The sequence below is a fragment of the Paraglaciecola sp. 2405UD69-4 genome (assembly GCF_047525415.1).
Lineage (GTDB): Bacteria > Pseudomonadota > Gammaproteobacteria > Enterobacterales > Alteromonadaceae > Paraglaciecola.
The window spans coordinates 1-57,671 of sequence record NZ_JBLIXM010000008.1; the positions used below are offsets into that span (position 1 = coordinate 1).

Annotated in this window: 50 protein-coding genes and 1 pseudogene (1 of these 51 running past the window's edge); 17 read left to right on the forward strand and 34 right to left on the reverse strand. The window is 40.9% G+C overall.

Annotation, left to right across the window (positions count from 1 at the left end):
* Positions 1 to 208: 208 nt before the first annotated feature.
* The 5 genes from ACMUMK_RS17770 (at position 209) to purD (ending at position 5,129) form a co-directional block, all read left to right on the forward strand.
* A complete protein-coding gene (locus ACMUMK_RS17770) occupies positions 209 to 526 on the forward strand; it encodes an Mpo1-like protein (protein WP_414702501.1) in 318 nt (105 codons plus the stop codon).
* Between the two features lie 227 nt (positions 527 to 753).
* Entirely contained in the window at positions 754 to 1,773 is a 1,020-nt protein-coding gene (gene dusB, locus ACMUMK_RS17775) for a tRNA dihydrouridine synthase DusB (protein WP_414702561.1), read from the forward strand.
* Positions 1,774 to 1,798: 25 nt separating this feature from the next.
* A complete protein-coding gene (gene fis, locus ACMUMK_RS17780; protein WP_133469908.1) occupies positions 1,799 to 2,092 on the forward strand; it encodes a DNA-binding transcriptional regulator Fis in 294 nt (97 codons plus the stop codon).
* Positions 2,093 to 2,209: 117 nt separating this feature from the next.
* Complete coding sequence (gene purH, locus ACMUMK_RS17785; protein WP_414702502.1) at positions 2,210 to 3,820, forward strand: bifunctional phosphoribosylaminoimidazolecarboxamide formyltransferase/IMP cyclohydrolase; 1,611 nt, start codon at positions 2,210 to 2,212, stop codon at positions 3,818 to 3,820.
* A 25-nt stretch (positions 3,821 to 3,845) separates the two neighbouring features.
* Complete coding sequence (gene purD, locus ACMUMK_RS17790) at positions 3,846 to 5,129, forward strand: phosphoribosylamine--glycine ligase (protein WP_414702503.1); 1,284 nt, start codon at positions 3,846 to 3,848, stop codon at positions 5,127 to 5,129.
* A gap of 89 nt (positions 5,130 to 5,218) precedes the next feature.
* Here purD and ACMUMK_RS17795 read toward each other — a convergent pair whose 3' ends face one another.
* Complete coding sequence (locus ACMUMK_RS17795) at positions 5,219 to 5,611, reverse strand: hypothetical protein (RefSeq protein WP_414702504.1); 393 nt, start codon at positions 5,609 to 5,611, stop codon at positions 5,219 to 5,221.
* A 173-nt stretch (positions 5,612 to 5,784) separates the two neighbouring features.
* Here ACMUMK_RS17795 and ACMUMK_RS17800 point away from each other — a divergent pair, with 173 nt between their 5' ends.
* Positions 5,785 to 6,864 (forward strand): hypothetical protein, encoded by a 1,080-nt coding sequence (locus tag ACMUMK_RS17800; RefSeq protein ID WP_414702505.1) that lies wholly within the window; start codon positions 5,785 to 5,787, stop codon positions 6,862 to 6,864.
* 404 nt (positions 6,865 to 7,268) lie between these two features.
* On the forward strand, positions 7,269 to 8,681 hold the full coding sequence (locus ACMUMK_RS17805; protein WP_414702506.1) for an endonuclease: 1,413 nt from the start codon (positions 7,269 to 7,271) through the stop codon (positions 8,679 to 8,681).
* A 14-nt stretch (positions 8,682 to 8,695) separates the two neighbouring features.
* Here the strand turns inward: ACMUMK_RS17805 and ACMUMK_RS17810 are convergent, their stop codons facing one another.
* Together ACMUMK_RS17810 and ACMUMK_RS17815 are read right to left on the reverse strand one after the other, a co-directional pair.
* Positions 8,696 to 9,637, reverse strand: coding sequence for a pyridoxamine 5'-phosphate oxidase family protein (locus ACMUMK_RS17810; protein WP_414702507.1), 942 nt, complete (start codon positions 9,635 to 9,637; stop codon positions 8,696 to 8,698).
* Positions 9,638 to 9,644: 7 nt separating this feature from the next.
* Positions 9,645 to 10,106, reverse strand: a complete 462-nt coding sequence (locus ACMUMK_RS17815; RefSeq protein ID WP_414702508.1) for a VOC family protein — start codon at positions 10,104 to 10,106, stop codon at positions 9,645 to 9,647.
* 106 nt (positions 10,107 to 10,212) lie between these two features.
* Here ACMUMK_RS17815 and ACMUMK_RS17820 point away from each other — a divergent pair, with 106 nt between their 5' ends.
* Entirely contained in the window at positions 10,213 to 10,761 is a 549-nt protein-coding gene (locus ACMUMK_RS17820) for a TetR/AcrR family transcriptional regulator (protein WP_414702509.1), read from the forward strand.
* A 140-nt stretch (positions 10,762 to 10,901) separates the two neighbouring features.
* Entirely contained in the window at positions 10,902 to 11,447 is a 546-nt protein-coding gene (locus ACMUMK_RS17825; protein ID WP_414702510.1) for a GNAT family N-acetyltransferase, read from the forward strand.
* Between the two features lie 66 nt (positions 11,448 to 11,513).
* Here ACMUMK_RS17825 and ACMUMK_RS17830 read toward each other — a convergent pair whose 3' ends face one another.
* From ACMUMK_RS17830 to ACMUMK_RS17865, 8 genes and pseudogenes are all read right to left on the reverse strand, one after another.
* Positions 11,514 to 11,918 (reverse strand): hypothetical protein, encoded by a 405-nt coding sequence (locus ACMUMK_RS17830; RefSeq protein ID WP_414702511.1) that lies wholly within the window; start codon positions 11,916 to 11,918, stop codon positions 11,514 to 11,516.
* A gap of 55 nt (positions 11,919 to 11,973) precedes the next feature.
* Complete coding sequence (locus tag ACMUMK_RS17835) at positions 11,974 to 12,672, reverse strand: hypothetical protein (protein ID WP_414702512.1); 699 nt, start codon at positions 12,670 to 12,672, stop codon at positions 11,974 to 11,976.
* A 150-nt stretch (positions 12,673 to 12,822) separates the two neighbouring features.
* Positions 12,823 to 13,497, reverse strand: a complete 675-nt coding sequence (locus ACMUMK_RS17840) for a DUF1444 family protein (RefSeq protein WP_414702513.1) — start codon at positions 13,495 to 13,497, stop codon at positions 12,823 to 12,825.
* Positions 13,498 to 14,113: 616 nt separating this feature from the next.
* The gene (locus ACMUMK_RS17845) at positions 14,114 to 15,010 is read right to left on the reverse strand and encodes a histone deacetylase (protein ID WP_414702514.1); all 897 of its coding nucleotides are present in this window, start codon (positions 15,008 to 15,010) and stop codon (positions 14,114 to 14,116) included.
* A gap of 427 nt (positions 15,011 to 15,437) precedes the next feature.
* Positions 15,438 to 15,824 (reverse strand): VOC family protein, encoded by a 387-nt coding sequence (locus ACMUMK_RS17850; RefSeq protein ID WP_414702515.1) that lies wholly within the window; start codon positions 15,822 to 15,824, stop codon positions 15,438 to 15,440.
* 114 nt (positions 15,825 to 15,938) lie between these two features.
* Positions 15,939 to 16,916: a hypothetical protein gene (locus ACMUMK_RS17855; protein WP_414702516.1), complete on the reverse strand. Its 978-nt coding sequence runs from the start codon at positions 16,914 to 16,916 to the stop codon at positions 15,939 to 15,941.
* Between the two features lie 281 nt (positions 16,917 to 17,197).
* Positions 17,198 to 17,581 (reverse strand): hypothetical protein, encoded by a 384-nt coding sequence (locus ACMUMK_RS17860; protein ID WP_414702517.1) that lies wholly within the window; start codon positions 17,579 to 17,581, stop codon positions 17,198 to 17,200.
* 325 nt (positions 17,582 to 17,906) lie between these two features.
* A pseudogene (locus ACMUMK_RS17865) lies at positions 17,907 to 18,158 on the reverse strand (hypothetical protein); the annotation flags it as partial.
* A gap of 424 nt (positions 18,159 to 18,582) precedes the next feature.
* Here ACMUMK_RS17865 and ACMUMK_RS17870 point away from each other — a divergent pair.
* Positions 18,583 to 19,305: a hypothetical protein gene (locus tag ACMUMK_RS17870; protein WP_414702518.1), complete on the forward strand. Its 723-nt coding sequence runs from the start codon at positions 18,583 to 18,585 to the stop codon at positions 19,303 to 19,305.
* Between the two features lie 237 nt (positions 19,306 to 19,542).
* Here the strand turns inward: ACMUMK_RS17870 and ACMUMK_RS17875 are convergent, their stop codons facing one another.
* The 13 genes from ACMUMK_RS17875 to urtA all read right to left on the reverse strand — a co-directional run bounded on the left by ACMUMK_RS17875 (position 19,543) and on the right by urtA (position 30,838).
* Positions 19,543 to 19,722 carry a hypothetical protein gene (locus tag ACMUMK_RS17875; protein WP_414702519.1) on the reverse strand — a complete coding sequence of 60 codons (180 nt, stop codon included), beginning with the start codon at positions 19,720 to 19,722 and terminating at the stop codon, positions 19,543 to 19,545.
* A gap of 79 nt (positions 19,723 to 19,801) precedes the next feature.
* A complete protein-coding gene (ureG, locus tag ACMUMK_RS17880; RefSeq protein ID WP_133468929.1) occupies positions 19,802 to 20,431 on the reverse strand; it encodes an urease accessory protein UreG in 630 nt (209 codons plus the stop codon).
* Positions 20,432 to 20,474: 43 nt separating this feature from the next.
* Complete coding sequence (locus ACMUMK_RS17885; RefSeq protein WP_414702520.1) at positions 20,475 to 21,230, reverse strand: urease accessory protein UreF; 756 nt, start codon at positions 21,228 to 21,230, stop codon at positions 20,475 to 20,477.
* Positions 21,181 to 21,660, reverse strand: a complete 480-nt coding sequence (ureE, locus tag ACMUMK_RS17890; protein WP_133468931.1) for an urease accessory protein UreE — start codon at positions 21,658 to 21,660, stop codon at positions 21,181 to 21,183. The genes ACMUMK_RS17885 and ureE overlap by 50 nt, the downstream gene beginning before the upstream one ends.
* 71 nt (positions 21,661 to 21,731) lie before the next feature.
* A complete protein-coding gene (ureC, locus tag ACMUMK_RS17895) occupies positions 21,732 to 23,435 on the reverse strand; it encodes an urease subunit alpha (RefSeq protein WP_414702521.1) in 1,704 nt (567 codons plus the stop codon).
* A gap of 2 nt (positions 23,436 to 23,437) precedes the next feature.
* Positions 23,438 to 23,743: an urease subunit beta gene (locus tag ACMUMK_RS17900; RefSeq protein ID WP_133468933.1), complete on the reverse strand. Its 306-nt coding sequence runs from the start codon at positions 23,741 to 23,743 to the stop codon at positions 23,438 to 23,440.
* Positions 23,744 to 23,757: 14 nt separating this feature from the next.
* Positions 23,758 to 24,060, reverse strand: coding sequence for an urease subunit gamma (ureA, locus tag ACMUMK_RS17905; RefSeq protein ID WP_133468934.1), 303 nt, complete (start codon positions 24,058 to 24,060; stop codon positions 23,758 to 23,760).
* A 45-nt stretch (positions 24,061 to 24,105) separates the two neighbouring features.
* Entirely contained in the window at positions 24,106 to 24,996 is an 891-nt protein-coding gene (locus ACMUMK_RS17910; protein ID WP_414702522.1) for an urease accessory protein UreD, read from the reverse strand.
* 54 nt (positions 24,997 to 25,050) lie between these two features.
* Positions 25,051 to 25,746, reverse strand: a complete 696-nt coding sequence (gene urtE, locus ACMUMK_RS17915; protein ID WP_414702523.1) for an urea ABC transporter ATP-binding subunit UrtE — start codon at positions 25,744 to 25,746, stop codon at positions 25,051 to 25,053.
* Positions 25,746 to 26,555: an urea ABC transporter ATP-binding protein UrtD gene (gene urtD / locus ACMUMK_RS17920; RefSeq protein ID WP_414702524.1), complete on the reverse strand. Its 810-nt coding sequence runs from the start codon at positions 26,553 to 26,555 to the stop codon at positions 25,746 to 25,748. The genes urtE and urtD overlap by 1 nt, the downstream gene beginning before the upstream one ends.
* A complete protein-coding gene (gene urtC / locus ACMUMK_RS17925) occupies positions 26,552 to 27,712 on the reverse strand; it encodes an urea ABC transporter permease subunit UrtC (protein ID WP_414702525.1) in 1,161 nt (386 codons plus the stop codon). Before urtC ends, urtD begins: the two co-directional genes overlap by 4 nt.
* Positions 27,712 to 29,343: an urea ABC transporter permease subunit UrtB gene (urtB, locus tag ACMUMK_RS17930; RefSeq protein WP_414702526.1), complete on the reverse strand. Its 1,632-nt coding sequence runs from the start codon at positions 29,341 to 29,343 to the stop codon at positions 27,712 to 27,714. The genes urtC and urtB overlap by 1 nt, the downstream gene beginning before the upstream one ends.
* 208 nt (positions 29,344 to 29,551) lie before the next feature.
* Positions 29,552 to 30,838, reverse strand: coding sequence for an urea ABC transporter substrate-binding protein (urtA, locus tag ACMUMK_RS17935; protein ID WP_414702527.1), 1,287 nt, complete (start codon positions 30,836 to 30,838; stop codon positions 29,552 to 29,554).
* A gap of 240 nt (positions 30,839 to 31,078) precedes the next feature.
* On the opposite strand from urtA, the gene ACMUMK_RS17940 reads away from it, so the two are divergent.
* A complete protein-coding gene (locus ACMUMK_RS17940; protein WP_414702528.1) occupies positions 31,079 to 34,483 on the forward strand; it encodes an ATP-binding protein in 3,405 nt (1,134 codons plus the stop codon).
* Here ACMUMK_RS17940 and ACMUMK_RS17945 read toward each other — a convergent pair.
* The 8 genes from ACMUMK_RS17945 to ACMUMK_RS17980 all read right to left on the reverse strand — a co-directional run bounded on the left by ACMUMK_RS17945 (position 34,466) and on the right by ACMUMK_RS17980 (position 46,208).
* Entirely contained in the window at positions 34,466 to 35,491 is a 1,026-nt protein-coding gene (locus ACMUMK_RS17945; RefSeq protein ID WP_414702529.1) for a HupE/UreJ family protein, read from the reverse strand. The genes ACMUMK_RS17940 and ACMUMK_RS17945 overlap by 18 nt on opposite strands.
* A complete protein-coding gene (locus ACMUMK_RS17950) occupies positions 35,466 to 36,248 on the reverse strand; it encodes a peptidyl-prolyl cis-trans isomerase (RefSeq protein ID WP_414702530.1) in 783 nt (260 codons plus the stop codon). Before ACMUMK_RS17950 ends, ACMUMK_RS17945 begins: the two co-directional genes overlap by 26 nt.
* 53 nt (positions 36,249 to 36,301) lie before the next feature.
* A complete protein-coding gene (locus ACMUMK_RS17955) occupies positions 36,302 to 37,789 on the reverse strand; it encodes an agmatinase family protein (protein ID WP_414702531.1) in 1,488 nt (495 codons plus the stop codon).
* Positions 37,790 to 37,865: 76 nt separating this feature from the next.
* Positions 37,866 to 40,337 (reverse strand): TonB-dependent receptor, encoded by a 2,472-nt coding sequence (locus ACMUMK_RS17960; RefSeq protein ID WP_414702532.1) that lies wholly within the window; start codon positions 40,335 to 40,337, stop codon positions 37,866 to 37,868.
* Positions 40,338 to 40,528: 191 nt separating this feature from the next.
* A complete protein-coding gene (locus tag ACMUMK_RS17965; RefSeq protein ID WP_414702533.1) occupies positions 40,529 to 42,109 on the reverse strand; it encodes a tetratricopeptide repeat-containing sulfotransferase family protein in 1,581 nt (526 codons plus the stop codon).
* 13 nt (positions 42,110 to 42,122) lie between these two features.
* On the reverse strand, positions 42,123 to 43,016 hold the full coding sequence (locus tag ACMUMK_RS17970; RefSeq protein WP_414702534.1) for a response regulator: 894 nt from the start codon (positions 43,014 to 43,016) through the stop codon (positions 42,123 to 42,125).
* A gap of 217 nt (positions 43,017 to 43,233) precedes the next feature.
* The gene (locus ACMUMK_RS17975; RefSeq protein ID WP_414702535.1) at positions 43,234 to 44,703 is read right to left on the reverse strand and encodes an agmatinase family protein; all 1,470 of its coding nucleotides are present in this window, start codon (positions 44,701 to 44,703) and stop codon (positions 43,234 to 43,236) included.
* Positions 44,700 to 46,208, reverse strand: a complete 1,509-nt coding sequence (locus ACMUMK_RS17980) for an agmatinase family protein (RefSeq protein ID WP_414702536.1) — start codon at positions 46,206 to 46,208, stop codon at positions 44,700 to 44,702. The genes ACMUMK_RS17975 and ACMUMK_RS17980 overlap by 4 nt, the downstream gene beginning before the upstream one ends.
* Before the next feature lie 295 nt (positions 46,209 to 46,503).
* Between ACMUMK_RS17980 and ACMUMK_RS17985 the strand changes: the two genes are divergently transcribed.
* The 3 genes from ACMUMK_RS17985 to ACMUMK_RS17995 all read left to right on the forward strand — a co-directional run bounded on the left by ACMUMK_RS17985 (position 46,504) and on the right by ACMUMK_RS17995 (position 51,806).
* Positions 46,504 to 48,411 (forward strand): alpha/beta hydrolase family protein, encoded by a 1,908-nt coding sequence (locus ACMUMK_RS17985; protein ID WP_414702537.1) that lies wholly within the window; start codon positions 46,504 to 46,506, stop codon positions 48,409 to 48,411.
* A 107-nt stretch (positions 48,412 to 48,518) separates the two neighbouring features.
* Positions 48,519 to 50,450: an alpha/beta fold hydrolase gene (locus ACMUMK_RS17990; protein WP_414702538.1), complete on the forward strand. Its 1,932-nt coding sequence runs from the start codon at positions 48,519 to 48,521 to the stop codon at positions 50,448 to 50,450.
* A gap of 141 nt (positions 50,451 to 50,591) precedes the next feature.
* On the forward strand, positions 50,592 to 51,806 hold the full coding sequence (locus tag ACMUMK_RS17995) for a multidrug effflux MFS transporter (RefSeq protein WP_414702539.1): 1,215 nt from the start codon (positions 50,592 to 50,594) through the stop codon (positions 51,804 to 51,806).
* A gap of 67 nt (positions 51,807 to 51,873) precedes the next feature.
* Here ACMUMK_RS17995 and ACMUMK_RS18000 read toward each other — a convergent pair whose 3' ends face one another.
* Entirely contained in the window at positions 51,874 to 52,200 is a 327-nt protein-coding gene (locus tag ACMUMK_RS18000) for a hypothetical protein (protein ID WP_414702540.1), read from the reverse strand.
* 390 nt (positions 52,201 to 52,590) lie between these two features.
* Positions 52,591 to 54,075 carry a ketol-acid reductoisomerase gene (ilvC, locus tag ACMUMK_RS18005; RefSeq protein ID WP_414702541.1) on the reverse strand — a complete coding sequence of 495 codons (1,485 nt, stop codon included), beginning with the start codon at positions 54,073 to 54,075 and terminating at the stop codon, positions 52,591 to 52,593.
* Positions 54,076 to 54,216: 141 nt separating this feature from the next.
* Between ilvC and ilvY the strand changes: the two genes are divergently transcribed.
* From ilvY to msrA, 3 genes are all read left to right on the forward strand, one after another.
* On the forward strand, positions 54,217 to 55,071 hold the full coding sequence (gene ilvY, locus ACMUMK_RS18010; RefSeq protein WP_414702542.1) for an HTH-type transcriptional activator IlvY: 855 nt from the start codon (positions 54,217 to 54,219) through the stop codon (positions 55,069 to 55,071).
* A 223-nt stretch (positions 55,072 to 55,294) separates the two neighbouring features.
* Entirely contained in the window at positions 55,295 to 56,557 is a 1,263-nt protein-coding gene (locus tag ACMUMK_RS18015) for a PepSY-associated TM helix domain-containing protein (protein WP_414702543.1), read from the forward strand.
* A gap of 585 nt (positions 56,558 to 57,142) precedes the next feature.
* On the forward strand, positions 57,143 to 57,671 hold the 5' portion of the coding sequence (msrA, locus tag ACMUMK_RS18020; RefSeq protein WP_414702544.1) for a peptide-methionine (S)-S-oxide reductase MsrA. It continues 71 nt past the right edge of the window; only the first 529 of its 600 coding nucleotides appear in the window; it begins with the start codon at positions 57,143 to 57,145; its stop codon lies off the right edge, out of view.

Sequence of the window (57,671 nt, forward strand, 5' to 3'; positions counted from 1 at the left end):
AATGAATTGAGGCCGCACTTGAGTTTAGGAATGAAAACACCAAACCAAGTGCATAAAAAAGACCAGGAGCAAAAGCTACTGGCCTTCAATTAAAACCGTCAACGTATTTTAGGACGGGACATACTATTCACTAAATTGTCGCTTACTAGACATTTGCTATCCCCCTTACATGTTAAATTAATGTTATTGTTTTTTAAGGTAATGCATTATGGCTTCAACTAGAGCACAAACATTCACTAGCTTTTCAGAGTTTTATCCTTATTACTTGTCTGAACATAAAAACCCTATTTGCCGCAGACTACACTTTGTCGGTTCAGCATTAATTTTAATCTTGATTGCTTACACGCTGTTAGCTTCTCAGTTGGCTCTATTATGGTTACTACCCATTTTAGGTTATGGCTTTGCTTGGGTAGGACATTTCTTTTTTGAACATAATAAACCCGCCACATTTAAACATCCTTTTTATAGTTTGTTAGGGGACTGGGTCATGTTCAAAGATATATTACTCGGAAAAATTCCCTTCTAACATTTTTGACGTTTAACTGTTTCTGTGGTCAAACCACCTACAAAACTAAAGAATCCTTCAAAAAACCTATGTTTTTTTAAAGTCAATATGGTTTGACTAAAAAAAGTACAAATATCTTTGTTTCCGAGTCTTTTCAAGCTCACAAAAAAACCGTAAACTTGCGCCCCTTTTTGATATGACGAACATTTTTTGCACGATTTAAATAAAGGCAAACAACTCCTTATATGATGCAGATTGGTCCGCATAAGTTAGAAAACAATTTAATGCTCGCGCCTATGGCGGGAGTAACTGATCGCCCATTTAGACAATTATGTAAACGTCTAGGTGCTGGCTTAGTGGTATCAGAAATGCTTTCTTCTAATCCTAGAGTTTGGAACACAGATAAATCCAAACAGCGAATGGATCATGAAGGAGAGGAAGGCATACGCTCAGTGCAAATTGCAGGCTCAGATCCTGAACTAATGGCACAAGCAGCACAATTTAATGTAAAAAACGGGGCGCAAATTGTTGATATCAACATGGGATGCCCCGCAAAAAAAGTAAATAAAAAGTTAGCAGGTTCTGCTTTATTACAAGACCCAGCTTTGGTTGAGAAAATCATTCAAGCTGTTGTTGCGTCAGTAAAGGTTCCCGTTACTTTAAAAATACGCACAGGTTGGAATGTCGAAAATCGCAATGGCTTACTAATAGCCAAAATTGCAGAAGATAACGGCATTCAATCATTGGCAGTGCATGGTCGCACCCGAGCCTGTATGTACAAAGGTGATGCAGAGTACGACACCATTAAGGCTATTAAAAAAGCTGTGTCGATCCCTGTTGTTGCCAACGGTGATATTACAGACGCCCTTAAAGCAAAGTACGTTTTGGAATACACCGAAGCAGATGCTGTAATGATTGGTCGAGGAGCCCAAGGTCACCCTTGGATTTTTCGAGAAATCTTACATTATTTGCAAACAGGTCAAATATTAGCTGCACCCAGCATTGAAGAAGTGAGTAGCGTTTTGCTAGAGCACGTCTCCAATGTTCACCGCTTTTATGGCGAGTTTATGGGTTGCAGAATTGCCCGCAAACATGTGGGCTGGTATTTGGCAGAAAAAGATCAGCAACGGCTGTTCCGTGCAAAGTTTAATGCTATCGAGGATGCAGGACAGCAACTCGATGAATTAACCGCGTACTTTGATAAATTGGCAGATGAACAAACCGGTATGTCTACTGACACACCGAACTCAACTGCTGTACGACAATGACTAACTTAAAGAGCAAGATTTCTATATGTTCGAACAAAATGTAACTTCTCCTTTTACCACTACGGTAACGACTCCTTCACAAACTCAGGCTCAAAAGCCACTGCGTGATTCTGTAAAACAAGCTGTAAACAAGTACCTAAAACAGCTTGATAACACTAACATCGAAAACTTATATGAGTTAGTTATGGCCGAAGTTGAAGCGCCAATGCTAGAAGAAATCATGACCTTCACACGTGGTAACCAAACCCGCGCGTCTATCATGTTAGGTATCAACCGCGGTACACTACGTAAAAAATTAAAACAGTACGGCATGAACTAAGCCAGTCTGTCTATAAAAGAGCACCTCATGGTGCTCTTTTTGTTTGTAAAGACTATGACCAAGTAGTCAAGTAAACCCTATCTTCGTATTTTGGCTTTAATTAATAGTGGAACCAGCATGCAAAATGATTCACCAGTAACACCCATCCGTAGAGCACTTCTTAGCGTATCTGATAAAACAGGTTTGCTTGAATTTGCACAATTTTTAGCTAGCCAAGGCGTAGAGTTATTATCTACGGGCGGTACAGCTAAGTTACTTAGCGACAACGGATTAACGGTTATTGAAGCCTCTGATTATACAGGTCACCCTGAAATCATGGATGGCCGAGTGAAAACACTACACCCAAAAATACACGGTGGTATCTTGGCTCGCCGTGGCCAAGATGAACAAGTTATGGCGGATAACAAAATTCAGCCAATCGATCTGGTAGTCGTGAATTTATATCCATTCGCAGCAACCGTTGCCAATGACGACTGCAGCTTAGAAGATGCCATTGAAAACATCGATATCGGCGGACCTACTATGGTGCGCGCCGCAGCTAAAAATAATAAAGATGTCACTATAGTTGTAAACGCAAAAGACTACGCACGCGTAACCAAAGAAATGCAAGCGAACAGTAATGCAGTATCACAAGCCACTCGGTTTGATTTAGCCATTGCTGCTTTTGAACATACGGCTGAATACGACGGCATGATAGCCAATTATTTTGGCACTATGGTACAAAGCAATGAGTGCGAAACAGGATGTTGTGAGCCAGAATACAGCGACTTTCCGCGCACCTACAATATGCAATTCACTAAAAAGCAAGATTTGCGTTACGGTGAAAACAGTCATCAAAACGCTGCTTTTTATGTTGAAAACGACATTCAAGAAGCATCGGTTGCTACCGCCACACAATTGCAAGGTAAAGAGTTATCCTTCAATAACATTGCTGATACTGATGCAGCCTTAGAATGTGTTAAAGAGTTTGATGTACCCGCTTGCGTAATTGTTAAGCATGCTAACCCTTGTGGCGTAGCATTAGGTGACGACATTTTATCTGCTTACGACCGCGCTTTTAAAACAGACCCAACCTCAGCATTTGGTGGCATTATCGCTTTCAACCGCGAATTAGACGCAGCAACGGCACAAGCTATTATTGATCGTCAGTTTGTTGAAGTCATTATCGCGCCTTCTATTAGCGAAGAAGCTGTAAGCATAGTAGCCACAAAGAAAAACGTTCGTCTACTTGCCTGTGGCGATTGGCAAGGTCAGCTTACTGAAGGCCATGACTTCAAACGTGTTAATGGCGGTTTATTAGTTCAAGACCGTGACTTTGGTATGGTTGAACAAGATGAACTTCAAGTTGTCACTAAAGTTAAGCCTACTGAGCAGCAGCTTAAAGATCTAATGTTCACTTGGAAAGTAGCCAAATACGTTAAGTCTAACGCCATTGTTTACTGCAATGACAGCATGACAATTGGTGTAGGTGCAGGCCAAATGAGCCGAGTTTACTCTGCCAAAATAGCGGGTATAAAAGCAGCGGATGAAGGCTTACAAGTTGAAGGTTCGGTTATGGCATCTGATGCATTCTTTCCGTTCCGTGACGGCATAGACGCCGCCGCAGCAGCAGGTATTAGTGCTATCATTCAACCAGGCGGTTCAATGCGAGATCAAGAAGTGATTGACGCTGCTGATGAACATGGCATAGCTATGGTATTCACAGGTATGCGCCACTTTAAGCACTAAAGAATAGACACAAAAGGCTAAGTTAATGAAAGTATTAATTATTGGCGGCGGTGGTCGCGAGCATGCTCTAGCTTGGAAAGCAGCACAATCAAGTAAAGTGACTCAGGTATTTTTAGCACCAGGTAATGCTGGAACAGCACTTGAAGATAAATTAGTAAATGTTGATGTAGGTGCTGAAGATGTACCTGCATTATTAGCATTTGCTAAAGAAAGCCAAATAGACTTAACCATAGTTGGGCCAGAAGTGCCCCTTGTACTTGGTGTAGTAGATGCGTTTCAAGCTGAAGGGTTAAGTATTTTTGGCCCTACCCAAGACGCAGCGCAGCTTGAAGGCTCTAAAGCATTTACTAAAGACTTTTTAGAGCGTCATAACATTCCTACTGCTGACTACCAAAACTTTACTGAAATAGAGCCTGCTATTGCTTATGTGCAGCAAAAAGGTGCGCCTATTGTCATCAAAGCTGACGGTTTAGCCGCAGGTAAAGGCGTAATTGTGGCTATGACTGTAGCAGAAGCCGAAGACGCAATTCGCGATATGCTCGCAGGTAACGTGTTTGGTGAAGCCGGCAGCCGTGTTGTGATTGAAGAGTTTCTTGATGGTGAAGAAGCGAGCTTTATTGTTATGGTTGACGGTAAAAACGTCCTACCTTTTGCCACTAGCCAAGATCATAAACGTGTAGGCAATGGTGATTCTGGACCCAACACAGGTGGCATGGGAGCCTACTCACCGGCACCTGTTGTGACTCCAGACATTCATAAACGTGTAATGGAAGAAGTCATTTACCCAACCGTAAATGGTATGGCAGCAGAGGGGAATACCTATGTTGGCTTCTTATACGCAGGCCTTATGATAATGGCAGACGGCACACCTAAAGTCATAGAATACAATTGCCGCTTTGGTGATCCTGAAACCCAGCCCATCATGTTACGTTTACAATCTGACCTAGTTGAATTAGTTGAAGCTGCCCTTGCCGGTAAGCTAGATCAAATTCGAGCGGCCTTTGATCCTAGAGCATCAGTAGGTGTAGTACTTGCTGCTGGAGGTTACCCAGGTAGTTACAACAAAGGCGATGTGATATCTGGTTTAGAGCTAGGTAGTAACGAAGCTAAGGTGTTTCATGCGGGCACTAAAAACATTGACGGCAAGGTGACAACTAATGGCGGCCGTGTACTTTGTGCTACCGCTCTAGGGAATACAGTGACCCAAGCCCAACAAAACGCTTATGAACTAGTAAAAACCATTAGCTGGGACGGCATGTTTTATCGTGATGATATTGCGTACCGTGCTATTGCCCGAGAGCAAAATTAAGTACAAGTTAGTGAATATATTAATATAGATAAAAAGCGCTTCGGCGCTTTTTGTTTATCTAGCCAATTAGTAAAATATTTATTCTTAGCTTAATTAGGATTTGTGGAATATGTATCAAGGGAATTTAGATATGATGTAAATTCGGCTTCGTTATAATCTGGAAGTAATTGCTTTAGATATACCTCATTAGCAAGTTGCTTTCTTGTACTATCTGTAAAGTTGGCATCATCGTCACTAGCTGGTGGAGTATCACTTGTGTTTACATTAGCAATACTGAATTGTTCCACTAATAAGGCGCCATCCCAATTAGCCTCATTAAGTGTCGTTTTTATTTCTGCGCTCTTATCTGTTGTAACTAGCTTCCCATCGATAATTTGATATTTCGCATTAACTAATGTGGGGTAAAAAGACATCCATATACTATTAATTAACAGAAAAATACTTAACGAATAGCTGGTTTTTCGTTGTATGGATAGGCGCATTGAGTTTCACTAACTATTTAACATAGTTATAACTTTTTAACGCTTAATTATTTTTCATGTTGCTTTGCAACATAAAAGAGATGGTTTTAATTTTTACCTAGTTGCACGAGCTTGAAGATGCATTATTATAGACCTAACATTGATTGTTTTATAAACACAAAGGGATGAATTTCATGTACAAACTAACCGTCATACTTGTAACCATGTTACTAACGGGATGCATGTCAACAGGTAGTCATATTTCGGATGAGCGACGTGCAAAATATAGAAATATAGATACTCGTGAATTAGCAACGCTTACTGATTTGGAAAAACTTCAGTTAACCTATATTTTTCGTCATGGATTAATAGCTGAAGACCAGCAAGAGTTTTATAAAGACATACAATCTGATGAAACTGTAGACACTTTGACAACGTATTACAGTGATACATATTTGGATACCACGGTTGATACCGCCAGAGAATTGGTAACTTATACCAATGTTTGGGATTTAACTAATTTAAAGACAGGTGTATTAGCTAGTATCGCTGGTGGACTGTTAAAAGGTGTTGTAACTGATATATCGCATCGATACAAAGTATTTGGTGGGTTATACGTTGTAGATGAGTATTACAACAGTTTAGATGTATCTACAGCAACTAACGAGTTGAGATTAAAAACGTTAAATGCCATAGAAGATACTTTAGAAAAAATGGATTACAGAATACATGCATGTATTCAATATTGTTCAGATAATGACATGATGACAAAAGGATATAGAACTTACGAAGCCCGGCTCAACCATGATATTAACAATACGTTTGATTACACCCCTAATTCTTTATTTATAATGATCAGTTTACCTGAGTTAAAAGAGTTAGATAATAAAGATGAGGGGTTATTAATAGGCAAACCTGTAAAGTATCATGTTAAAGCAAACGAACAGTGGCTTGTTAGTTTATATGAAATAGATAAGTCATCTTATAAAGATAATGAATTGCGAGTAAGCGCCGATAAATGGGGAATACTTGTACCGAAGAAACGTATCAGTTCGATGGGTAATGCGTATAACGAATATTTTCATACATCCATATCCAAAGAGATTCCAGGTTACTACTACTATTCATTTAGTTTGTTAGATAAAACAGCTGTTTGGATGGGTGAGACTTATGAGGCAACTGGTTACTATATTGATAAAACTATTATCAAAGGTAAGGTTATCAAATCGGATTCTTACTCTAAACATAAATCGGACATGATAGTAATGAAGTAAGTAACGCAAAGTCAATTAAATGCAATCACTTGTGTTTAATTGACTTTTTATCCCTAATCAAGACTAGTCCAATAGATCCCCCCCATAGACTAAAGCTTGTTTGCCACAACAGATAATAACCAGCACTTTCCAATCCCCTTGAGTTAACCCAACAATCTACAATAAGAAATGCAGTATTAATAATAGTCATACCAAATAAAGCTTTAAAATTGAGTAATATTCTTATAAGTTACCTAAAATCAAAAAAAATCCCTCCCAATATGACCCTTTACCTACTGTATTTGTAGAGTTTTTAATTAAAGAACGTATATTTCCTGATTAACAAATAGGTAAACTTGTAAAACTGTTTTTAGCACTTCAAAATCACTATAAAGAATTTTTATTTTCTAACCACTAGGCAGATCATGCTCCAAAAAACACGTCAGACGTTAATGCTAATTTGCATAGCATTAGGCGTATCAAGTACATCTTTCGCTGCAATACCTATTGGTTATTATGATTCGGTCAACACGCAATCTGCACAAACCTTAAGAGACTCTTTGCATCAAATAATTAATGATCACCAAAGGTTTCCCTATACATCTAGCGCCACTGATACTTGGGACATACTTGAACAAGCAGATGAAAATCCTGATGACCCGACGCAAATTATTAGTATTTATACTAACAGAACCTACCCTAAAGCCGGTGGAGGCAATAGCCATTACAACCGCGAGCATGCTTGGCCTAAGTCCTATGGATTCCCAGATAATGGTTCTGACAACTACCCATACACAGACGCTCACCACCTTTTTTTAGCAGACAGCGGCTACAACTCTAGCCGTAATAACAAACCCTATGCCGAATGCGACTATGAATGTACCGAAAAAGTCACCACAGCAAACCATAACCGAGGTGGCGATGACAACGAATCAAACTGGACTAAAGGCTCTGGAGCGACAGGTAGCTGGGAAACATGGAGCGAAAGAAAAGGAGATGCAGCGCGAGCCCTAATGTATCTTGCAGTGAGATATGAAGGTGGTGTGCATTCAGTTACGGGTAAGCCAGAGCCCGATCTTATTTTAACGGACAACCGAACCTTAATAGAGCGCTCAAACACAGGCGAGAACTTAGCCATAGCCTACATGGGCTTAAAAAGTACCTTAATACAATGGCACAAAGATGATCCAGTCGATGCCTTTGAACGCCGCCACAATGATACTGTATTCACCTTTCAAGGGAACCGAAACCCCTTTATCGACCACCCAGAATATGTCAGCTGCGTGTTTGAAAATCACTGCGCTGGAACAACGAATATTGTAGATATAGAGAAAGTCCAACAGGCAAATGTTTGGATCAATGAAATTCATTACGATAATGTAGGTACTGACCAAAACGAATTTATTGAAATTGCCGGGCCTGCCAATACCAATCTCACTGGGTGGACTTTAGTCGCCTATAACGGAACCAATGGTAACCCATATAAGGTTACGACTTTGTCTGGCATCATTGCTAACCAAGAAAGCGGCTTCGGAACTTTATCTTTTAGCATCAGCGGCTTACAAAATGGTGCAGCTGACGGATTAGCATTAGTAGATGATAACGCTAAGGTGATTCAATTCTTAAGTTACGAAGGTACCTTAACCGCCACCAGTGGCGATGCCAGAGGATTAACTTCAATAGATATTAATGTCAGTGAAACCAACGCAACCAGTATTGGATATTCGTTACAGCTATCTGGGAATGGGCGTTCTTATGAAGATTTTAATTGGCAAATGGCAGCACCTAATACAAGTGGGACAAAAAATAATACCCAATTGTTTTTATCACCGCCTTAACATGCCTTAGTGAATCATGGTGCAAGCTGACGATAAGCTAAACCATTAAGTAAGCGTTCGACCTTTTTTGGTGTAAAACATAAAGTGCGCTTGATTTCGTCACTACCAGTATCTTTTTTAGTGGTTAATAAGTCGCTGCTATAGTTTGTATCTTGGTGCCAGATTATTTGGCTCGACACAGTAAGATGTAAAGCATGGCCATTTTGCCAATCACAAAACAATAAGCTTGCGGTTGGATTTTCTAGCAAGTTGCCAAGGGTATTAAAAAATCCATTACCAGGGTAATCATCTATCAAGAGTTGTCCTTTGGAGTTGATAGATACAAAACCAGCACTGCCACCACGATGAGAAATATCCGCGCCGCTTTTATTATCTTGACTCCCATCATCAAAATAACTCGCTATAAAAAAGGCATCGGCACTAGATATAAAGTCTTTGTCGGCCTGGTTTAAACACTGGTCTGTGGCAAGAGGAAACTCACCATAACTGTGATTACGAACAAAGCTTTTAGGCTGTATATATTTAGGACAATTGCCGTAGCTTTGTAAGATGCTTAAGCGAATACTCTTTTGGTTTACATCTGTCACTATTGCATTAGCGCGGTTACGCCTTTTGGTGTCAAACTCAATTCCTAAAAGCCCCACTCGGTCACCTAGCTTAATGTCATCGGTAATCAAATCGCCTAAGGTGTGCTGAGTATTTATGATTAATTCAGTATTTGTGGGTGACTGAATAAAATTTGCTGCACCAAATAATATACTGGCACGTATCTGGCCACTATGGTCTACATAGCCAATATATATCATGGTTAATGCACTAAAAAAGTCACGATCTTGCTCAGGCATAAATTCGCGGATAAACTTAGGTCCAATTTCGGCCATACGCTCATAGGTGCCAGCCTGTTTTTGTATGCTCACCTCACCCTTATGCCACACAGACAAAACGTTATCATTCATAACAAGTTTAAGCCGTTATAAGTTCAAGGCGAATACCACCAGGAATAAAACACATCATATGTTGAATCGGTAAATCACCTAAAGGCTCTGGCGCGAATTCAATCTCAACATTCTCGAGTGACTTGAGTTGTTGATACAAACTATCTAAGGCCTCGACATCTGCCACTTTCAGCGCGAAATGATGTAACCCAATATTTTGTTTGCGATTAAAGCTCACCATATTATCCCTATCAGCAACCTTGCAAAGGGTTAACATGACTGTGCCATCAGATACAAAAATTGCGGGATATTCTGGCTTTTCACCCACTTTTTTAAAATGTAACTGCTCTATAAAAAACGCAGCGGTTTGTTCAATGTCTGGCACATTAAGACCTAAGTGATGGATCCCTTGTGTATTAATTGGGGTGGTTTCGGCAACAAATTGGGTGGATGTATTACACAGAATAAATGACCTTACTGTTAATTTCACCTTCAGGCGAACAAGTCTGTCTACCCACTATAGGTGAACCGACTTGTTTACGTCAACAAAAAAGTGTTTATAATTTAAAAACAGCAAGTCACTGATGCCACATAAAATGCAGCCACGGAAACAACATTTAGTCGATACAGCTCTAGCCTTATTCAATCAAAATGGTTATCACGCCACTGGTATTGATTTGATTTTGGCTCAATCTAAAGTCTCAAAAGCTACCCTTTACAAGCATTTCAGAAGTAAAGACGAATTAATTTTAGCGGTACTTGAACAGCGCCATAACCAAGTGTTAGCCAATATTCACCAAAAAATTGAACAAGCTACTTCACCCAAGATGCATCCAGTATTGGCCATATTTGACGCGCTAGACGAATGGTTTAACAGCGATAACTTTTACGGCTGTAGCTTTATCAATGCCAGTGCAGAGTACGCTGCAGCACTTGACCCTATTCATGTTTTTGCAGCCCAGCATAAACAGGCGATTGTGGACCTTATCAACACACAGTTAACGCCTTCGGATGCAAAGCTAGCAGAGCAAATTAGCTTGCTAGTAGAAGGGGCAATTGTCATGGCGCACACTAGAGGGATCAAAAATTCCGCTATAACAGCAAAAGAAATGGCATTAAATTTATTAGCTACAAGCCAGAAGTAAGTGCTTACTTAAAAGAATAATAAGTAACTCAAATAGAACAATTAATATAGCAATCTATGTGCTCAATATGCTTAATAGCAGCAATGCGGGTAATTGCTATAGAATAATGTGCTGACTACCTCTCTAGGCATCCAAATATTATGAATATCACCGCTTCTAACCGCTTAAGTTATAAACTAATGACCAAGGAAGATAGCAACTTATTGTTTCAGCTTGACCAAAACCCACAAGTCATGCGCTTTATTAATGGGGGTAAGCCCTCATCAATGAAAACAATAACAGAAGTATTTATCCCCAGAATGGAAAGCTATCGAGACGAGCAAAAAGGCTGGGGCTTATGGCAAGTCAATATCAGCGCTACCAATGAGTTTATTGGTTGGATATTAGTACGGCCAATGAACTTTTTTTCAGATACCCCCGAATTTAAAAACTTAGAGTTAGGTTGGCGATTCTTACAATCTTCTTGGGGAAAAGGCTACGCCACAGAAGCCGCACTACATATTAAACATGCCCTTTCAAAAAATAGCGAGATTGAGTGTTTTTCAGCTATAGCAGATGAAGATAACGTAGGCTCTATTAGCGTAATGAAAAAGATAGGTATGTCTTACATCAAAACCTACCTTCACAAAGACCCACTTTTTGAGTGCCACGTAGCTTATTATCAAGTTAAGAACGAACTTAGTTAATAAAAACCTCCAAGCGTTAAGGTTTTACGCAATGGCACAGACCAACCTTTAGCCCTTTAATCATCGTTAGGTGTCAGGTCTATTGAATAAAGTCCAATATGAAAAGGCGACCCATACAGAGCAATAACCGTAAAGTAAACTTAAACCAGCGTCATTAATGTTTGTGAAGAATATAATTAACGATGGGACTAAACTACAAGGCAATAAAAATATAAGTCGAAACTTACCTAATTTTTGAAGTACTAGAGCTACCGGCAATCCATAAAATAGCGTTGCAAATACTGCAATCAACCAACCATAAAAAACCAAAAGATAAGCAACGCTCAAGCCCGTTGTAGCAACTTTCTCTCCCAAAGTTAAACTGTATAAATACAAACCTAAAAGCAGAGTGCCCACCGCAGGAAAAACTGAGAATGGCGCGATAACACAAGCCTGAATATTTCTGCGAGTTTTTAATGTAAAAATTTTCATTGTAAAACCTGTCCCAATGAGCGAAATAATTGCCTGTAATGTTTTTTATATCCCGCTACGGCAAATCATCTCTTTTTGAATAACAGCAGTCCCCATCTAAAAGCCTAAAAACATCATCTTCAAGTTCTACATAAAGCTTTTCTGATAATTTAGTCTTATCAATAGGGGTAGGGGTTGCTTTATTTTCAGGTAAGTAAACTGATCTAGCTGAATTTATAGAGTTAACCTGCCTAGACTGCATATGCTGAAGAGTTTGAGCATTAAGAAGATGAAGTTGTACGTTGGAGTTAAGTGCATAATCTAAATCAGAGTAGCCAACTTCTACACTCACCATACATCGGTCCAAACTATACAACCAAGGTAAAAGGATATAATCAACTTGGTGTGTTTTAAGCTGTGCTTCAATATATGAACGACCTTCTTGAGTAAGAGTAATTGAATGGTCCCACTCTTTGCGTTCAAAATAATGTGATATTTTATTAGCAGGCAATTTTCCTAGATGTATAGGTACATTGCCTGACTTTGTAATGCCTTTATTTACATATTCGCTATAACTTTCAGAAAAGTTAGGAACCAGGTTTTCACTTTCAAACTCATTATTAAAGACAGTCACGCCTTTGTAGAGATAACAAAATTGGTTGTTGTGCGCTTCAGGTGTTAATACCCCAACTCTTTTCGAGGTTAGTTTTTCATTTTGTGTACTTGCACACCCAGATAGAATAATAAAAAGTGTAACTGTTATGATGCGTACCATCCGAACTCCTTTAGCGGCATAATACTTAATACCGCGATGTAAAAACTAATAAATACCCCATCATCTCCCCCAAATACTCAGGAAAGCGACCTTATCAAAACGTTATTCACATCTATTTTAAGAGTGGGGGTCTCTGTTATGGTTCTGTTGTCACTGGGCTTTCTTAAAGACAGTCCACTTACCATTATTGAATGAATATAAAGCACTTGATACGCCATGACGACCTGAATCCTCAAACAAAACTTGGACGTTTTCCTTCAGAAATTCCACGGCTTTTTTATCACTGATAGGAGCAAACAATAAAATACTTCTAGCAGGGACTGACACAATTATCTTTTCTTGAAAGTGACTCGCGACACTTTCCCAAAGCAGTTGGTCCAAAAAGTAGCTGCTATCAAAATCAGGTGAATCTCCTTGTACCTGGAATACGCCGCCTTCAAGCTTGTAAATATTGGGCTGTCCATAGTCCCTATAGATATTAGCGATTGCTAATTCGACAGCTTTTTCAGGCGTCAACCCTAACTCCTGAAACTCACCAGCAGTCGTATTGGTCATCGTTGCCGTCGAATCGAAGACAAATCTAATGTGTGTATCACCTAAGTATTCATAATGGGCCAACTCGAATGTGTGAGTTTTTCCACTGGAATCAATGAAGGATCCCTCTCCTGATGGTTTAAGATTCGCGTCACTCTTATTCTCACCATATGAAGTTCTCACAACAAGCATAAGATTGGATTTATCTTTAACTACCTCAGTTCCGTCCGCAAATGTATTAAATGAGACAAAGCTAAAAAGGGACACCATCAAAAAAGATATTAATTTCACCTGTGAATCTCCATAGAAAATCTAACGCGTCCCTATCAGCGAAGCGAATGAGCATGATGAGTTATGCATATAAGGCTGACTATATTTTTAAAAACCTTACTGCTTGCGTTATGGCAACTTAAGGTTCCCTAGCAAATTTCTAATCATGACACCCAATCTAAAAATTAGCAAAACACCTAGCCTTAAGAAGTTAATACAACCTAGGATGATCTGTCATGCCTCAGTCTCGTAAGTCTCAAACCAGTACTTTAAGAATGGTTGTCTTTAGAAACTTTTGACTTATCGGGCTACCCCAAAAGGACAGCCGTTTTTTGGGTTAAGTTTCAGCCGCAGGTAAATCAAAAGCGGAAGCAGTGCACACAAAGCAATGAATACAACAAATCGGTAGGTTGGGCTTGAGCCCATTAACTTATCTAGAGGGAACCACTACAAATAAGAGGAAAAGCAGGCAAAAAAAGCCTGATAAAGATATCAGGCTTAAAAATGAGAACACACACATAAAAACTATATAAATAGACTGGGAATATTGGGATAAGTTCAACACGTTTTGGTTTTTTTAACGTTTCAAATTCTGACCTTGAGGTTTCCCTTACTTTTTAACGCTTCAACTGTGAGGCTAAATCACACCAGCAGCTTTATAAAGCTGAAGATGAACCTCAACCAAATCGTCGATATTACGCTGGTATCCTCCTCCAATCACAGCAGCAACAGGGACTCCGCGGCGTTTACATTCATCAAAAACCAACTTGTCACGCTCATACACGCCTTGGGTGCTTATTTTCAAGTTCCCCAAATCGTCGGCTTCATGAATATCAACTCCTGCATCGTAAATCACGGCGTCAGGTACCGAAGTATTAAAGGCAACAGCCAGAGCGCACTCTACTGTATGTAAATATTCATCATCAGACATACCTCGCTCTAACGGAAAGTCTAGATCTGATTGTTGTTTTCTAGTGGGGAAGTTCTTCTCGCAATGCAGAGAGACTGTGTATATGGAATCATCTCCAGCGGCCAATAATGCCGTTCCATCACCTTGATGAACATCGCAATCAAAGGTTAACACTCTATCTACCGAATCGTGCTTTAGCATATTTTTAGCACTCATTATGATGTCATTAAAAACGCAGAAGCCCGATCCGAACTCATAAAATGCATGGTGATAGCCACCAGTTAAGTTTAAAGCTACGCCATGCTGCATTGACAATTCACTGGTTAAAACGGTTCCACCGACTGCATGTAAAGTCCGCTCTACAAACTGATCTGACCAAGGCATGCCAATACGCTTTATTGCTTTTTGAGAAATAGTACCGTCTACAAAACTTTTAACGTAATTGGAATCATGAGCCAATAGCAGGTCGTCAATATCGACTTTAGATGGTTTAAAAAACCAATCATCTGCAACACCTTCAGCCGCAAGCCTTTGGCGGATCCCATTATATTTTTCAATAGGAAACCTATGTTTTGCAGGCAGTACTAATTGGCTATAAATTGGATGAAAAACCAGTGGGATCATTTATATCTTCTTCATGGGGTTTATCTTCTTGCTAAGCAATTTATGTAGAAATCGAATTAACTTACTTTTAAGTATGACTCTTCCGATATAAAAAAGTAAGCGAGTGGCAACAGTTAAGCAGTTTAGAGCGATTTTAATGGGTTTGTTATATGCTACACCGACATTAGATTAAAGAAGACAGTTACAGACCGCCAACAAACAATAATGCTAGTCACCAATCACTTACCTTTTCACCTCTGGTTTCTACGGCATGCCCAATAAACGCTGAACTTAAGCCGAAAAGTGAATACATCAGTAACCATTTAAGAAAATTCTTCATTGTATCTAGAGTTCATAGCTTTTGAATAAGGGGCGAAAATTAGAAACGATGTGACGCAGTCCATGTGTAAGCGTCTTAGCGAGCAGCGCCAGTGCCTTGAGTGGTTTGTTATGCACTTACACTATTATCTCTATGAAAAATAGCGATTTTATTATTATCTAAATCCCTAAAGTAAGAGGCAAAATAAGCATTTTCATTTCGAGGGCCAGGCTTTCCTTCGCTAGTCGAGCCTAAGCTAATTGCTAGCTGATAGATCTCTTCAACAAGTTCATTACTACTAACTTTGAGAGCCAACATGGTTCCATTACCGAATGTCGCAGGTTTTTCATTATGTGGTTTAGTAATGGATAACTTTGTATCAGAGCCTGGAAATGCATAAAACACAACGTCTTCGGTCTTTACCACTTGTTTTGAACCGATTAGACTGAGAATTTGGTCGTAAAACCCAATAGCTTTATTAAGATCGTTAGTTCCTAACGTAATATGTGAAATCACTATCGATGCCTCCTAGGAGTCAATTTATGTTGGGTGGCCTTTTTAAAGACTTGTTAATATATAAGCGTCTTTCTGCACTGAACTGAGGCTTTCTTTTTCAATCTCAGCTTGGAGTTAGCTGCCATCGCTAACAGTGCATTCTTGTGTTAACCGTTGATTGTAAGTGCGGTTGATGTCTTTTAATGCTTTAAGGTTTTCGCTACTCATGCGGCTTGCTGATTGAACGCCATAGGGATTGATTTTGCTTATCTCTATATTCTTTTCAACTTCGAGCTGTTCATAACATCCGCAATCATACCCCTGCATAGCGGGGATTTTCTCGCAGATATTTGTACGCATTTTAGCCGCGTCAGCTTTAATCTTTGCGATGATTTCATCATCTGACTTTTTAATCCTGCAAGCATTATCAATCGCAGCGATATCCATATTTTGTATACTGGCTGCGATGCCAAGCGCATTCCATTTGGCTTCAAATTTTTCATGGGCACATGCACAATCAATCATTTTTTTGTTACAGCTATAAGTAGAATAAAAATCTTGGAGAGTCTGCTTGCCTTTGGCCTTTATAGCCGCTAAATCAATAGATGCGTTTGCGCCTTGCGCATTCAAAGCTTCTTTTAGGGATAGGGCGCAAGCCGTGTCGATATCGCTGATATATTTATCATCAGATGGGTTTGTGCCTTTTTGAAAAAATATGAGGTTCGTTTGAATAGGCTGCTTGGTGCTATTTTGCGGGGCAGGGGTAAAACGGTATTTACTCCATACTCTTGGTGTTTCTAATTGTTTCACCAGCGCACCATATTTTAGTTTCTTATAGTCTTCGGGGAAAAATTTGAGAATCTTAACGAATTTTACAGCGCCAACATTATCAATGATAAAGCTTGCATTGAAGCAATAGCCTGTATCACTTCTATCCATAGGACGGTATCTAGGGCCGCCAACCATTTTCCAATTGAAGTCGAACGGCTTTTTCTCAATCCAATATTGTTCCCGATCACTTTGGTCAATAATTGGTAAGTCTTGGGCTGCACTTAGTGATGTCATAAGCGCAAGCGTTATGGCTCCAAGTATTTGGGAGATTAAGCGGTGCATAAATTTTACCCTTCAAAAACTTAATTATAACTTCACGGCACAGTTAGTTTGTGAAACAACTTGATTGTAAATTTCTAGTACAACAATAGCTCTACTAGCACGTCCTGCCATGAGCGTTGCATTCAAGAACATGCCTTGAAAATTTATGTTGGGCGTCATTAAAAATCATGCCTAATCACTTATCATTTCACCTCTGGTTTCTACGGTTTGCCCAATAAACGCTGAACTTAAGCCGAAAAGTGAGTACACCAGTAACCATTTAATAAAATTTTTCATCGTATCTAGAGTTCATAACGCTCTAACATATAGTAAGCACTCTCTTGCTGTTCGTTACTTAACAGTTCTGTTTTTGAAATAGAGCTTACCAAACGATACTCTTGCTCTTTTTTAATACTACCTCGATTTAGAACTTTCAAGAATTCTCTGAAACTCTTGTCTTGTAATGAACTCAATGATGGTAAACCAATAGACAATAGTTTTGAATCAAGCTCGGCTTGATCTGTTTTGCGCATTTGAGATGAAATTTCTATTGCATCATTTGCCACTATGCGAACTGAAGTTAAAGAGCCCTTCATTAAATTCTCTTTAGATAGACAATCGAAAGCATCATTGGCCCTAAAAACTAGCGCGACAAATTCAGCGAGAATTTCCTTTTCAGTTTTCATGGAGTACCTAACTTTTCAATAGCGGGCGCGTGTTTTTGCGCGCCCAGTGAAAGCCGTTTTGGCCGTAACGAAATTTAATAAATTTACTAGTAATAATAACTAATAATAAGACACGCATGGCAATAAAATACCCAATCGCAGTTCTATCAACAAGTCATAAATTTCAGGTGTTTCTTATTTTTGAAGTTTAGTTTGATGAAATCAGACGTTGTGTGGATTGTTACTGCAGGTAATACATTTAAATTCTTACTCAATCCTGAATTTCAAACAGCAAGAAGCTCCAATGGTTGTTGGATGCTTTAATAAAAAATGGAGTGTTAGATGTTTAGGCCGATTGGAGTAAGGCTCTTACCTTCGCCATCCCTCGTATTCGCTGATGGCCTGTGTGCTGTTTGAATTGTTGTAACATATGCTCACTGCCAACTGCGGTATGAAAGTGCCGTTCAAACTCTGTGGTGAGAGTTAACCACTGCTCTGAATTAATGCCTATTCGTTCTAGAATGGGGCTGTGATGGCTTGCGATATACCCTGCTTTATCTTCTCGAATACACCTGCCTGTGCAATCTACCAGTTCACAGGGAAGCATGGAAGCATGGAAATAGTAAAATAGGGGGCTGCGTAATTTTTATTTCGGTTGACTAATAACTCTTATCAATTTGTCTATTATTTAACTTTTTGTTAAAGCAAATTTAATCAAACTAGAGCTTTAATAACGCATACTGGAAGCAATATGTGTAGATAATATTTTTGAGTGCAAGTCGATAATTCTGTCAGCTTACTTTACACTAATTAATTTTCGCCATCAGGGTATTTTTATTACCCTTTGATTGTATTGACATTTCCTATTTTGGCTTAATTAGTGCTTGCTTACAAAATGAAGTCATTTTCTCTATGGTTTCAATTACTCGCAGTGATTGAATAAATATCAAACGAACTAAAAGGATTTACATATGTACAATAAAATAGTCTTGTGCGTTTTCTTCGCACTACTCTCAATTAACGTGAAGGCTTCTCTTTTATATTCAAGTACGTTTAGTGATAATGGTAATAAAGTCACTGAAGTCCGTTATTTTGATAATGGCTCCAGTCAAACTTGGGAATGGCTAGATTTAACCATTTCAAACGGTATTACATATGAAGGTGTAATTGCGGATTTGTCTGATGGGTTATTAGATGGTTCTGCTTTAACGGCGTCAAATGCAACTTTGGAGGCAATGATTGACGTAGAAGTTCTAGCTGAAAGTGATCAAAGTGGATGGCAAACGGTGTCAGTGCAAGGTATTGCTGACTTGTTTTACACGTATTTCGGTATAGATTTTGATTTCGATTTAAATGTAGATACGGAATTAATCCATGACTTTGGGGTTGAGGAGCCACTAGTGGAGTCATTTTTACAAAGTTTTGGGGATACTTGGCTTGAATACATAACAGAAGAACTCGACGTTGTATATCTTTATGATGATGCCTTTTCAATAGGTTATACATCCGATTCGCTTTTTGAGGGACAGCGGTTTGTAGCTAGAATAGATGATTTCGATGTTTTATCAGATGACCGGTTGTCTTTTAATCGTAATTTAGGAGTTGTAGATCCCTCGCCAAGCATCGGCACATGGTTAGTGCGCCAAGTAAGTGATGAGGCTAGTGAGGTTAATGAGCCTTCAAGTTTTGTGCTGCTTGTTACTGCATTAGTTGGGTTGATATTAAGTCGCCGTCGCGCAATGTAACCATAGCGTAAATTTTGTAGGAGCTGTCCCTAGCTGCCAACAAAACTGGGCTTTTACCAGTTTATGTTTTCTTACTTCTGACTCTTTGACGTAACTTATTCTTTAGTAAGTTGCTGATAAGTTTCAAATGACGTATTTACGTAGTTTAACGGCCATAGTTAGGCCGTTTTTTATATCCGTTAGAAACTACTATAATTAGCACTCAGCAGAGCGCTTGCTTAATATCGCTCAATAGAATTACTTTTGTTGGCTTTTCTTTTTAGCCTTAAACCACATCACACCTTTATAAGCCACTAAAGCAAATAAGCTCCAAAAAACAATGTGGTAAGCGATATGAAAAGTATCGTTTAGGGCGTGGTCTTCATGTGCCATCGCGCTGGTTGCAAAAAGGCATAGTAAGGTGAATAAATATTTCATAATTGGTTCCTATAAAGTGTTAATTCTGTATATGGGTATATTGACATATATTGGGTGGCTGGGCATAGCCTGTTTAAGCTTAACCTTCACTCTCAATTTGTAGCATGCCTTCTTTTTCAATAAATTGAATGATCTCGTCTAAGCCTTGTTTGGTTTTCATGTTACTAAAAACAAAAGGGCGGTCGCCACGCATTTTTTTGGCGTCTCTGTCCATGACTTCTAGTGATGCGCCCACTAGTTCTGCTACGTCTATTTTATTGATTATTAGTAAGTCAGACTTGGTGATACCTGGGCCACCTTTACGAGGGATTTTATCGCCCGCTGATACATCTATCACGTATAAGGTTAGGTCAGAAAGTTCTGGGCTAAAGGTGGCACTTAGGTTGTCGCCGCCGCTTTCTACTAGCACAAAATCCAAGTCTGGGTGGCGTTCTTGTAAGTCGTCTATAGCCGCTAGGTTCATTGATGCGTCTTCGCGGATGGCTGTATGGGGGCAACCGCCTGTTTCTACCCCTAAAATGCGGTCAGCGGCTAGGGCATCGTTGCGAGTTAAAAACTCGGCATCTTCACGGGTATAGATATCGTTTGTCACTACGGCCATGTCGTATTTATCACGTAGTTCAAGGCATAGCATACGGAGTAATGCTGTTTTACCTGAGCCAACTGGGCCGCCAACGCCGATGCGTAAAACTTGTTTATTTTTTTTCATAGTTCACTTCTTTTCTATTTATCTTATTGGTCTGCTCGTTTTATTAAGAACGAAACAAACGTGTGTATTGGGTTTCGTGCCAAGCACTGGCCATGGCTAATCTGGGTAAGCTTGCGCCTATATCTTGGTCATCAAGTTGGTTAGCCTGCTCTATTGCTTGCTCTACTTGTTCGGTTATTGCAAATAATAGGTTTTGAGCTTGAGTTTGCCCAAGGGGCACAAGCTTAGTGGCTGCGGCAACTTGGTTATCTATATATGCCCAGCAAAAGCCACTTTGTGCCGACCTCATATCAAGGTCAAACAAATAAGCCCCTAAGGCAAAGGCACTCACAAAGCTAATCTCTTTTTGAGTAATTAAATCTATGTAGGGTGCGCTGTCTATGGCCTGTAAATCTTTTAACAGGCGCATTAAGGCTTTGCCCATGGCGACATCGGCCAATAGCAGTTCGTTACTTTCGCGACAAGCTAACAAATGTTGGTCCCAATGCATAAATGCCTGTAAATCATGGTCGTCTAAACTTTTGTATAAGCGGTTTAACAAAACCAAATCAGTATTGGCTATAGACTGAGCTAAATTAAAGCTTACCCAGTCTTTAGTTGCTTCTGCTGATGTTACCCACCCCATTTCTACTGCGTATTCTAACCCTTGAGAAAACGAAAACCCGCCTACAGGTAGGTTAGCGCTGCACAATTGCAACAAGCGATTAAGTTGCAAAGGGTTTTGATTTTGCGATTTCATGGCTGTGGCTTTAATCATGAGAATGGTCGTGGGAGTGACCATGCCCGTGAGAATGACCATGGGCGCTTTTCCCATAGGCGCCATTCTCTGGCTCAAATATGGCTGGGGTTTTGTCTATGGTAAGGCCATAGTTTTCGGCTAGTTCCTCTAGCACGTAATCGGGCTTAAAGCGCACCCACTTTTCACCTATCTGCAACGAAGTATGGCGGTTACCTAAGTGATAACATACGCGGCTAAAGCTCATCCAGTCACTGGCAATGGCGGTTGATACCTCTTCTTCTTGGCCTTTTACTTCTATTAATTGCCCGCATTCGGTTTTTACCACTTCACCTATCAGCAAAGGGTGGCCGCGCTCCATGAATATTCCCAAAGCTTGACCTTTGTCTGTGGTGGTTTTGATACGCGCCTTTTTGCGGGTGTCTTGATCCAAGGTAATAGAATCATCTATCGGGTCATGGGTGTGCGAAAGGCGCTCAAATGCTTGTAACATGTTTTAGTTAATTCCTAGTATATCTAATCTGTTTCTTATCTTTAAAAAACAAAATCTAATGTGCCGCACAATTAAAACAGTGTGTATCGCTGTGCTAACGGTAATTCGGTGGCAGGTTCACAGGTAAGTAGCTCACCATTGGCCCGCACTTCATAGGTTTGTGCATCTACTTCGATTTTTGGCTGCCAGTTATTGTGGATCATGTCGTCTTTGCCCACATTACGGGTGTTTTTACATTCTCCGACTAAACGAGTCATACCTATTTTGTCTGGCACGCCCAGCTCGATAGACGCTTTAGACATAAAGGTCATTGAGGTCTTAGCTGAGGCCGAACCATAGGAGCCAAACATAGGGCGGTAATACACGGGTTGCGGTGTTGGGATAGATGCATTGGCATCACCCATAGGCGCTGCGGCAATAAATCCGCCTTTGATGATCATCGCAGGTTTAATACCAAAAAATGCGGGTTTCCATAACACTAGGTCCGCTAGTTTACCCACTTCAACCGAGCCTACTTCGTGGCTAATACCATGGCTAATGGCTGGGTTAATGGTGTATTTAGCAATGTAACGCTTAATTCTAAAGTTGTCGTTGCGCTCGGTGTCTGGTGCAAGTGGCCCCCGCTGTTGCTTCATTTTATGGGCGGTTTGCCAAGTACGGGTGATCATTTCGCCCACACGGCCCATGGCTTGTGAGTCTGAGGCAATCATACTAATCGCCCCTAAGTCATGCATTATGTCTTCGGCGGCAATACTTTCTTTACGAATACGAGAGTCAGCAAAGGCGATGTCTTCAGGGATAGACGGGTCTAAGTGATGACACACCATCAACATGTCTAAATGCTCGTCTATGGTGTTAATCGTATAAGGGCGTGTCGGGTTAGTTGATGATGGCAATACATTAGGCTCACCACAGGCACGAATAATATCTGGCGAGTGACCGCCACCAGCGCCTTCTGTGTGATAAGTATGAATAGTACGGCCTTTAAAGGCGCCTATTGTATCTTCAACAAAGCCAGACTCGTTTAGGGTGTCGGTATGAATCGCTATTTGGACATCGTATCGCTCGGCTACCGATAGGCAGTTATCTATGGCAGCTGGCGTAGTACCCCAGTCTTCGTGGAGTTTTAAGCCGCACACACCGGCTTCAATTTGCTCTTCTATTGCAAGTGGCAAACTGGCGTTACCTTTACCTAAAAAGCCAAAGTTCATGGGGAAATCATTAGTGGCCTGCAGCATTTTGTGGATATTCCACGGCCCCGGCGTACAGGTTGTGGCATTGGTGCCAGTTGCTGGCCCCGTGCCGCCACCTATCATGGTAGTTACGCCCGACATTAGCGCTTCGTCTATTTGCTGGGGGCAAATAAAGTGAATGTGCGCGTCTATACCACCAGCCGTAAGAATTTGCCCTTCACCGGCTATGACTTCGGTACCTGGACCTACTTCAATATCAATGCCGTCTTGAATGTCTGGGTTACCGGCTTTACCGATTTGCGCAATGCGGCCATCTTTTATGCCTATGTCTGCTTTGACTATGCCCCAGTGGTCTAAAATTAAAGCATTGGTGATCACCACATCTGGGGTATCGTGGCATGACGCCTGACTTTGCCCCATGCCATCGCGAATAACTTTACCGCCACCAAATTTGACCTCTTCACCGTATACGGTGGCGTCTTCTTCTACTTCAAGCCATAGATCTGTGTCTGCTAAACGTACTCGGTCACCTACTGTGGGCCCAAACATATGAGCGTAAGCGTGTTTATCAATACTGGCCATAATTATAATTCTCCTTGGACTAAGGCTCTAAAGCCATAAACCCGGCGTTTACCTGCAAAAGGTACAAGGGTCACTTCGCGCTCTTGGCCTGGCTCAAAACGTACTGCTGTGCCCGAGGTAATATCTAGGCGATAGCCTTTGCACTTTTCGCGGTCAAAGGTAAGGGCAGCATTGGTTTCATAAAAGTGATAGTGAGAGCCTACTTGAATAGGGCGGTCGCCAGAGTTGGCTACGGTCACGGTAATTTGCTCGCGGCCTACATTCAGTAAACGCTCGCCTGCATCGGTTTTAATTTCGCCTGGGATCATCTTAGTGGCCTCTGTTAAACAATAGGGTTATGTACTGTGACTAACTTAGTACCATCGGGGAAAGTAGCTTCAACTTGCACTTCTGCTAGCATCTCAGGAATGCCTTGCATGACTTGGTCGCGGGTTAACAAAGTGCGGCCATAGTCCATCATTTCGGCTACGGTTTTGCCGTCTCGCGCCCCTTCCATAATTTCCATAGAAATATACGCCATGGCTTCAGGGTAATTAAGCTTAACACCGCGTTTTAGGCGACGCTCCGCCAGTAAAGCCGCGGTAAACAATAGTAGTTTGTCTTTTTCTCTTGGTAATAAATCCATGGTGATCTCTACAGTTATGACTTGGAGGCAATAAAAACTTACCTTTTATGTAAACCAAATTCTAGGCTGAATAGCTTGTTTTTCGATATAAATGGGCCGAATAAGTGCCCACAGTTCAATAAATAAATCTTTGCATTGATGGGCTTGTTGTCCCAGATAACGTATCACCAATAATTGGCGAATGTCAGTAATACTAATCAGTTCGCTGGCATTGTGGGTGTCTACTAAGTCTCTTAGCTGCCCAATTAACTCAGTGCGCTTAGCGTGAGGGACTTGCTCATCACTGGCATAGGCTAAAAATGTGCCAAATACCGTATTGTTAGCTAAGCCTGCATCGTGTTGCTGTATCTTACTACTGGGTTCTATTTTCACTCTGTCGTGGTACAGCAAAATATCATCACAATACAAGGTGTTTAACTGAGTAAAGCTGCCGCCTGTAAAAGCTTCTGACGAGCTAGGCAAACCTAAGCAGGTCATGTCCCAGCCACAGTACATACTATTTTTTTGCAGTTTGACTTCAACATTATTAATGCCGTCAGCTTGGTTATAAACAATGGTTTCTAGGGGGAAATGCTCGCATTTAGCCCTATCGCCAAGGGTAATGTTAGTCACTTGAGTTTGCTTAGGATCACCAATTGATAAGTCAGTACGAGCTCTGTAAAAACGGTTGGCCCCAGGGGTGGTAACAAGCCCGTGGGCTTGGTCTTGTACATCTATCCCAACAGTTAGTTTATCACCGGACACAATACCTGCAGGAGGATGCAGCAAATACAAATGGGCACAGTCTCTGCCTTCTGGATAAAACGCCTTTTGGATAGTTAAGGGGCCAGAGCGCTTAGTTCGTGTCAATTGAGTCCCATGACTGGAATACCCCAATTGCAGATCCAAGCTTGCTAACCATTGATTTTTCATACCGGCTAATGGAGCTGCGGTCATGGTTTACCTAATTACGAACCTATTGATAATGCATCTTATACTAAATGGATTTTATTAAACTGCCAAATATTTACTGACCAGTTGGTCAGTTAAGTCGACCATAGGGCCAGATGAAATCACTTGGCCTTTTTCCATCAGTACAAATTCTTCGCCCACCGCCCGTGCAAAAGGCAACTTTTGTTCAACCAAAATAATGGTCATTCCTTGCTCTTTATTTAGTTTTAATAATACGTCACGAATTAACTGCACTATGTTGGGCTGAATACCTTCATTGGGCTCATCTAAAATAAGTACCTCAGGGTTTAATACTAAGGCTCGGCCAATAGCTAGTTGCTGCTGTTGACCGCCAGATAAATCACCGCCGCGCCTGTGCAGCATTTCTTTTAATACCGGAAACAATTTAAAAATATGCTCGGGAATCGTTTTGCTAGTTTGACGTTTACAGTTAAGGCTAACAGTTAGGTTTTCTGCAACGGTTAACTGGGGGAATATATGCCTACCTTGAGGCACATAGCCTATGCCAATTTCAGGGCGAAGCTCCACAGAGCTTTTACTAATGTCTTGGCTGCCATAGCTCAGTTTGCCAGAGCTTATGGGTAAAAGCCCCATTATGGTTTTAAGTAAAGTCGTTTTACCTACACCATTACGGCCCATAATACAGGTGCGTGAGCCGGGTTTGATGGCGAGGTCTAAGTCCCACAAAATTTGGGTGCCGCCGTATTTTTGGTTCACTGACTCTAGGGTGATCATTAGCCTTGCTCCTCACCAAGATAAACCTTAATAACATCTGGGTTAGATTGAATTTCAGACATTGTTCCCTCTGCTAGTACTGTACCTTGGTGTAATACCGAGACTTTTCTGGCAATAGAGCGCACAAAAGCCATATCGTGCTCAACCACTATTACTGAGTGCTTACCTGCTAACGAAGTGAGTAATTCTGCAGTGCGCTCGGTTTCTTGCCCTGTCATACCTGCTACAGGCTCATCTACTAGTAATACTCTTGGCTCTGCCGCTAATAACATACCTATTTCTAACCACTGCTTTTGACCATGAGACAATCTACCCGCTGGGTAATGGCACTCTGCAACTAAGCCAATGGTATGCAGTATTTCTGCAATTCGGTCTTTTTGTTCGCCGCTTAATTTATGAAACAAGGCTCGCCAAATGCCTTTATCGCCTTTTAGACTTAATTCGATGTTTTCAAATACGGTTAATTCTTCAAACACAGTGGGCTTTTGAAACTTACGGCCAATACCGGCTCTGGCAATTTCAGACTCGTCTAGTTGTAATAAGTCAACTTGCTGTCCAAAGCTCACCTTACCTGAATCTGGGCGTGTTTTGCCGGTTATCACATCCATCAATGTGGTTTTACCTGCGCCATTGGCGCCAATAAGGCAGCGCAACTCACCATCATTTATATATAAGTTCAGGTTGTTTAGGGCTTTAAAACCATCAAAGCTTAGGTTGACATCTTCAACATACAAGATCACCCCGTGGCGAGTATCAGGTACGATATTTTCGCTTGCTGTAAGTGGCGTACCGGCTTTATCTGTATTCATAGCTTTGCTCCTTTTTGCTGAGCATCAGGAGCATCTTTTTTTGTAATCAGTCTTCGCTTAATACTAGGTAATAAACCCGCAATTCCTTTAGGTAAAAGTAAGGTAACCAAAACAAATAAGCCGCCTAGGGCGAACAGCCATGCCTCTGGCATAATGGCGGTAAATCTGGTCTTTGCATAGCTCACCAACACTGCGCCAATAATAGCCCCATATAGTGAATTTCTGCCACCAACTGCCACCCAGATAACCATTTCGATAGAGTTAAGAGGTGAAAACTCCCCCGGGTTAATAATGCCTACTTGGGGCACATATAAAGCGCCAGCTAATCCAGCTAACATGGCAGATACTACAAAAATCCACACTTTGTAGTGCTCGGGTTTGTAACCAACAAAACGTACGCGGCTTTCGGTATCACGTATGGCGGTAACCACTCGGCCCATTTTTGAGTTAACTATAAAATGGCAAATAGCGTAGGCGATACATAGGATAATTGCGGTGGCAATAAACAAACCTAACTTGGTACTGGGTGATTGCAATGAAAAGCCAAAAATCTCTTTAAAGTCCGTTAACCCATTGTTGCCACCAAAGCCCATTTCGTTGCGGAAAAACGCCAGCATTAAGGCGTAAGTCATGGCTTGGGTCATGATTGACAAATACACCCCACTAACTCGGGAGCGAAATGCCAAGCTACCAAATATGAAAGCTAATAACCCCGGCCCTAAAAACACCATGCAGACCATCCACAATATGCTATCTGAGCCTGCCCAAAACCAAGGCAGCTCAGTCCAATTCAAAAACACCATAAAATCCGGTAAGTCTGGATTGCCGTATACGCCACGGTCACCAATTTGGCGCATTAGGTACATGCCCATTGCATAGCCACCTAAAGTAAAAAATGCGCCGTGCCCTAAGCTCAAAATACCGCAGTAACCCCACACTAAGTCAACAGCTAGAGCTAACAGGGCGTAGCATAGATATTTACCTAACAAGCTTACCGTATAGTCACTCACATGAAATGCAGAACCTTCAGGGAAGAGCAAGTTACCTAAGGTCACTAACACTGTGGTTATGAGCAATATACCTATGGTTAGGTGCAGTGGGTTCTTGCTACTAAACAAAGAATTAATTTTATTTGATTCTGATACCTGAGTCGTCATTAGTCTGCCGCCCGCCCTTTCTGTGGAAATAGCCCTTTAGGTCTTTTTTGAATAAACAACACTAAGCCAACTAAAACAATAATATTAGCGAGTACTGAACCGGTAAGAGGCTCTAAAAACTTGTTAGTTAACCCAAGTGACATGGCGGCCACTAATGTTCCCCATAAATTGCCTACCCCGCCAAATACCACCACTAGGAACGAATCGATAATATAGGCCTGACCAAGATTAGGCCCAACGTTAGTAAGCTGACTGAGCACCACACCAGCGATGCCCGCAATACCAGAGCCAAGACCAAAGGTTATGGCGTCTACCCAGTCACTTTTAATACTCAATGCCCGTGCCATATCTCGGTTTTGTGATACAGCTCTTACGTGTAATCCTAAAGATGACTTTTTCAAGATAAGCAGCAGTGAAACAAACACCATAATCGAGAACAAAATTATGTATAAGCGATTATAGGTGAGTGAGAATATAGGGTTAATTTGCCATGAGCCACTCATCCATTCAGGGCTAATTACCTGGCGATTTAAAGGTGAAAACACAGTGCGCACTAATTGCTGTAGAATCAAACTGATGCCAAAGGTAGCAAGCAGGGTTTCCAGTGGCCTGCCTTTTAGAAAACGTATCACACCACGCTCTATTAAAATTCCCACTAAACCAGAAACCAAAAAGGCTGCGGGCACCGCAATCAACAATGAATATTCAATAATGGATGGAAACGCTATTTGAATTACATAAGTGGTGTAAGCCCCCAGCATGATCATTTCGCCGTGGGCCATGTTAATTACCCCCATGACACCAAAGGTAATGGCCAGCCCAATTGCTGCCAGCAATAACACTGAACCAAGACTCAAACCAAAAAATATATTTTCAATAAAGCCATAAAAACTAGCTTGGCTTTCTATGCTATCTAGGGTTTGCTGCAAGGCTAATTTTAATGATGCTTGCTGTTCTGTTAAATCATCTTCTTGTAGGTTACTTAGTAGGTTGACTACAGTATTTTTAACTGCCGGTTGCAGCGAGCCACTCAAAGTATTCAGAGCTGTTATTTGCTCTGATATTTCACCATCTCTGAGTTGCTGCAACGCCATAGTTGCTTGCATAAGCTCTTGCACTTCTTGGTCAGGTTCTTTGTCTATTAATTCACTTATGGTGGCAGTAGAGGCTTTGGTGGGGGAGTCTAGTAACTGTTTAACCGCTTGCAGTCTTACCTCTTTATCGTCATCTGTTAGGTCTATTTTAGCAATCAAACTACGTAAGCTGCTGCGTAATCTATTATTGGTTTTTACTTTAGATATTTTAGATTTTTTTACTACAGAAACAGGCTCAGTCGTTAAAGCATCCGTTAATTGGTATTGCCTGTTTTCAGTTTTCACAGCTTGTACTAACTGCTTGTTGGCCTTGATGTAGTAAAGCTCACCATCCAACATTAATTGCAATATGTGACGGGTTTTCACATCTTTTACTTGGGCTATTTTTTCGATAAGTGGACCCATAGCCCGCAATTTAGTGCTAGGTAACTGCTCTAACAGGGGGGGGAGAGCCGTGCTTGAACTGCTATCTGTTTGCAAGGCATGACCTTGACTAGATAGGATCAACAAAAAAAATAATGAAAATATTCTGCCCATAATTTTTCCTTTCCCCAAATAAAAGTGTCCAGCTCAAACTTAAAAGTTACAAGAGCTGAACGACCAGGGACTTTGAGTTAATGCTGCCCATGACACAGTCATAATATTCATAAAACGTAATGGGCCACTTAACATAAACAAAAATGGGAGGTGCAAATTATAGGGCCTTACTTTGGCGCACCAATACCCTCCCAATAACGACACTAATTTAGAAGTTTTGACCTGAACATTTAGCGGTTTTCACGTCAAAGTTGCCGCAGCTTACTGGCGCTGTCCAGTCAGAAATTAGGTTTTTAGAGCTAGGTAGGTAATCAGACCAAGCATCACCAATTACAGTGTCTGGCGTTTCCCATACCACTTCAAATTGACCGTCTTCTTGAATCTCTCCAATCAATACAGGTTTAGACAAGTGGTGGTTTGCATTCATCACAGCCGTACCGCCTGTTAAGTTAGGCACAGCAACGCCTATCATGGCTTGTTCAACTTCATCAACGTCAGTGGTGCCTACTTTTTCAACGGCTTTAGCCCACATTTGGAAACCAATATAGGTGGCTTCCATTGGGTCGTTAGTCACGCGATCTTCGTCACCAATGTATTCTTGCCAGCTTTCGATGAACTCGTCGTTTTCGTCTGACTCAACACTTTGGAAGTAATTCCAAGCGGCTAAGTGACCAACGAGCGGGGTGGTATCGAAACCAGATAATTCCTCTTCACCTACAGAGAAAGCAACAACTGGAATATCTTCAGCCGAAATACCTTGGTTTCCCAATTCTTTATAAAAAGGAATATTTGCATCACCGTTGATCGTTGATACCACAGCTGTTTTCTTACCAGCTGAGCCAAACTTTTTAATGTCGGACACGATACCTTGCCAATCAGAGTGACCAAATGGCGTGTAATTAATCATTATGTCTTCTTTTTTAACGCCTTTAGCCAATAGGTAAGCTTCTAGAATTTTATTTGTGGTCCGCGGATAAACATAATCTGTGCCTGCCAACACCCAGCGCGTAGCACCAATATCATTCATTAAGTAATCAACTGCAGGTATAGCTTGCTGGTTTGGCGCGGCGCCTGTGTAAAATACATTTTTAGACGATTCTTCGCCTTCATATTGAACGGGGTAAAACATTAAGCCGTTTAACTCTTCAAGCACAGGTAAAGCGGATTTACGAGACACTGATGTCCAGCACCCAAAAATAACGTCAACCTTGTCTTTAGCCAATAACTCTCGGGTTTTTTCAGCAAACAAAGGCCAGTTAGAAGCTGGGTCAACCACTACAGGTTCAAGCTTTTTGCCCAATAAGCCGCCTTTTTTGTTTTGCTCGGCAATCATCATCAACACAGTATCTTTTAAGGTGGTTTCACTGATGGCCATAGTGCCAGATAATGAATGTAAAACGCCTACCTTGATGGTGTCTTCTTCACCTTGGGCGACGCCATAAAACAATGAGCTTAAAATGATACTGCTTGTGGTAATAAACTTTCTTAATTTCATATGAATTCCTCACTGGAAGGTAGAAGCTAGTCTACTCAAATGGGTTATTGCTTTGATAATGGTTAGATTATTGCGGTATAACAAACTAAAAGACATGAGTTAAATTACGTAGGCGTAGCGCTCTTTATCCCTATGGCGGGTGATTGCAGGAAAATTTAAACTTACCAACACGTATCGTTATGGAGTTTAACCTGCAACCCGTTTATGGTGGAGCCTGCTATTAATAGAAGTAACCCTAAGATGAAGCCCAAAGCGCAACCAAGCAATCACGCAGGAACAAGCAGACGTATTTACACAAAACTCGTTGCGAACGAAATGATTGAAGATTTCGCACTCCGTTACACCTCAAGACGGGCCCGTAAATGGTCATATTCAAAACTTGCCATCACAGCATTGGGCATAGTGTCTTTTATGGTGTTAGAAGCCATAGGCGGAGCAATTACCCTTAATTATGGGTTTACTAATGCAGCTTGGGCAATTTTAGCCTTAGTGGTAGTGGTATTTATAAGTGGTTTGCCCATTAGCTATTATGCTGCCCGGTATGGAGTAGATGCTGACCTACTCACCAGAGGAGCCGGATTTGGGTATTTAGGCTCCACCATTACCTCTTTAATTTATGCTTCTTTTACGTTTATTTTCTTTGCATTAGAAGCCGCCATCATGGCCATGGCCTTATTTTTATGGCTAGATATTCCCCTATCGTTGGGGTACGCCATAAGCGCTTTAGTGGTGATCCCTTTAGCTTCCCACGGCATTACCAATATCAGTCGCTTCCAAATTTGGACACAAACCATATGGATAGTATTACAACTTATCCCACTGCTTTATGTCTTTAATCACCCAGAAAGTAGCTTTAAAGAGTGGATAACATTTGAAGGCGACGCGGGTGCGCCAGGTAGCGAGTTTAATATTCTACTGTTTGGTGCTGCATCTGCTGTTTTGTTGTCATTAGTGGCACAAATAGGCGAGCAAGTTGATTTTCTACGATTTTTGCCCTCAAGAGCCGATGGCGCTAAACCAGTAAAATGGTGGGCTGCCGTTGTTTTAGCAGGGCCAGGCTGGGTTATTTTTGGTGCAGCTAAATTATTCTTAGGGTCGTTTTTAGCATACTTTGCACTACAACAAGGGGTTGCTAGAGACTTAGCCAACGATCCCGCCCATATGTATCAAATTGCCTTTGGTTATATATTTAATGACCAGTCTTTAAGTATCGCTGTGGCGGCAATATTTGTCATTTTATCGCAGCTTAAGATTAATGTTGCTAATGCCTACGCCGGATCTCTTGCTTGGTCTAATTTTTTTAGTCGCTTGACTCATCATCACCCAGGCCGGGTGGTGTGGATGGTTTTCAATATCTTGATTGCGTTACTTTTAATGGAGCTGGGCGTATATCAAACCATTGAGAGTATGCTGCAAATTTATTCGGTATTGGTTTTAGCTTGGTTAAGCTCAGTTGCCGCCGACTTAATTATAAATAAGCCTTTAGGTCTAAGCCCTAAGCACATTGAATTTAGGCGCTCTAAGCTCTACGACATCAATCCTGTGGGCATTGTTTCTATGGTGATTGCATCTGCTGCTGGCTTTTGTGCCCATTCAGGTATGTTTGGAGAGCTCACCCAAGCACTTGGCTCGTATGTAGCCTTTGTGATCCCTTTTATCACTGTCCCTGTTATTGGCTATATTACCGGCGGAAAATATTACCTAGTTAGCGAAGAAAATGAGCCTAATATCGAGATCGTCTCACAGGATACCCCAGCGCAAAAAACCTGCTTTAGCTGTGAAAATGAGTTTGATCTAGAAGACATGGCCTTTTGCCCTGCCTATGGGAAGTCTATCTGTTCGTTATGTTGCTCGTTAGATGTTAGGTGTGGGGATAAATGCCGTGAAACAGCAACCTTTACTGCACAAGTAAGGGCGGTATGCCGTAACTTCTTCAGCGAAAAAACCACACAAATTTTATCAAACTCCGTGGCCCAATGGGCCTTTTTAACAGTTTTATTGGGTAGCATAATTGCTGCTGTGCTGTTATTAATTTACAAGCAAATGCCTGATGCTGATCCAGAGTTAGATGCGGTATTTACCTCTTTGCTGATGAAAACCTTTTTCTTTATTTTAATTATTGTTGGGGTGATAAGTTGGTTGTTTACCCTTGCTCGCACCAGTACTCGAGCGGCATTAAAAGAATTAAGAGAACAAACATCGGCACTGGCGGCAGAGGTAAGCGCCCACGAAAAAACCACAAAAGCTTACCAACTAGCTATGACCACTGCAGAGTCTTCAAGCCAAGCGAAAAGCCGGTACCTTGCTGGGCTAAGCCATGAACTTCGCACCCCTTTAAATGTGTTACTTGGATACGCTCAGCTATTAACAAAAGATGCTTCTTTAGCTGATGATACCGCCATGGCAATCAAAACCATAAGGCGCAATGGTGAGCACTTAGCAGACCTAATCGAAGGTGTTTTAGAGGTATCTAAAATTGAAGCAGGACGGCTTTATGTACACAGGGATGAAATTCAACTGCGTCCCTTACTCGAACAACTAGTGAATATGTTCAAACTTCAAGCCGTATCTAAAGGCTTGGACTTTCAATACGACTTTCCTAGCTACTTACCAGACTATGCAACGGGTGATAAACAAAGGTTGCGCCAAGTTTTAATTAACATTATTTCTAATGCCATTAAATTTACGACAAAGGGCTATGTGCGCTTTACCGTTGAGTACAAAAACGAAGTGGCCCACTTTAGTGTTACAGATACAGGCTGTGGCATTTCTGAACAAAACCTAGAACAAATATTTAGGCCCTTTGAGCGAGTATCAGAAACTGAAAGCTCAACAACGGGTACAGGCTTAGGTTTAACCATATCAAGGGGCTTAGCAGAAGTGATGGGCGGTGACATTTCTGTAAAAAGTACCCTTAATGAAGGTAGCGAATTCAAATTAAGTTTGTACTTACCTAAACTTGTTGTATTTAAAAAAGAAGTCATAGCACAAAAGACTATCAAGCAATACACAGGGGCCCCAAAAACCATATTGATAGTAGATGACGAAGCCGGTCAGCGAGATTTAGTGAATGATATATTACAGCCAATTGGCTTTACCGTTATCAAAGCCGACTCCGCTTTCAGTGCTATGTCAGCCCTAAATACGCACACTATAGATTTAATCTTGCTAGATTTAAAAATGCCCGGAGTCAATGGTTGGCAAGCGGCCAAGCAATTTAGAGAGGCTGGATTTACGCAGCCTATAGTGATTATTTCAGCCAATGTTCGTGATCTAGAAGTATCAAATACTGTTTTAGGGCAGCATAACGACTACCTAGTTAAACCCTTTGCAATTAATGCGCTACTAGAGAAAGTAGGGTATTGGCTTAAACTCACTTGGGAATACGAAGAGGACCCCACTTCAGAGCAAAATCAAACAAGTAGTGCCAAGGAAAACGGTAAATTAGCAGGCTTAAACCAATATAAAGCCCTGAAAGTACTGGCCGAGATAGGGTATTTGTCTGGCTTTACCAGTAAGCTTAATACTATCCATCAGGAGTTTGACTTTCCTGATGGTGTATATCAAGAACTCAAAGAGTTTGCTCAGCAGTGCCAGTTTAAAAAGATAAACGAGAAGTTAGAAACTTTAATAGAGAGCCTCTAATCCAAAGCCTGCAACACGCTCAATGGCCCAGTACATGCCTAAAGCACCAACAAAATAAAGTGATGTGAGTCTAGTATAGGAGCCTAGCTTTTGATGGCTAACAACCTTTTTTAAGGCAACTAAACACAAAATAAATAAGACTTGCCCGACTTCTACGCCAATATTAAAACTAGCAAGTGACACGCCTATGGCCTCAGGTGACATACCTAAATCAGACAGCGCACTGGCAAAGCCTAAGCCGTGTATCAAACCAAATAGCAACACGGTAACAAAAGAGCTTGAGTTGAATTTATTATTGCCTGTTGAGCCCTTAGATAAAGCTTCTGAGGCCATAAGTACGATCGACAAAGCGATTAACACTTCAACCGGCGCAATAGGGATCACCACAACTTGATAGTAAGCCAAAACTAGGGTTAAGGAATGTCCTACGGTAAAGAGTGTAATTAATTTAAATAACCTATATCCAGAAGCCAATAAACAGAGACACAATACAAAAGCTAGATGATCCCAACCAAACCATATGTGCAACATGCCTTGCCATATATATTCTTGAACTGTTTGCCCTAAGGTTAACGCAACAGTACTCACTTTTGACAAAGGCACCACCATGGCCGAGTTGCCGCCGCTTAGTAAGATAGGCTCAGCATCTTGGTTATTTGCCGAAAACAAGCGAGCACCATCTAGAGCCCAAGGAGTGCTGATACTGGCGTCATCATTAAATGCTTGTGTGCAGCTAAAATTGTAATTTAGCTGAAGTTGATTCCCGAGGGTTTGTCTATCGAATTGTTTAACGACACAAGATTCAGGCAAAACCAAGTCCGTTTGTCTGGCTACGTCTTTTGGGATCATTGCTGTAAATTGGTAGCTTAGTGGCCCTTCACTTTGCGTGATCCTAAATTCTGCAGTATTAAACACATCAGCACTAGCCCCATTTAGGGCACCAAAATATAAACAAAGAGCAGCAAAAACCAGTTTAGTGAAGTTATTTAACATGTTGAATAACTTCATATTTATCGCCTAGATTTTGAATATATCCGTGTATTTTGTTATTCAACATATCTACATTGTAATCGTTACTGACCTGCATTCTAGATTGTTCAAAGGTTAAAGGCCTAACCTCTTGATAATCGAGTACTGTGATAAAATGCCAGCCCAACATGGATTTTATTGGACCAATCCAAGTATTCATGTCGGCCTTTTCTATTTCTGCTAAAAAAGCTTGTCCAAACATGCCCCTTATCATGCTGATACCATAATCTGGTAGCAGTCGGCCTCGCCAAAACTCGTCACCTAGTATTTCTTCTCCTCCCTGAATTTTTTCAAGTAATTGGGCTTGAGGCTGCTCTTCAAAAAACACATGTTGAAAACTATAAGCGGCTTCAATTTGGTAGTTTTGGATATTTTCTAAATAGTATTGCACCAGCTCAGTTTCAGTTGGCTCAGATAAAGCACCGGTAAGCTGGTATTGCATAGCCTCAATTAACAGCTCCCTTACTTCGCCACTATTAAGGTGTAATCCCGCTTCTAACGCTTCTCTAAATAAGATTTCCTCTCGAATATAGTCTTGCTCTATTTTAGCTACATCTTCCTTTGTTGCTTTTGTTCCTGTGAGCATTTCAAGTTGTTCGGTAAACATAGCTCTATTGGTGGCATTAAGCTCAACAGGTACTTGTGCTGAACCACTAAGGTAAGCTTCTAGCGCAAACACAGCTGCACCTACCAGCACAAAGATAACGAGGGGCATGCGTATGATTTTTTTAAACATATTCTATTGTTACTCTAAGTTAACGTAAGGTTTTTAACATATTATTCAACTGGTTAGCGCTTATCAGGCGTTGCATATTGCGAATCAATTGATTCCGCTAGCCCTTGGGCCTTGGCTTTTTCTCCAGCCATGGGCTGCATGTGCTCTGTGGTTAACTCAGAAAGATAATCACCTTCGGTTATACCTTGGTGGCGCATGGCAATACCCGTTAAGCAAGCTTGCATAATGAAGTTTGCATTCAGGGCCGAGCGATAGGTGGAGTCAAGCAGTGGGTCTAGCTCTACAATTTCGAACCCTACCATTTCATTTTCAGTACATAAGGCTCTAACAATAGGAATGGCTTCTCGCATTGTTAAGCCTCCGGGGACAGGCGTACCAGTACCGGGCACAAATGCTGGGTCAAGTACGTCTACATCAAAGGATATAAATAGTTTTTTGCCCCCCTCTCTGGCTTCTGAGATAACGGTTTTCATGACGGTTTCCCAGCCCTTTTTCTCAACTTCTGCCATAGTGTGATAGCGCATACCATTGTTGCGCATCCACTCAAAGCCTTCCGGCCCGGGCCAAGCACCACGTAATCCTACTTGAATGAAGTTTTCGGCCTTAACATGGCCTTCTTTTACGGCACGGTAAACCGGTTGTCCGTGAGTGAGCCAGTGAGGGTAGTTTTTACCTGCATCATAATGAGAATCAAAATGTACGACTCCAAAGCTTCCTTTGCCGTGAACATCAGCTAGACCTGCTATATCTGGATACTCCAGGCTATGGTCACCCCCTACAATGAAGGGAATAGCACCTGTTTCTGCGATTTCTTTTACGCGCTCTCTTACGTGGCGCACCGAAATCTCTGTGCTCATGTTATCAATAGCAATATCGCCATAATCGACGATGCTTAAGATTTTACTTGGGTTGATCATGGTATTCATATCAACACCGCCACTGTAATACCCTGTGCGCATAGCTTGAGGCCCGAAGCGTTGGCCTCGATAGTAAGATCCCATATCAAGGGGCGCGCCCACTATGGCAACATCCACATTACCTGCAATTAAATCTTCTGGGTAAATCGCAAGAGGCGCTCCAGCAAAAGTTTGTACTCCAGAGTGTCTATTGTTTACATAACGACTAAGATGAATTGGCCCAGGCTCTCGCTTGGGGTTTAAACTAGCTGGGCGTTCTACTTTCCAACTATTGAAAAAAGGAGATTCTGTATTTAACGGAATTGACGCCATATCCGTTTCTGGATTGAATTTGTTTGCGTTAGCAACCGCAATCATACCATCTAGATATGCTTCAATTTCTTTAGGCGTTTTGCCTCGCATCGCTTCATAAAATCTATCCACAGTCCCAAGCAAGCTAGTCGGCAATGAGGAGTCGAGAATACTTAGCTTTTCTGCTGGAATATCTTTTGTTTTATTTTCAAACCATGCTGGTGTATTTGTTTCTTCGTTAGCCTTAGCATTAACACTTGTTATATGAACAGCGTTTAAATAGATGCCTAGTGTCATGACTGCAATATGGGGCAGAAACTTGATAGGTTTCATTGGATTTCCTTGGGGTTTCTGTGGGACAAAATCAAAAAATGCGGGTTACCCCGCATTTTTCGTTTTTTAAATAAGCTTACATTTCAAAGGTATATTTAAACTTCAAGCCTACTGTACGAGGTGTATTGATATAGTGTCCGTAACCTCTGGTTAAATCGAACCTATTCTGGTTGATTTCCTGACCTAAACCAATTTGACTAAGATCACCACGGACCGAAGTATAGGCGTACTTATCGAACAAGTTGTTGATGTAGAAAGTCACAGACCAATCATCGTCAGATAATTTAGCTGACACATTACTCAAAGCATATCCTGGTAATACTTCACCGTCGTCCTTGAGGCCAACTTTAGAGTACACGTCACTTTGAGCGGTTAGCCCGTAGGTTAGATCTAAGGCTTTACCCATAACTTCGCCGTTATACACTAAACCAAAGGCAAATGAGCTTTCTGGAGAGCCGGGTAAACGATCACCATCGGAACCGTCGTACCAATACTGAACATCCTCATCAAATACACCAAATAAGAATGGCGCATCAGCGGTTAACTCCGCTTTTGCATAAGAATAAGTTGCATAAGCAGACAAGCTATCGCTAAAGGTAGCTCTAGTTGAAATCTCAACCCCTTTGGCATTTGCCCCTTCCGCATTTGCAGTATAACCAACCGAGCCATTTATTGTTGCTCCATTAACCTGTGCATCATTCCAATCTACATTAAATAAAGCGGCATTCAGGTAAAACTTGTTCTTAAACCATGCGGTTTTAATACCAAGTTCATAGTTAACTGTGGTGTCTGCCGAGTACAATTGTTCATTTGGTAGCGCACAAATAATCTGAGTGTCGATTTCGTCAATATTGTCTGGGCAAGCGGCGATATCATTTGCACCACCAATTCTGAAGCCTTCACTTACAGTGAAGTAACCCAATACGTCGTCAGTAAACTGATAACTGGTATTAAACTTAAAAAGATTACCATCGTCTTCTGCATAAACAGACTCAAAATCAAACTCTAGGGAGTCTGGGTCACGACCTAAGAAAGTTGTATAAAATAGTGGTAGATCGACTGCGGAAGACGCTGACACTTCATACCAATACTTCCTTAAACCAAGAGTCACGTTCCACTTATCAGAAATTTCGTAGCTTAGCTCACCAAAGACGGCTTTTTCAGTGACTTCACTATTGCCTTGAGAATAATATTCGATTGAATCTGGGCGTAAAAAGCCTCCTGCTTCCCAAACATCTATGGCAAATTCATCAAATCCTGGTGCATATTCAATACTATAGCTGTCAACTTCATTTTTATTGTAATAGCCACCCACAATCCAGCTCAATGGGCCATCACTAGTTGATACTAAGCGTAGCTCTTGAGTAAATGTATCTCTGTTTGATGCATCTTCAGTGTAAGCAGCAAACGAAGGGAACTCTTCATAGCCATAGCTCAGACGAATAAGTAAGTCTGTTTGGTCACGGTTACCAATAGTTTCAGTGCCGGTGATACCTGTGGCGGATACTAGTTCAGCAAAGCCAAGATCAGCTTTTACTTCTAAACTTAGTAAATCGGTAGTTCGCTCAAAGGGTTCTAAGTAACGATATGCAGATTCGTATTTACCTATTTGCCCATACAACTCACTTTCAGAAGATAAGGAGTTGTATTGTGAAATATTACGGCCTTCCAACTCTTGGTTTTGATAGAAATAGGTTAATGTGGTGTCTAGCCATTCAGTTGGCAGCCAGCGCAGTGCTGCACGCGTCGTTAGGTTTTTCTCACCATTGGCGTCTTTAACCGAAGTTAAATTAGCAGCAACATCTTCTGGATCATCCCAGTCAGGATCAGGCAAAGATACACCTGGCTCTCTAACCAGGTAGTTGTAATCAATAAAACCTGGGTCATTTAAATAGTTAAGTGACATACGAAAGCCAAGTTCATCTGATATTAATGGTACGTTTACAACAAACCCGCCTTCAGCACCTAGGCTATCACTTTCTGCAGTTTGAGAAATATCGCCAAAAATTTCTAAGCTTGTCATATCCAACTCTACTGGAGATGGTATATAACGTATTGCCCCCCCTAGAGTACCTGCTCCATACAGGGTTCCTTGTGGACCAATCAATACTTCAACACGCTCTATATCTATTAAACGCATATTCACGAGAAGCGGAATTTCACCCACGTAGGTCGCTACCGTACCACCATTTGAACCAGGGCCAGAAGAGTTGGTATTTAACCCTCGGACAATAATAGGTGCATTAGAACGCCCACCTTGGTCAGTAATGGTTAAACCGGGTGTCCACTTTGCAATATCTTCAAGTTCGCTAATATCTTGCTGTTCAATTAAGTCTGGAGTAAGTGCCGAAATATTAATAGGCACTTCCTGGATAGAACCAGAACGGCGGGTTGCGGTTACTTGAATAGTCTCTATAGCTGTATCAGCTACTGGCGCTGTCTCTTGGGCGTGCACTGCTGTGCTCGCTAACATTCCACTTATGGGCAATAAAGCAAGGTGGATTGCAGTAGCAATTTTGCTAGGTTTACTTCTCGTGTTTTTGTCCATGTGTATGTCTCTTTTAGTGCGGTTGAAATCGGGTTTTAATACGCAGAAAAACCAAACATCATCTGGCTGAGGCACAACCAAAATGCGTATTTTTATTATTATTTTCTTCTACTTGAGCATTATGTAGACAAGTTTACAACTTGAGAAGTCGCGTTATTCCCATGGGACATACGTCATTTGACGTAGGTTAATTATTTAACCAGAACTTGTTCAATATCAGTAGTATAGGGATGATATCGACGCCAACGGTCGATAGACTTTTGATTAATTGGCTCTCTAACTTGCATTTTACTAGCGGTAGAAACAGGAGACTGATTGCTTTGAACTTCTAAGCATTGAGGCTGCCAAGCAAGATCGCAAAAATCAATTAATTTGGGTATTTCAATTTGTGGGTTTGTGACTAGCTCTTCGTATTTCACTAGCTTGGTATTAGCTTTATCTACTTGGGCCCAACAAGATATCCAAGATTCAAACTCTTGATAGAACCAAGCACAATCATCAAGGCTTTGAGTGTAATGATAGTGAGGATTTCGAATAGAAAATAACTGCCTAAAATTACCTACACAGGTGTCCATTGGGTTACGAAGTAAACAAATGATTTTTGCGTTAGGGAAAGCCCGCCTGATGAAAGGCAGGTAGAAAAAGTTAAAGGGGAGTTTATCTACAAAGTGCCCTTTATTATTACCGATGTGGGCGGTTCTGCTTAAATAAGTTTGAGCGATAGCGGCGTAATTGATATCAGATACCGACTTAAAAACCTCTTTGTTTAATACAGATTGAGAAGCTGTATTTGTTAATTGCTTGAGTATAAGGCTAAAGTCTTCTAACTCGCCCCCAGAGGTCACTTGGCTGTGATTAGATAAAATTCGTTCCACTAAGGTGGTCCCAGATCTAGGCATACCCACTACAAAAATTGGGCGAGGTTTATTAGTACTATCTAGTGGGTTTACGCCCCCAGCTTTTAGTGTTGAGTGTAGGCCTTCAAAAATTTCTTTATCTACAGTGCGGTCGTAAGGAATTGCCTTTGCTTTTAGTTGTTTAGCCTGTAGGAGTGTGGCAAATTCTAACTGATATTTTTTCTGCTTTTCGTACTCTTTTGCTAAGGCATGACTTAAGTGCATACTCGCTTCAATGGGTACCTCACGCTGGCTAGTTTCAAGCTCTGCAAGCATAGTTTTTAACTGCCGAATATGCTCTTCTATTTCATCCCCAGTGGTTAGGTCAGCTATGGCAAAATGAGCTTGATGGTAGTCTGGTTTTAAGGCGAGAGCTTGTTTTAAGGCACCATGAGCTTCTTTGTTCTCGCCACAAAATTTTGCGGCAACACCATAGTTATATAAAGTTTCGGGGGTTGCTTTGATGCCATTGGCTTTTCTAAAGCACTTTAACGCCTGAGAATGAACTCCTACCCGGCTCATGATTACCCCTAGGGTATCAAGCTCATAAAACGAAGTGAGTTTAGTAATATCCACTGTATTACCAATGGCAATAACAGCATCTGATATACCTAATAATGAATAACTTTTTGCCAACTCAATACGGTATTTAGCTATGTCGGCTATTTGTATGGCTCGCTTTAGCAGCTCAGCCGCCTTATTATACTGGTGGATTTGCGTGTTAATAAGGGACAATAAGTAATAAGCCTGATGATAATTAGGCTGAATATTCAGTATTTCGACACATTGTCTGTGTGCCGCTTCAATATTATTTTCTTGAAAAGCAGAAAAGGCACTTTGGTATTTAGAGGTTATTAAAGCTTGGTTAGTGGCCATGCAAAGTCTTATTTTATTCTTCTGCGAGTATGCGAATGGCGATACCCGCTGCGGTTGTTCTGTTTTCAACACCTAATTTTGCAAATACTTGTTCAAGGTGTTTGTTAACCGTTCGAGAGCCAATATTAAGAATAAGCGCTATTTCCTTATTACTTTTACCATTTGATAACCAATACAATACCTCTGATTCTCGGTTAGTAATATTAAGCTCAGCCTTGAGTTTATCTTCACCTGACATTTTTTCGACAAAATGACTAATACGAAAGGTGCAATCACCGTTATCTAACCTAGCGACGAGAGACAACTCACAAGCCCCTTCTTGATGTTCAAGCTTATACACTTCACCTATTGGCTTGTTATCATTAGCAATTTGAGTCACAAAAGGAATTAGGTTATCGCTTAACCAATCATCTGAGTGGGGAATGTTAGATAAAAAATTATGGGTTTGCGGCGTAGCCCATAATAGTTTTCCTTCAGGGCTAATAGAAAATAACCTTTGCCCAATACTATCAAGGGCTTTTTGGGCGCTAGAAGTAATTTGTGCATTACCAATATGTCTTTTTATGCGGGCAATCAACTCTTCAGGATTAACGGGCTTAGTTACATAGTCCACGCCACCAGCATTCAAACCTTTAAGGATATTTTCCGAATCTTTTAACCCTGTCATAAACACCACAGGAATATGATTTAAAGCACGATTTTGTTTGAGCTTAATGCAGGTTTCAAAGCCATCCATTTTGGGCATGACAGCGTCAAGCAAGATGATATCTGGCTTAATTTGTTCGGCGATGACAATCGCTTGACTTCCTTCAAGGGCAACAAGTGTGCTGATCCCTTCTTTTTCTAAAATATCATTAATTAAACTTAATGAATCAGGCGAATCATCTACAACAAGAACTGTATACATACACCTCCAAGATACACTTACTAAAACGTTGAATACATGTCAGCTAACTAAAGCTATCTATTTGATAAAACTGTACCCTAAAAAACACCCAATAACTTAATATAAACCTATGAATTTTGTAAATAAATACGCCTTGTTTATTTGCTCTTTGACTAGGCAAGTATTCTGCATCCAACAATACTGGGTAGGAGCGTAACAGCACACCTACCCAGTTCTGTTATTCACTAAATGCTAATGGATCAATATGATTAGGTTGGGTATTACCCATTTTTCGCATGGCTATACCAGTTAGGCAAGCATGCATCACATAGTTTGCATTAAGTGCTGTCTTGTAGCTCACATCCAAATAGGGCGTAATATCAAGTATTTCAAACCCAGTCACTTGGGTTTCTGCACATAGGCGCCTAACTAAGGTAGTTGCTTGTGTGATAGATAAACCACCTGGAATCGGACGACCTGCACCCGGTGCATATGCTGGGTCTAACACACTGATATCAAAAGAAATAAAAGTTGAGTCATAGGATTTGGCTTGTTTAATTATTTTATTCTGCGCGACTTTCCAGCCTGTTTCGCCGATTTCAGCCATAGTGTGGTACACCACACCTTGGTCTTTTAGCCATTGTAAGGCCTCTTTATCTTGAGAAGGGCCCCGTAAACCAACCTGAATAAGGTTTTCTCCTAGAAGCAGTTCATCTTCTATTAAACGAGAGACACTTTGCTCGTCTGAATAGTAATGGGCTAAACCACGCTTGCCATTAAAATGCGCATCAAGTTGGATTACACCCACATTTTCTTTGCCGTAATGGTCTGTGGTAGCGGCTACATTAGGATACATAATGGCATGATCACCTCCCACGATAAAAGGAACGACACCTGCATCCATCATAGAACCAATTTGCTCTTTGATATGATCTACACTCAGCTCAAGGCTTAGGTAATCGGTGGTTACATTACCAAAGTCAGCAATGTTTAATGCCATACTTGGGTCAACACCACCTGCAATATCGTAACCTGCTAAACCATACATACCCCGCAGCACAGTAGGAGCATGTTGGGCATCTCGCCATCCAGAGCCTAGCGCCAGTGGCACCCCAACAAATGCTACTTCTATGTTTCCGGCCACTAAATCTTCAGTACGTATTGCTACAGGCGCACCAGCAAAGGTGGGAATACCATCTTCCTCATGAACATAACGTTGTAAATTAATCGGACCTGGGCTGCGTTTATACTCGTCTAATATTGCTGGGCTAATAATCGTACCTTTGTTAAATCCTCCGGCTTGAGTATTAATGGGAATGCTTGCGATATCAGCACTTGTGGATAAAGGCTCAAGTACTCCGTTTTTTATTGTGGAACCAGTGCCCTGACCTTCTTGGAAGTGGGCCGCTTGGTAAGTAATTAACATATCTGAGATCAAGGTCTTCACACCTTGGTCGTCTCTTGTAGCCAATTTAGTAAATAGTTTTTCTTCGGTAAGGCCAAACCAAGCTAATTTTTTACTATCGCGCAAGAAACTTAATTCTTCATCTGTTAGTAGACCTAACTTTGCGCTATCTGTAGGTGGCAAGTTTACGGAAGTAGAAGCTGGCTCAGAGTAACCAATAGTACAAGCAGAAAACCCGATTAAGATAGAGGCTAGCTGCGCCGTAAGAGCTAATTTTTTAGATAAAAACCTCTTGGTCATCATTTTTTCTCTCCATAATAATTATCTTGACCATGCTCAGAAGAAAGCTCACTAATAAACGCTTTTTCTGTGATGCCTTTTTTGTGCATAGCTATACCTGTCATACATGCAAACATTAGACTATTAGCGTTCAGAGCACCGACATAGCTAGCATCAAGAGCTGGCGCAAGCTCTACAATATCAAACCCAACTAGCTTAGTTTCAGCGCATAAACGTCTCACAATTGGGATAGCTTCGCGCATAGTTAGCCCACCAGAAACCGGTGTACCTGTACCGGGCTGAAATGCAGGGTCGAGTACATCTACGTCAAATGAAACATAAAGATAATCTGTGTGCTCTGTGGCTTCTTTGATAACTCTATCCATTACATCGTCCCAGCCACGACGTTCCACCTCTGCCATGGTGTGATACTTCATGCCGATTTCCTTTTCCCACTCGTAGTAACTTTTACTGTAATGGGCTCGTAAACCCACTTGAATAAAATCTTCTGGCCTAACGTGAGCTTCTTTCATTAATCGGTATATAGGTTGACCATGGCTTAGCAGATGCACTCTACCTCTACCTGTGTCTAAGTGAGCGTCGAAATGCACTACGGCCACCTTGCCTTTTCCATACACATCGGCAATACCGGCAACGTTAGGATACTCTAAGGAGTGGTCACCACCGATTATGATAGGTACGGCACCTGTTTCTGCTATTTCCCGTACCATTGAGCGTACTTCTTCGATACTTCGCTCAGTACTCAACTGGTCAATTGCTGCGTTACCGTAATCTACAATATTTAACACTGAACCAGGGTTAACCATAGTCGATACATCTGTGCCACTGGTACCTCTGCGTAGCATACGCATGGCGCGAGGCCCATGGATTGCATCTCGCCATCCTGAACCCATATCTAAAGGCGCGCCCATAATGGCAACGTCTACTTCTCCTGCAATAAGGTCTTCTGGAGTTAAGGCCACAGGGGCACTGGCGAAAGTTGGGATCCCCATACCTCTGCCACTTAAATAGCGACTTAGCTTAATAGGGCCAGGCTCTCTGTCTGGGTTTAATGACTGTGGACGTTTTAAACGCCAACTATTAAATTCAGGGGAGGATTGATCTAACTCTATTGCGCCTTTATTGGTTGCTTCGTTAAAAGGGATGCGTTCATAGATAGACATAACTGTATCTATATATTGCTCAGGATCATTTTTTGAGTCAGAGGTGAGTAATTTAAAAAGTACGTCTTTACCGATAACCGTTCCAGCCTTGCCACTAAGCACAAAATCTCGCTTGGTGTCTGACAAAGTATCTAGAATCGCCATGACATCTTCTGGCACATCTTTTAAGGGGTTTATCGGCATCAAGCCTGGCGTGGCAGAATCAATATCAGAAGGAACCACCCCAGGAATATTAGGTTTATCTGTCGTTGCTTCTTCAGGTGTATTCGTCTGGCTCATGGTTGACGTAGAGCTAATCAGGGTACTTATTAAAATTGATGAAATCGCAATCTTTGTCAGGTTCATAGGATTTTCTTTCCATTTATTGATGGCAACATTATTAATACAATGGAATGTTTCTCAATTAGTCATATGACGCATATCGGGGCGTACTCTAACTCAACCCTGACACTAGCAGGTTAATAATATTACCTCGTGATAACTCGAGTTAAAGAGCAGCAACTAGCATACAAAGCAGCTTAAGAATTAATGTTCTTTTCGGGTAAACTCCTCAAAATAATATTAATTTTATTTTAACAATATGATAACTTTGGGTTTTAATTAGAAATAAATATTTAACATTTAATTGGGATCCTTAAGTATGAATGGAATTCGTCTGTTTGTTTTTTTATGTTTTTGTAGCCTTAATTCTTTTGCCAAAGAATTGGCCATAGAGAGCTTTAGTCAATTACCTAGCCATGCACGACCTAGCTTATCCCCTAGCGGTAATAAAATTGCTTTTATTAAGAACCACCTGTCTCCAGAACTCACCCTATTAACGTCTTTCGACTTAGTAACCGGCAAACAACTGCATTTAGTTAAGTCAGACAACGAAAAAATCAAAATCAAATGGTTCAGATGGGCTAACGAAAAAACGATAATTGTGAGTGTGCGATATACCTCTACTCAAGGACGAACAGATTACACAGAAACCCGCCTACTAGCAGTTGACATTGACGGAGATAGTTCGGTTCAGCGCCAAATTGCCAAACCCAAAAGAAGTCAAAGGTCATCACAATTTCAAGACACAGTAGTGTCATTTTTACCTGACGATCCTGAGCACATTTTAGTAGCACTAGACTTAGATAAAGCAAACTTACCAAGTGTCTACAAAGTTAATATTTATTCAGATAAAAAATCTCGGGTTGTTCGAGGTCGGTCCATGATCCGCAGTTGGATGGCCGATAGACAAGGCAAAGTACGTCTTGGTAAAAGGCTAGATTATGCCCATGGAGCAGCAGGTATCAAAGTACAAATTGGTGATGATGATACTTGGCATGACATGTTTGAATACAACGCCTTAGAAGAGCCTGCTATTACACCATTAGGTTTTGCTAAAGACCCAAACATCTTGTACTACAACCAATATAAAGGCGATAAAAAAGCGCTCTACAAAATTAATTTAGTAACCAAAGAATCTACTTTGGTATTTGAAGACGAAGATTACGATGTGGACGGCTCACTAATTTACTCAAGAAAATCTAATGATGTCATTGGAGTCTATCACTCCAATAGCGCAGACGGTCGAGTATATTGGGATGAATCTAGAAAAAAATTCCAGCAATCTTTAAACAAGGCTTTACCAGATAAAGACGTTTATTTAGTGGACTTTAATCAGGACGAAAGTATTTACCTGTTGTACACAGAAAACGACTATACACCTGGCGTGTATTACTTTGGGAATAGAAATAAAAACTCTTTAGTACCTGTACTTGATCAATATCCAGAGCTTGTTCCAGAAGTACTCACTGAACATAAGTTTATCACCTACACAGCTAGAGATGGCACTGAGCTAGAAGGTTATTTAACCCTACCTCTAGGTGCTGATGGCCCTGTTCCCACAATATTACACCCCCATGGTGGCCCCGGGGCTCGTGAATATGATGGTTTTGACTATTGGACTTCATTTTTTGCAAATCGAGGCTACGCCGTATTTAGGCCCAACTTTAGAGGTTCGACAGGTTACGGTTATGAGTTTACCCAAAGCCAGATGCAAGGCTGGGGTTTGACCATGCAAGATGATTTAACTGATGCCGCAAACTGGTTAGTAGAACAAAACATCGCTGTGAAAGACAAAATGTGTATTGTTGGCGCAAGTTATGGTGGCTACGCCGCAGCTATGGCCGCAGTAAAAACACCAGACTTATTCAAATGCGCTGTTAGCTTTGCTGGTGTAACCGACCTTAAAGAGTTAGTCAGTACCAGCCGCCGCTATCTCAATAGTAACTTTGCAAAAAAACAACTCGGTAGCGACTCTGAAGATCTAAAGGCCCGCTCTCCTGCCTATCATGCTAATAAGGTAAAAATCCCTATGCTGTTTATTCATGGTGAAGATGATGTTGTGGTAGCGGTAGAACAAAGTAAAACTATGGTAAATGCCCTACAAAGTTTAGATAAGGAGGTTGAATTTATTGAGTTAGAAAACGGCGATCATTATTTATCTATTCAGCGTAACCGCCATACAACTTTTAAGGCTATGGATGCATTCTTGAAAAAGCATCTTAACTAAAGGTTAAGGGTATAAGATTCACCATCTCTGAACTTCAAAAATTAATGTCAAATGATTAAGCATTGTGTATAGTTTTATTTGATGTTGTCGTAATTTTTGGAGTTTTTATGAATGGAATCATCCGTTTATGTTGTTTTTTTGCTGCTTTAAGTGTGACTTTAAGCAGTATTGCAGAAGAGTTACCTGTTGAGAGTTTTAGTCAACTGCCCAGCTATTCACAGCCAGCTTTATCGCCAACTGGTAATAAAATAGCCTACCTTAGAAATTATCAATCACCAGAAATTTCAGTATTAACATCAGTTGATTTAACCACAGGCAAAAAGCAACTGATTGTAAAATCTGACAATGAAAAAGTGAGAACCAATTGGTTTGAGTGGGCCAATGATAATACTCTAATAGTAAGCTTACGCTTTGCCTCTCAAAGAGGTACCACTAGTACCATGGAAACCCGTTTAATTGCCATAGATGTTGATGGCGAAACGCCTGTACAGCGCCAGTTACTCAAGCCTCGCACGAGTCGTATGGGTAGTAACGATCGTATTTCTCAATTTCAAGACAATGTCATATCTTTCTTACCCGATGATCCAGAGCATATTTTATTATCTGCAGATTTAGATGTAGCTAGCCTCCCTGACGTATACAAGCTGAACATATACTCAGGAGCAAGAAGCCGACTTGTCAGAGGGAAAATGAAGGTCAGAGACTGGATGGTTGATAGACAAGGCAAAGTACGATTAGGTAAAGCACTTAGCTATAAAGACGGAGAAGCTTCTACTAGAGTAAAAATTGGAGATGACGACACTTGGCATGAAATTTTTGAATATAATGCCTTTACTGATCCGGAAATAACTCCTTTAGGGTTTGCTAAAGACCCGAACATTCTTTACTACAGTAAATACAAGGGAGACAAAAAAGCACTCTACAAAATAGATCTGGTGTCTCGCGAATCCACACTTGTTTTTGAAGATCCTGATTATGATGTGAATGGCTCACTGGTTTATTCCAAAAAAACGAATGATGCTGTTGGTATTCGTCATGCCAATAGTAAATTTGGTCGAATTTATTGGGATAAACCCACTGAAGACTTTCAGATCGCTTTATCTAAAGCACTGCCAGACGAAGACGTGTACTTAACTGACTTTAGTCGTGATGAGAACGTATATTTAATCTTTACCGAAAATGATTTCAGTCCTGGTATGTATTTTTTAGGAAATAGAAAACTAAAAAGCCTCACTCCCATTTTAGAACAGTATCCAAAACTAGTACCTGAAGTATTGACCGAGCACGAACTCGTCACCTACACATCCAGAGACGGAACAAAAATAGAAGGCTACTTAACATTACCATTAGGAACAGAAGGCCCTGTACCTGCGATTATTCACCCCCATGGCGGGCCAGGCGCTAGAGACTATAGTGGCTTTGATTACTGGACGTCATTTTTTGCAAACCGCGGATACGCAGTATTTAGACCTAACTTTAGGGGCTCTAAGGGCTACGGCTATGAGTTTGCCCAAAGCCAGATGCAAGGCTGGGGTTTAACCATGCAAGATGATTTAACAGATGCCGCTAACTGGTTAGTAGAACAAAATATCGCAGCAAAAGACAAAATGTGTATCGTTGGTGCGAGCTACGGCGGTTATGCAGCCGCAATGGCCGCTGTTAAAACGCCAGATTTGTTTAAATGCGCTGTGAGTTTTGCCGGTGTCACCGACCTAAGACAATTAGTTATTAAAAGCCGAAGATATCTAAACAGTAAATTTGTTAAACAACAAATTGGTGATGACTTTGATGATTTACGTGCCCGATCGCCTGCTTACAATGCAGACAAAGTCAAAATACCCATGCTATTTATCCATGGTGAAGACGACAGAATTGTAAGTGTTAGTCAAAGTCGTGTCATGGTTGAAGAGCTGCAAGACTTAGACAAAGAAGTTGAATATATCGAACTAGAAAACGGCGACCACTATTTATCCATTCAGCGTAATCGTCACGCAACCTTTAAAGCTATGGATGCATTTTTGAAAAAGCACTTAAACTAACGATATCACCGCGCTTTTATCCAGTTAATAAACCTTTAGATAAAAGCGCTTTTTTCTAACATATAAAAACTTTAATCATACTGTTACTCAGTAGTGGTAGAATTCATCCGCTCTTTTTCTTATGTATTACAGGTCAATTAAATGTCGTCACCAGAACCCCTAAAAAATCCACCCACTAAGCCCGATATCGGTATTAGTGAATTTGTGGCTCTGATGGCGGTTATGACATCCTTAGTAGCTCTCAGTATTGATGCTATGTTGCCAGCGCTGTCTCAGATAGGTAGCGACTTACAGATACAATCTGTCCAAGATACCCATTTAATCGTATCTCTGTTTTTTGTGGGCATGGGGTTTGGGCAACTTTACTACGGACCTATATCAGACGACAAAGGCAGACGCTATGCTATCTTGTCTGGCTTAATTATTTTTGCCATTGGTTCGGTGATTTGCATGTTATCAGAATCCCTTACTCTCATGCTTATTGGCCGAGTGATCCAAGCGTTTGGGGTGTCAGGGCCAAGAATAGCAGCGCAAGCCGTCATACGTGATAAATATGAAGGCGAGGCCATGGCGCGCGTCATGTCATTTATTATGATGGTGTTTATTCTAGTGCCCATGGTGGCCCCAAGCTTTGGCCAAGCAGTTATGTTTTGGGCGTCTTGGCGGCATATTTTTTCGTCTTTTTTGTTAATTGGATTATTGGTTGGCCTATGGTTCTTTATTCGTCAGCCAGAAACCTTACCAAAAGAAATGCGTCAGCCTTTTAGTTGGCATCAGCTTTGGGAGTCAAGTAAGTTTATATTAACCAACAGATTAGTGATGTTTTACACCATATCCATGGGCCTAATATTTGGTGCTTTTTTGGCGTATATCAGTGCTTCACAGACTATATTTCAAGATATTTATGATGTGGCAGAGATGTTTCCAATTTACTTTGCCTTATTGGCCTTTTCCATAGGGTTTGCATCGTTTATTAATGGCAACTTAGTAATGCGCCTAGGCATGAGAACCTTATGTAGTTGGGCAATGCTTGGTTGGCTCTCTTTTTCTGCTTTGCTTGTAGGGTTAGCTTGGTTTTATGGCGGCATTCCGCCTATGTGGTTGTTTATTCTGGTTTTGTTTTGTGCGTTTTTCTGTATTGGTATTTTATTTGGAAACCTTAACGCCATGGCCATGCAGCCATTAGGAAGCATGGCAGGACTGGGGGCCGCAATTATTGGCTCTTTAAGTAGCCTATTTTCAGTGCCAATTGCGATATTTATAGGTGGATTTATTGAACAAACTATCACCCCAATAGCGCTGGGCTTTGGAGTGTTTGGATTTCTTGCGTTTCTATTTTATTGGAAAGCAGAATAACTTTAGACCCTCACTAGTATGTCATTATACTAGTGGCAGCTATACAAAGTTACTTTGTAACTTATCGCTATTCAACTAACCTAAATTGTGGCGCGGTACTTTGCGCTATCTCTACCTGCTTTGAAGATTTAAGGCCATTTTTTATTCGGTCATAACTAATATTTTTCATGCCCATTGACTGACAAAATTTATAAATAGTTAAAAAATCTTCCTTGGTGAGCTCTTCATCGTTAATTGATAAATGTGAATCAATATACATTTGATCACCATTTGCCGTTAAGTTGGCAACCGCTGAGTATGGCTCTCCATGTTTTTTGACTTTTAAAGCTCTGACCATTTTAACTTCAAACACCCAATCATCCATTTGAGAGATACGCGTTATCGTTTCATTCATTTATCTGTTTCCGATTTACCACTTATACATTAGTACACAAGTACCTATGAATTTTATTATAATATCCTACCACAGCAATTCACGAGCCAAAGTATTATTCCTTAAAAAACAATAAGGTAGCAATATATTTTGGTTTTATTTGTATGCTTTTAGCTACTCCCTGTACAAATAATAAGCACTTTTAAGATATTGAAAATTAATGGCTTATTTTTCTTACCTGTTCGCTGAAGTCATGCACCTTTTTATCATTAATACCTGTATCCATATAAAGACGCACCTTTATTTTACCCATAAAAAAGCCCAACCATAAGGTTGGGCAACAGGGAAGTGTTAAGCCAAAGGCGATAACACTTTTACGACAGAAATCGTCAGTGTTGAATGCAATAAACCTTATGCAGACTCAACAATTGTTTTCATATCAGTCATGTAACCACGTAAGGTTGCGCCGATTGTTTCAACGCCGCTTTCACGGATAGCTTTATTGATATCAACTAATTTTTTGTTATCTACGCTGTTAGTCGCAGTTGTATATGCTTTACCGATTAAATCAATGCCGATATTTGGCATTAATTTCTCACGTAAAATTGGCACTGCAGCGTTAGCGAATAAATAGTTACCGTATTCAGCAGTATCAGAGATAACTACGTTCATTTCGTATAAACGCTTACGGGCGATAGTATTAGAAATTAACGGAGTTTCGTGCAGTGATTCGTAGTATGCAGACTCTGGTAAAATTCCAGCTTCAACCATTACATCAAACGCTAGTTCAACACCTGCTTTGATCATCGCAACTAAAAATACACCGTGGTCGAAGTATTCTTGCTCATCGATAACACCGCTATACTCAGGTGCATTTTCAAAACCAGTCTCGCCAGTCTCTTCACGCCACTTAAGTAAGTTAGCATCGCCGTTAGCCCAGTCTTCCATCATAGTGCGAGAAAACTCACCACTGATGATGTCGTCTTGATGCTTACCAAATAAGTCACCTAACAATACTTTTAGTTCATCAGCTAATTCAAAGGCTTTGATTTTTGCAGGGTTAGATAAACGGTCCATCATATTAGTTACACCACCGATCTTAAGTGCTTCGGTGATAGTTTCTAAACCGTCTTGGATTAGCTTGCCCGCATAACCTGGGTCAATGCCATCAGCTACCATTTTTTCGTAACCTAAAATAGCTGCAACTTGTTGCATACCACATAGAATAGTTTGCTCACCCATTAAGTCAGACTTAACTTCAGCAACAAATGATGATTCTAATACACCAGCGCGGTCGCCACCTGTAGCAGATGCTAATGCTTTAGCGATATCCCAACCTTGACCTTGAGGATCGTTTTCTGGGTGAACAGCGATAAGGGTTGGCACACCGAATCCACGCTTATATTCTTCACGTACTTCAGTACCTGGACACTTAGGTGCACACATAACAACAGTAATGTCTGAACGAATTTGTTGGCCTTCTTCAACAATGTTGAAACCATGTGAATAACCTAAAGTTGCACCTTGTTGCATTAACGGCATAACCGCTTCAACTACACTTGAGTGTTGCTTATCAGGCGTAAGGTTATAAACGATATCAGCTGTTGGAATAAGCTCTTGATAAGTACCAACAGTAAAACCATTATCGCTAGCACGTTTAAACGAATCACGCTTTTCATCAATTGCAGCTTGGCGAAGCGCATAAGAGATGTTTAAGCCTGAGTCACGCATGTTTAAACCTTGGTTTAAGCCTTGCGCACCACAGCCTACTATGACGATTTTCTTACCTTTAAGAAAATCACAACCAGTAGAGAACTCTGAACGTTGCATAAAACGACAGCGACCAATTTGGTCTAATTGCTGACGTAACGATAATGTATTGAAATAATTTGCCATGTATAAATCCTAATCTTTTCTGTGTAAATGAGTGTTTCATTTACGATGGCCAGATAATAGACAATGTATCGCGTTGTTTAAAATGATATATTTGCAATATAATATTTCATAAATTGCAACAATGGTTTTTAGGGACTAATTTTGGACATTCGTAGCTTAGAGTTATTTCAACATTTGGCGAGCAGTTTGCATTTTAATCGCACTGCCCAGGCTATGTTCGTTAGCCCCTCTACTTTGAGTCGCTCAATTCAGCGCTTAGAAGAAGAATGCGGTACGCCGTTATTTGTGCGGGACAACCGTAAAGTTAAGCTCACAGCAGCAGGGTCAAGCCTGTTAGGGTTTAGTCAACAAATGTTAAACGAGTGGAAGAAGTTACAAGCTGAATTACAGCAATCCCACCAGCAACTTCAAGGAGAGCTAAGCTTGTATTGCTCGGTAACGGCGAGTCAAAGTCACCTACCTAGCTTGCTAGATCACTTCAGGCATAAGTATCCTCAGGTTGAAATAAAGCTCAATACGGGCGATCCAGCGCTATCTGTCATCAAGGTTATGCAGCAAGATGTAGATGCGGCTATTGCCATCCACACCCCTGATTTTCCCAAAGAACTACATTTCTTACCTCTAGGGGAGATACCCTTGGTATTGATTGCCCCAAAAGACACGCAATTAACGCGGTTAGAACAAGTGGATTGGCGGCATCACTCTATGGTGTTACCCGAGTCGGGTCCATCAAAACGAATTGTACATCACTGGTTGGCGGAGCAAGGTATTCGCCCTAGAGTATATGCAACAGTAGCAGGTAACGAAGCGATAGTAAGTATGGTGGCACTGGGATGTGGATTAGCAATTGTGCCGCAAATAGTATTAGACCACTCTTCGGTGGGGCAAAAGGTGAGTCGGATTTCTTTAAGTAACATCGAAACCTACCAGCTGGGCTTATGCTGTTTACAAAAGCGGGCACAAGAGCCGGCGATCCAAGCCTTGTTTAGCTGTTAATTTACCCACTTAATACCATCAGTAAGAATGTAAAGAAGCCAAGATAACTTGTGACTATGTATCAATACCGATAATATTTAAGGCAATGCAGCTACAGTAGGCGACGTTAAGTGCAATTAACAGTCATATCCTTAGTTACCCTATAAGCCTTGTGTCTCACCTTATAAATCAATTACAAATAGTAAAATATGAACATACAAGCCTTTAAGCCTTTCTCATTGTTATGAAACAAAAAACATGGTTTACATTACACTATTGGGCGGGCTTTCATTTTAGTCTACTTCTGTCTTTCGTGTTATTAATGGGTACCTTGGCAACCATTTCTACCGAGTTAGACTGGTTAACCAATCCCGCTATTCGGGCTGAGCACCAGGTATCTGAAAAACAGCTAATAGATTGGCCGGCTTTACTACAAGCCGTTAATCAAGACTACCCAAAGGATAAAATTGAGCGTATTAATCGCCCTTCTATGCCTTGGCACAATATCGAGGTCATTGCTCGAGACCAAGAAAATCAGAGGTTCAGAATTTACTTAGATGCCGTTAACCACAATATAACTGGTGAAGGTAAATGGCATAATTTTCAGCGTTTTATTCGAGAATCTCACCGCCATTTAAAGTTACCTCTACCAATCGGTATCTCAATAGTCGGCTCTTTAAGCATAGCTATGTTGCTACTGTTTATTTCTTCGCTGTTTATTTATAGCCATTGGTGGAAATATTTTTTTACCTTTGAGCGAATAAAAACTAGCTTTAAATTAGCCCGTATTAAAACTCAACCTATAAACCTTAGAAAAGAGGCTAGCACCAAGCGACGCTTTTGGGCTGAGCTACACAAATTCATTGGGCTATGGTGTTTATGGTTTGTATTGTTAGTAAGTATCACTGGTGCTTGGTACTTGGCTGAGAGGTGGGGCGCAGGAGTCCGCTACCCTGCGATAAAAAATTCTGTAAACCACAATCAAAGTGGCAATTTAGATGTACAGCCCACAAAAGCTTTGTCCCGTGCCATAGATTATATGCAAATCAATCACCCTGAATTTACTATTAACCAGGTTCGTTTTGTTGCCGCTAAAAACATAATTGAAATTCATGGGCAGGAAGATGCCATTTTGGTGAGGGATAGAGCTAACAAGAAAGTTTTTGATAACCTTACGGGCGAATTTATTGGTGGTCATAATGGTAGTGAGCTTGACTGGCACTTTCGCATATCAGAAGCCGCTGACCCACTTCACTTTGGTGCCTTTTCCAGCTGGCATTATCGTTATGTTTGGTTTGCCTTTGGGCTTGCCTTAAGTTTCCTTAGTTTTAGTGGTATTTACATGTACTTTTTAAGGTTAAGGCAAACAGGAGCATTAAAGCTATTAGAAGGCCGTAATTCTCTTTATGTTTTATGGCTGAACAGCTTCTGGATTAAATGGCCCTGCTTGGGGCTACTATGCGCCTGGTGTTACTTTGCAATTCGTGACTTAATTTTTCTACCTTAACACAGAGTTACTATAACCAATATTTTTGGAGTCCGAATTGGAAGAGCTTGCCGAAGGGATAATCAGGTCAATTCTTAGATTTTTTCGAGTTATCTTAATAGAAGGGATTTGTGAGTTTTTCGTGTTTTGGGTGGGTCGGGTATTTTTATTGATAGTGACGCTTGGGCATTACCCTAGGGGGCATCAAGTTGAAGAACACGAAATTCGAATTTGTTTCACAGGCATATTAGTCATTTTTGCAAGTATTGTTGCCATTAGCATATATGTATAGCTAACAGGTAAAGAAGACATGGTGGATTATAAAGACCGCAGTGAGCGTTGCTGCAACGGATTTTTCACATACGATATAACACCTTTTACATACCTCAAATACTCAAGAGAATTGAAAAAACAGCACCAGATACTGCAGATTTAGAAAGCTGGAGATATTAAAAGCAGCCTAAACTAGCAGTTACTATTTCAACTCAGTGAATAAGAAGGCAAACCTAATGTATTTGATGTTTTGTTACTCACCATGAAATGTTTTATTGCTTTAGTGGTCTTATTGAATATCAAATGCTTAATATTTAAGAAGTGAAATACATAATGAAATACTTTTTAGCTCTATCACTACTCCTAATGCTGGGGGCGATAACGCCAAATGTTTCAGCCGAAAAAGCTATTTTTGCAGGCGGCTGCTTTTGGTGTATGGAATCAGACTTTGAAAAACTAGATGGTGTAAATGAAGTCATATCTGGCTTTACTGGTGGCACCTTGAAAAACCCAACTTACCGAGGCAACCATGAAGGCCATTATGAAGCCGTAGAAGTTGATTACGATGAAAGCAAAGTCAGCTACCAAGATTTATTGCAACATTACTGGGTAAACATTGATCCCTTTGATGATAGAGGCCAGTTTTGTGATAAGGGGTTTAGCTATAAAAGTGCAATTTTTGTAGCCAATGATACCGAAAGAGAATTAGCCGAAGCATCTAAGCAAGCTGTTATCTCAAAGTTTCCAGAGCAACAGGTTGTTACGCCCATCTTAAATGTATCTAAATTCTATCCTATAAAAGGTAACGAGAAGCATCACCAAGATTACTACAAGAAAAGTCCTGTTAGATATAAGGTGTATC

Bases quoted from the DNA above. Each gene is read 5' to 3' on its own strand.
- ACMUMK_RS17770 (WP_414702501.1), top strand. From the start codon at position 209: ATGGCTTCAACTAGAGCACAAACATTCACTAGCTTTTCAGAGTTTTAT.
- dusB (WP_414702561.1), top strand. From the start codon at position 754: ATGCAGATTGGTCCGCATAAGTTAGAAAACAATTTAATGCTCGCGCCT.
- fis (WP_133469908.1), top strand. From the start codon at position 1,799: ATGTTCGAACAAAATGTAACTTCTCCTTTTACCACTACGGTAACGACT.
- purH (WP_414702502.1), top strand. From the start codon at position 2,210: ATGCAAAATGATTCACCAGTAACACCCATCCGTAGAGCACTTCTTAGC.
- purD (WP_414702503.1), top strand. From the start codon at position 3,846: ATGAAAGTATTAATTATTGGCGGCGGTGGTCGCGAGCATGCTCTAGCT.
- ACMUMK_RS17795 (WP_414702504.1), bottom strand. From the start codon at position 5,611: ATGCGCCTATCCATACAACGAAAAACCAGCTATTCGTTAAGTATTTTT.
- ACMUMK_RS17800 (WP_414702505.1), top strand. From the start codon at position 5,785: ATGTACAAACTAACCGTCATACTTGTAACCATGTTACTAACGGGATGC.
- ACMUMK_RS17805 (WP_414702506.1), top strand. From the start codon at position 7,269: ATGCTCCAAAAAACACGTCAGACGTTAATGCTAATTTGCATAGCATTA.
- ACMUMK_RS17810 (WP_414702507.1), bottom strand. From the start codon at position 9,637: ATGAATGATAACGTTTTGTCTGTGTGGCATAAGGGTGAGGTGAGCATA.
- ACMUMK_RS17820 (WP_414702509.1), top strand. From the start codon at position 10,213: ATGCAGCCACGGAAACAACATTTAGTCGATACAGCTCTAGCCTTATTC.
- ACMUMK_RS17825 (WP_414702510.1), top strand. From the start codon at position 10,902: ATGAATATCACCGCTTCTAACCGCTTAAGTTATAAACTAATGACCAAG.
- ACMUMK_RS17830 (WP_414702511.1), bottom strand. From the start codon at position 11,918: ATGAAAATTTTTACATTAAAAACTCGCAGAAATATTCAGGCTTGTGTT.
- ACMUMK_RS17835 (WP_414702512.1), bottom strand. From the start codon at position 12,672: ATGGTACGCATCATAACAGTTACACTTTTTATTATTCTATCTGGGTGT.
- ACMUMK_RS17845 (WP_414702514.1), bottom strand. From the start codon at position 15,010: ATGATCCCACTGGTTTTTCATCCAATTTATAGCCAATTAGTACTGCCT.
- ACMUMK_RS17855 (WP_414702516.1), bottom strand. From the start codon at position 16,916: ATGCACCGCTTAATCTCCCAAATACTTGGAGCCATAACGCTTGCGCTT.
- ACMUMK_RS17860 (WP_414702517.1), bottom strand. From the start codon at position 17,581: ATGAAAACTGAAAAGGAAATTCTCGCTGAATTTGTCGCGCTAGTTTTT.
- ACMUMK_RS17875 (WP_414702519.1), bottom strand. From the start codon at position 19,722: ATGAAATATTTATTCACCTTACTATGCCTTTTTGCAACCAGCGCGATG.
- ureG (WP_133468929.1), bottom strand. From the start codon at position 20,431: ATGAAAAAAAATAAACAAGTTTTACGCATCGGCGTTGGCGGCCCAGTT.
- ACMUMK_RS17885 (WP_414702520.1), bottom strand. From the start codon at position 21,230: ATGGTCATTCTCACGGGCATGGTCACTCCCACGACCATTCTCATGATT.
- ureE (WP_133468931.1), bottom strand. From the start codon at position 21,660: ATGTTACAAGCATTTGAGCGCCTTTCGCACACCCATGACCCGATAGAT.
- ureC (WP_414702521.1), bottom strand. From the start codon at position 23,435: ATGGCCAGTATTGATAAACACGCTTACGCTCATATGTTTGGGCCCACA.
- ACMUMK_RS17900 (WP_133468933.1), bottom strand. From the start codon at position 23,743: ATGATCCCAGGCGAAATTAAAACCGATGCAGGCGAGCGTTTACTGAAT.
- ureA (WP_133468934.1), bottom strand. From the start codon at position 24,060: ATGGATTTATTACCAAGAGAAAAAGACAAACTACTATTGTTTACCGCG.
- ACMUMK_RS17910 (WP_414702522.1), bottom strand. From the start codon at position 24,996: ATGACCGCAGCTCCATTAGCCGGTATGAAAAATCAATGGTTAGCAAGC.
- urtE (WP_414702523.1), bottom strand. From the start codon at position 25,746: ATGATCACCCTAGAGTCAGTGAACCAAAAATACGGCGGCACCCAAATT.
- urtD (WP_414702524.1), bottom strand. From the start codon at position 26,555: ATGAATACAGATAAAGCCGGTACGCCACTTACAGCAAGCGAAAATATC.
- urtC (WP_414702525.1), bottom strand. From the start codon at position 27,712: ATGACGACTCAGGTATCAGAATCAAATAAAATTAATTCTTTGTTTAGT.
- urtB (WP_414702526.1), bottom strand. From the start codon at position 29,343: ATGGGCAGAATATTTTCATTATTTTTTTTGTTGATCCTATCTAGTCAA.
- urtA (WP_414702527.1), bottom strand. From the start codon at position 30,838: ATGAAATTAAGAAAGTTTATTACCACAAGCAGTATCATTTTAAGCTCA.
- ACMUMK_RS17940 (WP_414702528.1), top strand. From the start codon at position 31,079: ATGAAGCCCAAAGCGCAACCAAGCAATCACGCAGGAACAAGCAGACGT.
- ACMUMK_RS17945 (WP_414702529.1), bottom strand. From the start codon at position 35,491: ATGAAGTTATTCAACATGTTAAATAACTTCACTAAACTGGTTTTTGCT.
- ACMUMK_RS17950 (WP_414702530.1), bottom strand. From the start codon at position 36,248: ATGTTTAAAAAAATCATACGCATGCCCCTCGTTATCTTTGTGCTGGTA.
- ACMUMK_RS17955 (WP_414702531.1), bottom strand. From the start codon at position 37,789: ATGAAACCTATCAAGTTTCTGCCCCATATTGCAGTCATGACACTAGGC.
- ACMUMK_RS17960 (WP_414702532.1), bottom strand. From the start codon at position 40,337: ATGGACAAAAACACGAGAAGTAAACCTAGCAAAATTGCTACTGCAATC.
- ACMUMK_RS17965 (WP_414702533.1), bottom strand. From the start codon at position 42,109: ATGGCCACTAACCAAGCTTTAATAACCTCTAAATACCAAAGTGCCTTT.
- ACMUMK_RS17970 (WP_414702534.1), bottom strand. From the start codon at position 43,016: ATGTATACAGTTCTTGTTGTAGATGATTCGCCTGATTCATTAAGTTTA.
- ACMUMK_RS17975 (WP_414702535.1), bottom strand. From the start codon at position 44,703: ATGATGACCAAGAGGTTTTTATCTAAAAAATTAGCTCTTACGGCGCAG.
- ACMUMK_RS17980 (WP_414702536.1), bottom strand. From the start codon at position 46,208: ATGAACCTGACAAAGATTGCGATTTCATCAATTTTAATAAGTACCCTG.
- ACMUMK_RS17985 (WP_414702537.1), top strand. From the start codon at position 46,504: ATGAATGGAATTCGTCTGTTTGTTTTTTTATGTTTTTGTAGCCTTAAT.
- ACMUMK_RS17990 (WP_414702538.1), top strand. From the start codon at position 48,519: ATGAATGGAATCATCCGTTTATGTTGTTTTTTTGCTGCTTTAAGTGTG.
- ACMUMK_RS17995 (WP_414702539.1), top strand. From the start codon at position 50,592: ATGTCGTCACCAGAACCCCTAAAAAATCCACCCACTAAGCCCGATATC.
- ACMUMK_RS18000 (WP_414702540.1), bottom strand. From the start codon at position 52,200: ATGAATGAAACGATAACGCGTATCTCTCAAATGGATGATTGGGTGTTT.
- ilvC (WP_414702541.1), bottom strand. From the start codon at position 54,075: ATGGCAAATTATTTCAATACATTATCGTTACGTCAGCAATTAGACCAA.
- ACMUMK_RS18015 (WP_414702543.1), top strand. From the start codon at position 55,295: ATGAAACAAAAAACATGGTTTACATTACACTATTGGGCGGGCTTTCAT.